Source organism: Microbacterium sp. 22242, assembly GCF_052045495.1.
Lineage (GTDB): Bacteria > Actinomycetota > Actinomycetes > Actinomycetales > Microbacteriaceae > Microbacterium.
This window is the reverse complement of sequence record NZ_JBQEOZ010000015.1, coordinates 1-57671: the sequence shown is the minus strand read 5'-3', so window position 1 is coordinate 57671 and position 57671 is coordinate 1. Positions and strand designations below refer to the sequence as shown.

Annotated in this window: 45 protein-coding genes (1 of these 45 running past the window's edge); 21 read left to right on the top strand and 24 right to left on the bottom strand. The window is 71.1% G+C overall.

Annotation, left to right across the window (positions count from 1 at the left end):
* Positions 1–639, bottom strand: partial view of a prephenate dehydratase gene (pheA, locus tag ACTJJZ_RS14845; protein WP_440721963.1) — the 5' portion only. Its footprint begins 315 nt before the window's first position; 639 of the gene's 954 nt are visible here — the first part of the coding sequence; it begins with the start codon at positions 637–639; its stop codon lies beyond the left edge, outside the window.
* Positions 640–1004: 365 nt separating this feature from the next.
* Between pheA and pgm the strand changes: the two genes are divergently transcribed.
* The gene (gene pgm, locus ACTJJZ_RS14840) at positions 1005–2648 is read left to right on the top strand and encodes a phosphoglucomutase (alpha-D-glucose-1,6-bisphosphate-dependent) (protein WP_440721962.1); all 1644 of its coding nucleotides are present in this window, start codon (positions 1005–1007) and stop codon (positions 2646–2648) included.
* A 33-nt stretch (positions 2649–2681) separates the two neighbouring features.
* Here pgm and manD read toward each other — a convergent pair whose 3' ends face one another.
* Both manD and ACTJJZ_RS14830 read right to left on the bottom strand, forming a co-directional pair.
* Positions 2682–3920, bottom strand: coding sequence for a D-mannonate dehydratase ManD (gene manD, locus ACTJJZ_RS14835; RefSeq protein WP_440721961.1), 1239 nt, complete (start codon positions 3918–3920; stop codon positions 2682–2684).
* 190 nt (positions 3921–4110) lie between these two features.
* On the bottom strand, positions 4111–5157 hold the full coding sequence (locus tag ACTJJZ_RS14830) for a LacI family DNA-binding transcriptional regulator (protein ID WP_440721960.1): 1047 nt from the start codon (positions 5155–5157) through the stop codon (positions 4111–4113).
* A gap of 300 nt (positions 5158–5457) precedes the next feature.
* On the opposite strand from ACTJJZ_RS14830, the gene uxaC reads away from it, so the two are divergent.
* Both uxaC and ACTJJZ_RS14820 read left to right on the top strand, forming a co-directional pair.
* Positions 5458–6870, top strand: a complete 1413-nt coding sequence (uxaC, locus tag ACTJJZ_RS14825) for a glucuronate isomerase (protein ID WP_440721959.1) — start codon at positions 5458–5460, stop codon at positions 6868–6870.
* A complete protein-coding gene (locus ACTJJZ_RS14820; protein WP_440721958.1) occupies positions 6867–8234 on the top strand; it encodes a mannitol dehydrogenase family protein in 1368 nt (455 codons plus the stop codon). Before uxaC ends, ACTJJZ_RS14820 begins: the two co-directional genes overlap by 4 nt.
* Positions 8235–8249: 15 nt before the next feature.
* Here the strand turns inward: ACTJJZ_RS14820 and ACTJJZ_RS14815 are convergent, their stop codons facing one another.
* Positions 8250–9350 carry a LacI family DNA-binding transcriptional regulator gene (locus tag ACTJJZ_RS14815; protein ID WP_440721957.1) on the bottom strand — a complete coding sequence of 367 codons (1101 nt, stop codon included), beginning with the start codon at positions 9348–9350 and terminating at the stop codon, positions 8250–8252.
* Positions 9351–9454: 104 nt separating this feature from the next.
* Entirely contained in the window at positions 9455–10444 is a 990-nt protein-coding gene (locus ACTJJZ_RS14810) for a hydroxyacid dehydrogenase (protein WP_440721956.1), read from the bottom strand.
* Between the two features lie 147 nt (positions 10445–10591).
* Between ACTJJZ_RS14810 and ACTJJZ_RS14805 the strand changes: the two genes are divergently transcribed.
* The 6 genes from ACTJJZ_RS14805 to ACTJJZ_RS14780 all read left to right on the top strand — a co-directional run bounded on the left by ACTJJZ_RS14805 (position 10592) and on the right by ACTJJZ_RS14780 (position 17397).
* Positions 10592–11932: an ABC transporter substrate-binding protein gene (locus ACTJJZ_RS14805; RefSeq protein ID WP_440721955.1), complete on the top strand. Its 1341-nt coding sequence runs from the start codon at positions 10592–10594 to the stop codon at positions 11930–11932.
* A complete protein-coding gene (locus ACTJJZ_RS14800) occupies positions 11929–12897 on the top strand; it encodes a carbohydrate ABC transporter permease (RefSeq protein WP_440721954.1) in 969 nt (322 codons plus the stop codon). The genes ACTJJZ_RS14805 and ACTJJZ_RS14800 overlap by 4 nt, the downstream gene beginning before the upstream one ends.
* Complete coding sequence (locus ACTJJZ_RS14795) at positions 12894–13760, top strand: carbohydrate ABC transporter permease (protein WP_440721953.1); 867 nt, start codon at positions 12894–12896, stop codon at positions 13758–13760. Before ACTJJZ_RS14800 ends, ACTJJZ_RS14795 begins: the two co-directional genes overlap by 4 nt.
* Before the next feature lie 2 nt (positions 13761–13762).
* Positions 13763–14527 carry a tyrosine-protein phosphatase gene (locus ACTJJZ_RS14790; RefSeq protein WP_440721952.1) on the top strand — a complete coding sequence of 255 codons (765 nt, stop codon included), beginning with the start codon at positions 13763–13765 and terminating at the stop codon, positions 14525–14527.
* A complete protein-coding gene (locus ACTJJZ_RS14785) occupies positions 14524–15813 on the top strand; it encodes an alpha-L-fucosidase (protein ID WP_440721951.1) in 1290 nt (429 codons plus the stop codon). The genes ACTJJZ_RS14790 and ACTJJZ_RS14785 overlap by 4 nt, the downstream gene beginning before the upstream one ends.
* 117 nt (positions 15814–15930) lie before the next feature.
* Positions 15931–17397, top strand: coding sequence for a polysaccharide lyase 6 family protein (locus ACTJJZ_RS14780; RefSeq protein WP_440721950.1), 1467 nt, complete (start codon positions 15931–15933; stop codon positions 17395–17397).
* A 153-nt stretch (positions 17398–17550) separates the two neighbouring features.
* Here ACTJJZ_RS14780 and ACTJJZ_RS14775 read toward each other — a convergent pair whose 3' ends face one another.
* From ACTJJZ_RS14775 to ACTJJZ_RS14730, 10 genes are all read right to left on the bottom strand, one after another.
* Positions 17551–18306 carry a sugar phosphate isomerase/epimerase family protein gene (locus ACTJJZ_RS14775; protein ID WP_440721949.1) on the bottom strand — a complete coding sequence of 252 codons (756 nt, stop codon included), beginning with the start codon at positions 18304–18306 and terminating at the stop codon, positions 17551–17553.
* 204 nt (positions 18307–18510) lie between these two features.
* Positions 18511–19392, bottom strand: a complete 882-nt coding sequence (locus ACTJJZ_RS14770; RefSeq protein ID WP_440721948.1) for a sugar phosphate isomerase/epimerase family protein — start codon at positions 19390–19392, stop codon at positions 18511–18513.
* On the bottom strand, positions 19389–20573 hold the full coding sequence (locus tag ACTJJZ_RS14765) for a dihydrodipicolinate synthase family protein (protein WP_440721947.1): 1185 nt from the start codon (positions 20571–20573) through the stop codon (positions 19389–19391). Before ACTJJZ_RS14765 ends, ACTJJZ_RS14770 begins: the two co-directional genes overlap by 4 nt.
* Positions 20574–20581: 8 nt before the next feature.
* Positions 20582–21724, bottom strand: coding sequence for a Gfo/Idh/MocA family protein (locus tag ACTJJZ_RS14760; protein WP_440721992.1), 1143 nt, complete (start codon positions 21722–21724; stop codon positions 20582–20584).
* A gap of 171 nt (positions 21725–21895) precedes the next feature.
* Positions 21896–25900, bottom strand: coding sequence for a carboxypeptidase regulatory-like domain-containing protein (locus ACTJJZ_RS14755; protein WP_440721946.1), 4005 nt, complete (start codon positions 25898–25900; stop codon positions 21896–21898).
* 58 nt (positions 25901–25958) lie between these two features.
* On the bottom strand, positions 25959–26885 hold the full coding sequence (locus ACTJJZ_RS14750; RefSeq protein ID WP_440721945.1) for a PmoA family protein: 927 nt from the start codon (positions 26883–26885) through the stop codon (positions 25959–25961).
* The gene (locus ACTJJZ_RS14745; protein ID WP_440721944.1) at positions 26882–27997 is read right to left on the bottom strand and encodes a Gfo/Idh/MocA family protein; all 1116 of its coding nucleotides are present in this window, start codon (positions 27995–27997) and stop codon (positions 26882–26884) included. The genes ACTJJZ_RS14750 and ACTJJZ_RS14745 overlap by 4 nt, the downstream gene beginning before the upstream one ends.
* A 170-nt stretch (positions 27998–28167) precedes the next feature.
* Complete coding sequence (locus ACTJJZ_RS14740) at positions 28168–29487, bottom strand: ABC transporter substrate-binding protein (RefSeq protein ID WP_440721943.1); 1320 nt, start codon at positions 29485–29487, stop codon at positions 28168–28170.
* Positions 29488–29542: 55 nt separating this feature from the next.
* On the bottom strand, positions 29543–30445 hold the full coding sequence (locus ACTJJZ_RS14735) for a carbohydrate ABC transporter permease (RefSeq protein ID WP_440721942.1): 903 nt from the start codon (positions 30443–30445) through the stop codon (positions 29543–29545).
* A complete protein-coding gene (locus ACTJJZ_RS14730; protein ID WP_440721941.1) occupies positions 30438–31355 on the bottom strand; it encodes a carbohydrate ABC transporter permease in 918 nt (305 codons plus the stop codon). Before ACTJJZ_RS14730 ends, ACTJJZ_RS14735 begins: the two co-directional genes overlap by 8 nt.
* 155 nt (positions 31356–31510) lie before the next feature.
* Here ACTJJZ_RS14730 and ACTJJZ_RS14725 point away from each other — a divergent pair, with 155 nt between their 5' ends.
* Both ACTJJZ_RS14725 and ACTJJZ_RS14720 read left to right on the top strand, forming a co-directional pair.
* Complete coding sequence (locus tag ACTJJZ_RS14725; RefSeq protein ID WP_440721940.1) at positions 31511–32497, top strand: LacI family DNA-binding transcriptional regulator; 987 nt, start codon at positions 31511–31513, stop codon at positions 32495–32497.
* 173 nt (positions 32498–32670) lie between these two features.
* Positions 32671–33345 (top strand): rhamnogalacturonan acetylesterase, encoded by a 675-nt coding sequence (locus tag ACTJJZ_RS14720; RefSeq protein WP_440721939.1) that lies wholly within the window; start codon positions 32671–32673, stop codon positions 33343–33345.
* 23 nt (positions 33346–33368) lie between these two features.
* Here ACTJJZ_RS14720 and ACTJJZ_RS14715 read toward each other — a convergent pair whose 3' ends face one another.
* Positions 33369–34412, bottom strand: a complete 1044-nt coding sequence (locus ACTJJZ_RS14715; protein ID WP_440721938.1) for a M24 family metallopeptidase — start codon at positions 34410–34412, stop codon at positions 33369–33371.
* Positions 34413–34574: 162 nt separating this feature from the next.
* On the opposite strand from ACTJJZ_RS14715, the gene ACTJJZ_RS14710 reads away from it, so the two are divergent.
* From ACTJJZ_RS14710 to ACTJJZ_RS14685, 6 genes are all read left to right on the top strand, one after another.
* On the top strand, positions 34575–35594 hold the full coding sequence (locus ACTJJZ_RS14710; protein ID WP_440721937.1) for a LacI family DNA-binding transcriptional regulator: 1020 nt from the start codon (positions 34575–34577) through the stop codon (positions 35592–35594).
* An 88-nt stretch (positions 35595–35682) separates the two neighbouring features.
* Positions 35683–37014, top strand: coding sequence for a Gfo/Idh/MocA family protein (locus tag ACTJJZ_RS14705; RefSeq protein ID WP_440721936.1), 1332 nt, complete (start codon positions 35683–35685; stop codon positions 37012–37014).
* Complete coding sequence (locus ACTJJZ_RS14700; protein ID WP_440721935.1) at positions 37011–37991, top strand: NAD-dependent epimerase/dehydratase family protein; 981 nt, start codon at positions 37011–37013, stop codon at positions 37989–37991. Before ACTJJZ_RS14705 ends, ACTJJZ_RS14700 begins: the two co-directional genes overlap by 4 nt.
* Positions 37988–38887 (top strand): 5-dehydro-4-deoxyglucarate dehydratase, encoded by a 900-nt coding sequence (locus tag ACTJJZ_RS14695; protein WP_440721934.1) that lies wholly within the window; start codon positions 37988–37990, stop codon positions 38885–38887. Before ACTJJZ_RS14700 ends, ACTJJZ_RS14695 begins: the two co-directional genes overlap by 4 nt.
* Entirely contained in the window at positions 38884–39981 is a 1098-nt protein-coding gene (locus tag ACTJJZ_RS14690) for a mandelate racemase/muconate lactonizing enzyme family protein (protein WP_440721933.1), read from the top strand. Before ACTJJZ_RS14695 ends, ACTJJZ_RS14690 begins: the two co-directional genes overlap by 4 nt.
* Before the next feature lie 36 nt (positions 39982–40017).
* Positions 40018–41460 carry an aldehyde dehydrogenase (NADP(+)) gene (locus ACTJJZ_RS14685; RefSeq protein WP_440721932.1) on the top strand — a complete coding sequence of 481 codons (1443 nt, stop codon included), beginning with the start codon at positions 40018–40020 and terminating at the stop codon, positions 41458–41460.
* A gap of 77 nt (positions 41461–41537) precedes the next feature.
* Here the strand turns inward: ACTJJZ_RS14685 and ACTJJZ_RS14680 are convergent, their stop codons facing one another.
* From ACTJJZ_RS14680 to ACTJJZ_RS14650, 7 genes are all read right to left on the bottom strand, one after another.
* On the bottom strand, positions 41538–43115 hold the full coding sequence (locus tag ACTJJZ_RS14680; RefSeq protein WP_440721931.1) for a right-handed parallel beta-helix repeat-containing protein: 1578 nt from the start codon (positions 43113–43115) through the stop codon (positions 41538–41540).
* A gap of 84 nt (positions 43116–43199) precedes the next feature.
* Positions 43200–45896 (bottom strand): exo-rhamnogalacturonan lyase family protein, encoded by a 2697-nt coding sequence (locus ACTJJZ_RS14675; RefSeq protein WP_440721930.1) that lies wholly within the window; start codon positions 45894–45896, stop codon positions 43200–43202.
* Positions 45893–46546: a DUF1961 family protein gene (locus ACTJJZ_RS14670; RefSeq protein ID WP_440721929.1), complete on the bottom strand. Its 654-nt coding sequence runs from the start codon at positions 46544–46546 to the stop codon at positions 45893–45895. The genes ACTJJZ_RS14675 and ACTJJZ_RS14670 overlap by 4 nt, the downstream gene beginning before the upstream one ends.
* A complete protein-coding gene (locus ACTJJZ_RS14665; RefSeq protein ID WP_440721928.1) occupies positions 46543–47424 on the bottom strand; it encodes a carbohydrate ABC transporter permease in 882 nt (293 codons plus the stop codon). The genes ACTJJZ_RS14670 and ACTJJZ_RS14665 overlap by 4 nt, the downstream gene beginning before the upstream one ends.
* Positions 47424–48395, bottom strand: a complete 972-nt coding sequence (locus tag ACTJJZ_RS14660; RefSeq protein WP_440721927.1) for an ABC transporter permease — start codon at positions 48393–48395, stop codon at positions 47424–47426. Before ACTJJZ_RS14660 ends, ACTJJZ_RS14665 begins: the two co-directional genes overlap by 1 nt.
* 60 nt (positions 48396–48455) lie before the next feature.
* Complete coding sequence (locus tag ACTJJZ_RS14655; RefSeq protein WP_440721926.1) at positions 48456–50012, bottom strand: extracellular solute-binding protein; 1557 nt, start codon at positions 50010–50012, stop codon at positions 48456–48458.
* Positions 50013–50058: 46 nt separating this feature from the next.
* Positions 50059–50721, bottom strand: a complete 663-nt coding sequence (locus ACTJJZ_RS14650; protein ID WP_440721925.1) for a DUF624 domain-containing protein — start codon at positions 50719–50721, stop codon at positions 50059–50061.
* Between the two features lie 212 nt (positions 50722–50933).
* On the opposite strand from ACTJJZ_RS14650, the gene ACTJJZ_RS14645 reads away from it, so the two are divergent.
* Positions 50934–52703 carry a glycoside hydrolase family 35 protein gene (locus ACTJJZ_RS14645; RefSeq protein WP_440721924.1) on the top strand — a complete coding sequence of 590 codons (1770 nt, stop codon included), beginning with the start codon at positions 50934–50936 and terminating at the stop codon, positions 52701–52703.
* Positions 52704–52767: 64 nt separating this feature from the next.
* Here ACTJJZ_RS14645 and ACTJJZ_RS14640 read toward each other — a convergent pair whose 3' ends face one another.
* Positions 52768–53799 carry a LacI family DNA-binding transcriptional regulator gene (locus ACTJJZ_RS14640; protein WP_440721923.1) on the bottom strand — a complete coding sequence of 344 codons (1032 nt, stop codon included), beginning with the start codon at positions 53797–53799 and terminating at the stop codon, positions 52768–52770.
* A gap of 147 nt (positions 53800–53946) precedes the next feature.
* Between ACTJJZ_RS14640 and ACTJJZ_RS14635 the strand changes: the two genes are divergently transcribed.
* The 3 genes from ACTJJZ_RS14635 to ACTJJZ_RS14625 all read left to right on the top strand — a co-directional run.
* Positions 53947–54399: an L-rhamnose mutarotase gene (locus ACTJJZ_RS14635; RefSeq protein WP_440721922.1), complete on the top strand. Its 453-nt coding sequence runs from the start codon at positions 53947–53949 to the stop codon at positions 54397–54399.
* Entirely contained in the window at positions 54396–55562 is a 1167-nt protein-coding gene (gene rhaI / locus ACTJJZ_RS14630; RefSeq protein ID WP_440721921.1) for an L-rhamnose isomerase, read from the top strand. Before ACTJJZ_RS14635 ends, rhaI begins: the two co-directional genes overlap by 4 nt.
* A gap of 58 nt (positions 55563–55620) precedes the next feature.
* A partial coding sequence (locus ACTJJZ_RS14625; RefSeq protein WP_440721920.1) for a bifunctional aldolase/short-chain dehydrogenase occupies positions 55621–57671 on the top strand: 2051 nt, incomplete at its 3' end.

The following is a 57671-nucleotide window of genomic DNA, read 5'->3' as shown; positions in this document are numbered from 1 at the left end:
GTGGTCCTCCGGCAGCTCCACGATCAGCGACGTCTTGTCGGCCCCGGTGGGCGGGGCCGGCGCGACCGTGCGCGCCACGAGCACGAACCGGGTGACGGCGTTCTCGTTGTCGCCGATGCCGTCGGCGAGCAGTTCCAGCTCGTGGTGCTGCACGATGCCGGGGGCGGCGATCGCGGCGTCGGCGTGCAGGGATCCGTCCAGGATCCCCAGCGCCGAGGCGACGTTGCTCGCCGCCGGGACGTGCTGGTGGCGCGGGATCCGCTCCCCCAGCCAGCCGTAGCACTGCGCGTAGGCGACCGGGTGCGCAGCGATGACCGTGACGTCCTCGATCCGGGTGCCGGGGGCCGCGACCAGGACGAAGTCGACCTTGACCAGGTATTCGCCGACGATGCGGAGACCGGGCAGGGTGGCGAGGGCGTCGAGAGTGGTGGTGACGCCGCCCTCGACCGAGTTCTCGATCGCGATCATGGCGGCGTCGCTGCGCCCCTCGAGCACGTCGGCGAGCGCCTCGCCCACATTGTGGACCGGGCGCCAGTCGTGGCCGCGTGCCTCCGGGACCTGCTCCAGCGCCGCCTCCGTGAAGGTCCCCGCGGGGCCGAGATAGCTGTAGGTGCGGCGGACGGCGGCGGGATCGGTCACGGCGATCAGCCTAGTCCGCGGGGCGGGCCGGCTCCCCGGATGTGACCGTCCGCGCCGTCCCGCCCTGCCGCGGCCCCGCCCTGCCGCGGTCCCCCCCTGCCGCGGTCCCCCCTGCCGCAGTCCCCCCCTGCCGCAGTCCCCCCGGTGTTGCACTGGATGGTTGTTCCGGGCAGTGCTGCCGCCACAGAGATGGTTGTTCCGGGCGTGCTGCCGCCACAGAATTCGACCCGCGCCACAGTGATCGATGGCGCACACGTCAAAAAATGTGGCGGGCAGCGGTGCGGCGACGAGCGGGAGCGCCGTGGACGGGCTCCTCACGCCGAAATCATGATGCGAATGTCGACGCGACGGGGCAGACTGTCGGCATGACGAGCCGTGCCGGCCTCCCTGCGGAGGAAAGCGACCTGATCGACGTCGACGAGCTGATCGCCGCCTACTACGACCGGACCCCGGATCCGAAGATCGCCACTCAACGCGTGGCGTTCGGCACCAGCGGGCATCGCGGATCCTCGCTGAGCAGCAGCTTCAACGAGCAGCACATCCTCGCCACGACCCAGGCGATCGTGGACTACCGCGCCGCGCAGGGCATCACCGGGCCGCTGTTCCTCGGCCGCGACACGCACGCGCTCTCCCGCCCCGCGGAGCGCAGCGCGATCGAGGTGCTGGTCGCGAACGGCGTCGACGTGCGCGTGGACTCGCGCGACGCCTGGGTGCCGACGCCGGCGCTCAGCCACGCGATCCTCACCTACAACCGCGACCGCGCCGCCGACGACCCCGGTCGCGCCGACGGCATCGTGGTGACCCCGAGCCACAACCCGCCGCGCGACGGCGGCTTCAAGTACAACCCCCCGCACGGCGGCCCGGCCGACACCGACGCGACCGGCTGGATCGCGAACCGCGCGAACGAGCTGATCGAGGCCGGCCTCGAGGGCGTGCAGCGCACCCGCTTCGCCGACATCGACGCCGACGCGCTCGGCAGCTACGACTTCCGCGACGGGTATGTGCGGGATCTGCCGAGCATCATCGACCTCGACGCGATCAAGAGGGCGGGCGTGCGGATCGGCGCGGACCCGCTCGGCGGCGCCTCGGTGGAGTACTGGGCGCTGATCGGCGAGATGCACGGTCTCGACCTCACGGTCGTGAACCCGGAGGTCGACCCGACCTGGCGCTTCATGACGCTGGACTGGGACGAGAAAATCCGGATGGATCCGTCCTCCCCCTCGGCGATGGCGTCGCTGGTCGCGAAGAAGGGCGACTACGACGTGCTCACCGGCAACGACGCCGACGCCGACCGGCACGGCATCGTCACGCCTGACGCAGGGCTGATGAACCCGAACCACTACCTCGCGGTCGCGATCGACTACCTGTTCTCGCACCGCGAGGGCTGGGCGCGCGACGCCGCGATCGGCAAGACCCTGGTGTCGTCGATGATCATCGACCGGGTCGCCGAGTCGCTCGGCCGGCGCCTGCTCGAGGTCCCGGTCGGGTTCAAGTGGTTCGTGCCGGGCCTGCTCGACGGCTCGGTCGCGTTCGGCGGCGAGGAGTCCGCCGGCGCCTCCTTCCTGCGCAAGGACGGATCCGTCTGGTCCACCGACAAGGACGGGATCCTGCTCTGCCTGCTCGCCGCGGAGATCATCGCGGTCACCGGCAAGACCCCGTCCGAGCGGTACCGCGAGCTGGAGGAGGCGTTCGGCGCCTCCGCCTACCAGCGCGTGGACGCCCCGGCGACGCCCGAGCAGAAGGCCACGCTCGGCAGGCTGTCTCCGGAGTCCGTCTCGGCGACCGAGCTGGCCGGCGAGCCGATCACGGCGAAGCTCTCGCACGCGCCGGGCAACGGCGCCGCGATCGGCGGCCTGAAGGTGCAGACCGAGCACGCCTGGTTCGCGGCCCGCCCCTCCGGCACCGAGGACGTCTACAAGCTCTACGCCGAGTCGCTGCGCGGCCCCGAGCACCTCGCCCAGGTGCAGGAGGAGGCCCGCGCGGTCGTCAGCCAGGCCCTCGGCGGCTGACCGCCCGCGGCACACGCTCGCGGGCGCCCAGCGTCACCAGTCGTGGACGGTGCCGTCCGCGAGGCGGTTGTAGGGCAGGTAGGCCTGCTCGTACGGATAGCGGCCCGACTCGTCCACGTCGAGCTCGACGCCGAGACCTGGCGCCTCACCGGGGTGCAGCAGGCCGTCGCGCCAGGTGAAGGACTGCCGGAACACGCTGTCGGTCTTCGCACCGTGACGCATGTACTCCTGAATGCCGAAGTTGTGGATCGCGAGGCCCAGGTGCATCTGCGCGGCCATGCCGACGGGCGAGATGTCGGTCGGGCCGTGGAACCCGGAGCGGATCTGATACAACGCGGCGTAGTCCATCGTCTTCTTCAGCGGGCTGATCCCGCCCATGTGGGTGACGGCGCCGCGGACGTAGTCGATGAGCTGCTCCCGGATCAGGTCCTTGAAGTCCCACACGGTGTTGAAGACCTCGCCGATCGCCAGGGGCGTCGTGGTGTGCTGCCTGACCAGCCGCAGCGCCTCCTGGTTCTCAGCGGGCGTGCAGTCCTCAAGCCAGAACAGGTCGTACGGCTCGAGCGACTTGCCGAGCTGCGCGGCCTGGATCGGCGTCATCCGATGGTGCCCGTCGTGCAGCAGCGGGATCTCCGGGCCGAACTCGTTGCGCACGGACTCGAAGACGCCGGGCAGATGGCGGAGGTAGGCGCGGGTGTCCCAGTCCTCCTGCACCGGCTTCGCGCCCCGTCTGGCCGGCTCGTGGTCGTAGCGCGCCTCGCCGCCGCCCGTGTCCGCGGCCTGTGACGCGATCCCGTAGATCGCCTTCAGCCCGGGAACGCCGGTCTGGATCCGGATCGCGCGGTATCCCTGCTCGAGGTGCGCGCGGACCGAGTCGAACAGCTCCGGGAGCTCCTTGCCCGAGGCGTGTCCGTAGGCCAGGAGCCCCTCCCTGCTCGCCCCGCCGAGCAGCTGGTAGAGGGGCATCCCTGCGGCCCTGGCCTTGATGTCCCAGAGCGCCATGTCCACGGCCGCGATCGCGGCCATCGTGACCGGACCGCGCCGCCAGTACGCCGACCGGTACAGGAACTGCCAGGTGTCCTCGATGCGGGACGCGTCCGCCCCGATCAGCAGCGGCACGACGTGCTCGCGCAGATACGCCACCACGGCCAGCTCGCGCCCGTTGAGGGTCGCATCGCCCAGGCCGGTCAGCCCCTCGGCGGTGGTGATCTTCAGGGTGACGAAGTTGCGGTCGGGGCTGGTGACGATCACCTCGGCCATGTCGATTCGCATGAGGATGTCCTTTCGCACTGCGGTGTCCGTGCCGGGGCGTCTCGGGAGGATGCGGGCTCATTGAATCACGACGCGCCCCGCTTAGGCAACCGCTTGCCATACCGTGCATCGAAGAAGGGCGGAACACCGGACAGTCGGAGAACCAGCCCGGGGAGGGCGGACCTCGAGCGGCCCCGCGGCAGGGCGCGGATCAGGCCGAGCGGACCGGACCCGTCGAGCCCCGGATCACGAGCTCGGTCTCCAGCGACGCCGCCTCGATCGCCGCGGCGTCGTCGGGCTCGACGGCGCCCGCGAGCTCGAGCGCTCGGCGAACCGCGAATCCCCCGGCCGCCGCCAGCGGCGAGCGCACGGTCGTCAGCGCCGGCGAGGTGAAATCGGATCCGAAGATGTCGTCGAACCCGAGGATGCTGAAGGTGCCGGGCACGGCGACGCCGTGCTCCGCCGCCGCCCGGAGCAGCCCGATCGCCATGATGTCGTTGTAGGCGATCACCGCGGTCGCCCGCGAGGCGATGACCCGCGGCAGGGCTCCGCGTCCGCCGTCGATCGTCGGATCGATCGGCCCGATCGAGGCGATCGTCATTCCACGGCTCTCCGCGCCGGCCCTCAGCGCCTCCCCGCGGCGGCGGCTCATCCACGAGTCGGCGGGCCCCGAGAGGAACACGAGCGCCGCGTGGCCCAGCAGCTCGAGGTGCGCGAGCGCCTGATCGATCCCCGGCTCGAGGTCGGGGGTGACGGTCGACACGCCCGAGATCTCCCGGTTGAGCACGACCAGGGGCTTCGCCTCGGCGAGCTCGCGGATCTGGTCGTCCGCCAGGCGCGTCGTGCCGAGCACGAGGGCGTCGACGGCCGGCAGGATCCGCTCGGCCGACCGCGCCTCTCGCTCCCCCGACTCCTGCGACTCCGCGATCACGAGCGTGTAGCCGAACTCGCCGGCCGCGTGCTCCGCACCGCGCACGATGCCGAAGATCACCGGGTTCGTGATGTCGGCGATGAGCAGGCCGAGGGTCTTGGTACGCCCGGTCGGCAGCGCTCGCGCCATGGGATTGGTGCGGTATTTGAGCTGCGCGGCGGCCTCGCGGATCCTCGCCTCGGTCTGCGCGTTGACACGCCCGGGCTGAGTGAGCGCCCGCGAAACCGTCGACGGGTTCACGCCGGCGAGCTTCGCCACGTCGTAGATCGTGGCCGCCGTGCGGGCTCGGGATCGCGCCGGCCGGGGATCCGCTGCGTCAGCTGCCACGAGCACACTCCTTCAGGACTCGCACTCCACCGTATCGCGCAACCGCTCCTCTGACGCTCGCGATGACGCGGCGGTGCCCAACCGCTTGTCGAGCAGGCCGCGCGACCCTTCCGCCCATCGGATGACCGCGCACCCGCGGAACGGACCGCCGATGGCAACCGGTTGACATCGTGCGGAGCCGCCGGACAGAATACCGAGGGGCCGCACCGTCTCCGGAAACCGCGGGGAGGCGGGGCGCCCATGATCCGGCATGCGCACCGGCCGCACGTCCACGACCGTCCCGCCATCCAGGAAGCACCCATGCATCTCGAATCCGACCCGGACCGTCTGTTCCCCGTCGACCAGCGCACCCGCGACATCGCCCGCGAGCTCTACCGGCGGACGGCCGACCTGCCGATCCTCTCTCCGCACGGCCATGTGGACCCGGCGCTCCTGCTCCACGATCAGCGCTTCTCCGATCCCACCGACCTGCTGCTGCGCCACGACCACTACGTCACCCGGCTGCTGCACGCCTCCGGCCTCCCCCTCAACGAGCTCGCGGTGCCGGATCGCACCGGTGCGGCTCCGACCGCCGACCCGCGCACGGCCTGGCGGCGCTTCTGCGCGAACTGGCATCTGTTCGCCGGGACGGCCTCGGGGTACTGGCTGCGCCACCAGTTCTCCGCGCTGTTCGGGCTCACCGAGCAGCCCGACGCCGACAATGCCGACGCGCTGTACGACCGCATCTCCGCGGTGCTCGCCGAGCCCTCGTTCCGCCCCCGCGCCCTCTTCGACGCGTTCGGCATCGAGTTCCTGGCGACCACGGACGACCCGCTCGACGACCTCGCCGCGCACCGCGCGCTGGCGGCGGACCCCGGGTTCTCCGGACGGGTCGCGCCGACGTTCCGCCCGGACGCCTATCTGAACCCGGCCCATCCCGACTTCGCCGCGAACATCGAGCGACTGGCCGCATGGAGCGGTTCCCCCGTCGACGACTACGCGGGCTACCTCGCCGCGCTCGAGGAGCGCCGGGCGCACTTCGTCGCGCACGGCGCGGTCTCGGCCGACCACGGCGTGCTGCAGCCGCTCGCCGTCGACCTCACGCCGGAAGAGGCATCCGCCCTGTTCTCGCGCGCCGTGAGCGGGCGACTCGATGACCGGGAGGCTGCCGCGTTCCAGGGCCACATGCTGCTGGAGTCGGCCCGGATGTCGGTCGACGACGGCCTGGTCATGACCGTGCACCCGGGAGTGCTGCGCAATCACAGCACCGCGACGTTCGAGGCCTTCGGGCCCGACACGGGACACGACATCCCGGTGCGCACCGGGTTCGCCGAGGCGCTGCGCCCACTGCTGCAGCGCTATGGCAACATCGCCGACTTCCACCTCGTGCTGTTCACGGTCGACGAGACGTCGTTCTCGCGCGAGATCGCGCCGCTGGCGGGCTTCTACCGGAGCCTCTACATCGGCGCGCCGTGGTGGTTCCTCGACGCCCCGGATGCGATCCTGCGCTTCCGCGCCGCAGTGACCGAGACCGCGGGCTTCTATCGCGGATCGGGCTTCGTGGACGACACCCGCGCGTTCCTGTCCATCCCCGCGCGGCACGACATGGCCCGCCGCCTGGATGCGTCGTTCCTCGCCCGGCTCGTCGCCGAGGGCCGGCTGGACGAGCCGATGGCAGGCCGGATCGCGCAGGATCTCGTCGACGCCCTGCCCCGGAAGGTCTTCAAGCTGTGACCGGCGCGTCCCTGCGCCGCAGCCCCGGGTGGCGTGCGGCGGCTCCGCCGCCCCGCATCGTGCACCTCGGACTCGGCGCCTTCCACCGTGCGCATCAGGCGTGGTACACGGCTCACGCCGCGGATGCCGCGGACTGGACGATCGCCGCCTTCACGGGCCGGAGTCCCAGAGCGGCCGACGAGCTCGCGGGACAGGGCGGGCTGTACACGCTCATCGAGCGCGGGCCGGAGACCGATCGTGCCGAGATCGTGCCGACGATCGTCGAGGCGTATCCCGCGGGCGACGTCGCCCGGCTCGAGCGGCTCCTCGCCGCGCCCGCGACCGCGCTCGTGACGCTCACGATCACCGAGCCCGCGTACCGGCTGCGCCCCGACGGCACGCCCGACACCGCTCATCCCGCGGTCGCCGCCGACCTCGCCGCACTGCGAGCCGGCTCAGCACCCGGGACAGCGCTGGGACGCCTGCTGTCCGGGCTGCGCGCACGGAGGTCGGCGGACGCGGGACCGATCGCGATCGTCCCGTGCGACAACCTCCCCGACAACGGCGTCAGGGTGCGCACAGCGCTGGCGGCTCTCGCGGGCGCCGTGGATCCGGCTCTCGCGGAGTGGATCGCGGACGAGGTCTCGGTCGTGTCGACGTCCGTCGACCGCATCACGCCGCGCACCACGGATGCCGACCGCACGGCCGCGGCCGTGCTCACCGGGTTCCGCGACGTCACCCCTGTGGTCGCAGAGCCCTTCTCCGACTGGGTGCTGTGCGGACGGTTCCCGAACGGACGCCCGCAGTGGGAGACGGCCGGCGCGCGCTTCGTGGACGACATCGGCCCCTGGGAGCGCCGCAAGCTGCTGCTGCTCAACGGCGCGCACAGCCTGCTCGCGGGCATCGGCCTGCTGCGCGGTCATACCACCGTCGCCGAGGCGATGGCCGATCCCGGCATCAGGGCCCGCGTCGACGCCTATTGGGACGAAGCCGTGCGGCACCTGCCCGGCGGGCTCGACCTCGACGCCTACCGCGGCGCCCTGGCCGACCGCTTCGACAACGCCCGGATCGCGCACCGGCTGGCGCAGATCGCCGAGGACGGCGCGACCAAGCTCGCCCTGCGCATCGTGCCGATCCTGCGCGCGGAGCGGGCAGCGGGGCGTGAGGGCGACGCCGCACTCGCAGCCCTCGCCGCCTGGATCGGTCTCGTCCGTGCGGGGGCGGGCGCGCCCGACGCGAAGCAGGCCGCGATCGATGACGCGAGGCGGTCGGCGGATCCGGTGCGCGCGCTGCTCGCAGTGCTCGATCCCGGCATCGCCACGGACGACATCGTGGCGGCCGTGACCGCCGCCGACCCGGATCGGGAATCGGTGGGCGCCGGATAGCGCGCCGGCGTCGCCTCAGCGAGCGCGGACGACACCCGGGGTGCTCGCGCGCACGACCACCTCGATGGGAAGCGCCGCCTGGACCCAGTCGTCGTCGACGATCGCCCGGAACGCCTGGTATCCGGCGTCGTTGAGAGGCAGGCGCACCGTGGTCAGCGCCGGGGTCACGTCGCCGCTCGCCGGCACGTCGTCGAAGCCGCACACGGCGATGTCCGCGCCGACCTCGCGTCCGGCCTCGCGGATCGCCGAGATCGCGCCCAGGGCGACCACGTCGCTCATCGCGAACACGAGCGTGCCCGGTTCGACGCCCGCCGTGAGCGCCTCAGCCATCGCCGCGGCGCCCGACTCGCGCCGGAAGTCGCCGCGCAGGATCCGATCCAGCCTGCCGCCGCCGCCTTCGAAACCGCGCGTGAAGCCGCCGAGGCGGTCATCGGAGGTGCGCACGCCCGCGGCCGCGCCGATCCCGATCGCCGTGCGGTAGCCGAGCGCGGCCATCCGGCGGCCGAGCTCCTCGGCCCCGCCCGCGTTGTCCAGCACGACCGAGCGCGCGGTCCGGCCGTCGCCGAGCTCCTGCCCCTCGCCGAACGCGACGACTCTGCCGCCGTAGCGCTCGAAGGCCTCCAGTTCGACAGGCGAGGTGGCGGAGCGCGAGGCCAGGTCGGCACGGGAGGCGGCGAGGATGAGTCCCTGGGGTCGCTGCCCGCGCAGCGCGCGCAGGATCCGCCGCTCGCGGTCCGGATCGCGCTCGGTGATCGAGATCGTGACGACGAGACCGCGCTCGTCGGCGCCGCGGGCGACGCCGGCCGCGATCTGACCGAAGTACGGGTCGGCGATGTCGGCCACGAGCAGCGCGATCACGGGCGAGCGCCCGCGCGCCGTCGCCTGGGCCGACATGTTCGGGGTGTAGCCGAGGGCCTCGGCCGCGCGCTCGACGCGCTCCCGGAATCCCTCGGCGACCTTGCGCTCGGATCCGTTGAGCACGCGCGATGCGGTCGCCAGCGAGACGCCGGCCTGGGTGGCGACGTCGTGCAGCGTCGCCGCGCGCAGGCCGGCGTGCCCGGAGCCGCCCGGGTCGGCACCGGGCTCGACGGCCGAGGAACGGCGTTCCGGATTCATGCGGTGAGCCTAGCGCGAACGGACCGGGATGCACCTGCGTCGAGACGAGGTCTGCTCGGCCCGACAGCAATCAGCAATCGATTGCCGTCGGGAGCTCGATCCGCTCAGGCGATGCGGTCGAGCGACGCGGGATCCACGCGATGCAGGAGCGGCCGGCCGGCGGCGTAGCGGGCCAGCTCCTCGGCGACGAGCCTGCCCATCGCCGCCCTGTCCTCCCCCATCGAGCCCGCGACGTGCGGCGTCAGCTCGACGTTCTCGAGCTCCCACAACGGCGAGTCCCGCTGCGGCGGCTCGTCGACCGTGACATCGAGCAGCGCGGTGAGGTCCGGCCGCTCCCGCCACACCGCGATCAGGTCGTCCTCGCGGATCAGGCCGCCACGCGCTGTGTTGATGAGCGTCGCGCCCGCCGGCAGCAGGCGCAGCAGGCGGGCGTCGATCATCCCCGTCGTCGCGTCCAGCAGCGGCGCATGCAGACTGACCACATCCGAGGTCGCGAACAGCTCGTCCAGCTCCACGAGCTCGACGCCGAGCTCGGCGGCGTCAGCAGCCCCGGCGAACGGGTCGGCCGCCACGAGCCGGAACCCGGATCCGCGCAGCCGTTCGGCCACGCGCCGCCCGATCTCGCCGAGCGCGACGAGACCCACGGTGCGCCCGCGCGCGCCGGAGGCCACGTCCGCCGCGGCCCGTCTCCGTTCGGCCGCATAGCGCCGGCGCGCCGCGGGCACGCCTCGCACCGCCAGCACGATCTGGGCGGCGGCGATCTCCGCGACCGGGTCGGCGTTGGCGGCCGCCGCAGAGACCACGGTGATCCCGCGCTTCCAGGCCTCGGGCGTCAGCAGGTGCTTGACCGATCCTGCCCCGTGCAGCACCGCCCGCAGGCGCGGCGCACGGTCGAGCAGTCCCTCGTCGACGACCGGCGCGCCCCAGCCGGTGAGCAGCACGTCGACGTCTGCGAGCGCGTCGGACTGCTCGGCCAGCTCCTCGGCCGTCAGGAACGGCCGCACCAGCGTCACCGCGGCGTCGATGCTGGTGAGCACCTCGTCCGGGTAGACGTCGCCGCGGCGACGCTCCTCCATGACCAGTCTTGCGCGCATCCGCCCGCCCATCCTGACTCCCTTCGATCCGCCCCCGACGGGCGAAACATCCGATGACTGATTGACAGCGTCTGCGCCCCTACATTAGATTCGCCATCGACGCCTTGCAAAGTGGCAAGCGTTTGCCATATACGACGGAGACCCATCATGCACAGCAGAATCCTGCGCACCGCCGCGTTGCTCGGCGTCGCCGCCCTCGCCCTCGCCGGCTGTTCGAGCAGCGGCTCGAGCGGCGGCAAGCCCGCCGTCGCCCAGAACGAGAAGGCCACCCTGGAGATCTGGATCCGCACCACTCCTGGCAGCCCGAGCGAAGCCGCGCAGCAGGCGATGGTCGCCGCCTTCGAGAAGAAGACCGGCTACAAGGCCGAGCTCACCGCGATCTTCGACGACTTCGAGACGAAGCTCGCACAGCGCGCCGGGCAGCGCAAGCTTCCCGACATCGTGATGAACGACATCAGCCAGCTCGGCACCATGCACACCCAGGGCATCGTGCGCGAAGTCAGCGCGACGGACGTGCCCAACGCGAAGGACCTCACCCCTCAGGCCGCCGCGGCCGGCAAGGCGACGGACGGAAAGACCTACGCCGTCCCCTACTCGGCGCAGGCCAACGCCCTGCTGATCCGCAGCGACTGGCTGAAGAAGCTGGGGCTGAAGGCCCCCACCACCTGGGACGAGATGCGCACGGTCGCGCAGGCTTTCACGACCGAGGATCCCGACGGCGACGGCCAGAACGACACATACGGTCTCGCGGTGCCCGGCTCGACCAAGCGCGGATACGCCTCCTGGTACTTCTCCAACTTCCTCTGGGCGGCGGGCGGCGACTTCATCAAGAAGTCCGGCGCCAAGTTCGTCCCCGCGATGAGCGACGACGCCTCGGTCAAGGCCATGGAGTGGTACCGCGGCCTGCAGTGCACCGACAAGGTCATGCAGCCCGGAGCGGTCAGCATGGACACCCCGCCGACGAACGAGGCCTTCGAAACCGGCGTCGCGGGCATGTATCTCACCGGCCCGTACATGATGCCGCGCTTCGACAAGTCGCTCGGCGCCGACAAGTACGAGGTCGTGCCGGCCCCGAAGGGTCCGAAGGACGCGACGGTGCTGGCCGAGGGCGGCGCGATCTACCTCATGGCCGGCTCCGAGAACGAGAAGGGCCAGAACGCGTTCGCCGACTGGTACATCAGCGCCGGCGCGCAGAAGGCCGGCATGGAGGGCCAGAACGGCACGTTCAGCGTCCAGCTCCCGGTGAACCAGAAGGTCAAGGTCTCCGACGTGCGCGACGACCAGCGCTGGGAGACCTTCGCGACCGCCTACCAGGACAACGGCCGCTACGCGCCGAACATCCCGAGCTGGACGCCGGTGCGCCAGATGACCGCCGACACCGTGAACGCGCTCCTGGCGGACTGCTCGCTCGATCTCAAGGACGAGCTGACCAAGCTCGACGGCAAGCTCACCAGTGAGCTGCTGACGCAGGGGATCCTCAAGAAGTGACCTACGACATCATGGACACCGCCCCGGCGGGAACCGTGCCGAGCACGGCGACGGAGGCCCTCGTGGTCCCGTCGCCGGCTCGGCGCCGCCGCGGAGGCATGCAGGGGCGATGGTGGATCCCGTGGGCGTTCCTGGCTCCCGCGCTGCTGCTGTTCCTCGTCTTCCGCTACATCCCGATGGTCCAGGCCGTCCAGATGTCCGTCGAGAACGTCCGCCCGTACCTCGGCAACGAGTTCGTCGGCACGGCCAACTACGAGACGATCCTCTCCTCCCCCGACTTCCGCAGCGCGGCGCTGAACACCCTGGTCCTCGCGCTCGGGCAGACCGCGGGCAGTCTCGGCGTCGGCTTCCTGCTCGCCCTGCTGCTGGAGGGGCAGACGCGCAAGCTCTCGTTCCTGCGCTCCGCCGCCTTCCTGCCCGTCGTGGTGCCGATGGCCGTGATCGCCGAGCTCTGGCGGATCATGTACTACCCGTCGCCCGACGGATTCCTCAACGCGATCCTCGGCGTCGTGGGCCTCGGCCCGAGCGAGTTCATCAACGCCCCCGGATCCGCGATGGGATCCATCATGCTCATGGGGATCTGGCGCGGCGCCCCCTACGACATGATGATCATCCTCGCCGGCCTCGCCGGCATCGACCGCGGCCTGTACGAGGCGGCGACGGTCGACGGGGCGAATCGCTGGCAGCGGATCCTGCACGTCACCCTGCCGGGTCTGCGCCCCGTGTTCACGATCCTCTTCATCCTCGCCGCCGTACGCGGTTTCCGCGTCTTCACCGAGGTGTTCCTGATGACCAACGGTGGACCGAACGGCGCGACCGAGGTGGTCATGACGCTGCTCTACAAGCTCGGCCTGGAGCAGGGCAAGCTCGGCGTCGGCTCGGCGGGTGCGGTGCTGCTGTTCCTCGCCACGCTCGTCCTGACCGTGTTCGTGCAGATCATCACCCGCAGGAGGAAGGACGCATGAGCGCCGGCACCGACACCGCCCTCGGCCTGACCGAGAGCCGCACCCCGCTCGCGATCGCCGTCAAGATCGTGCTCTACGTCATCGTCGCGGCGCTGTTCGCGGGCCCGCTGCTCGCGCTGCTCGTCGGCGCGTTCAGCCAGATCAGCGACCCGACCGAGCTGAGCATCATCCCGTCGAAGCCGACCCTGGAGAACTTCGGCATCGCCATCGACTACGGCGTGCTGAAGTACCTCGCCAACTCGTTCTTCGTGGTCGGCTTCGGCCTGCTGCTGCAGGTGGTCGTCTCGGTGCTGGCCGGCTACGCCCTCGCCCGCAAGCGCTTCCGCTTCTCCGCGCTCGTGATGGTGGCGATCCTCGCGACCATGATGCTGCCGGAGGAGATCCTCGCACTCCCCCTGTCGATCCTGCTCGCGGATCTGCCTCTCGTGCACATCAACCTCATGGGCACGCTCGCCGGCATGATCGTGCCGCTGGGCGCGTGGGCGTTCTCGATCCTCGTCATGACCGAGTTCATGAAGGACGTGCCGATCGAGCTCGAGGAGGCCGCCCGCATCGACGGCGCCGGCGAGTTCCGCGTGTTCGCGCAGATCATCCTGCCGCTCTGCAAGCCCGCCCTCGGCGTGGTCGGGGTGTTCGGCTTCACCATGATCTGGGACCAGTACCTGCTTCCCCTGCTCGTCTCGCAGAGCAACGCCACGTACACCCTGCCGCTCGCCTTGCGCACCCTGCGCATCGACCCCGCCGTCACACCGGGCGTGATCATGGCCGCGTCGCTTCTCGCGCTCGCGCCGTCGGTCATCGTGTTCCTCCTCTTCCAGCGCTCGTTCGCCCGCGGGCTCACCTCCGGCGCGCTCAAGGGCTGACCGTGATCGAGGTCGAAGGGGTGGTCGGATTGCGCGACGCGGGCGGGATGCCGGCGGAGTCCGGACGGATCAGGACCGGACGCCTGTTCCGGTCCGGGTCGCTCGCCGCCGTCGACGCCGAGGGCGCGGAGCGGATCCGCGCCCTCGTCCGGAGGATCGTCGACCTGCGCTCGGTCGAGGAGGTCGCCGCTGCCCCGACGCCGATCGACGGCGTGCGGATCATCTCGCTGCCGCTGTACCACGGCTCCCCCCGTTCGTTCTTCGAAGAGGGGTACGACCTCGTGGGGATCTACCGGCATCTCCTCGCCGAGTCGGCGCCCGAGCTCGTCGCGGCGGTGCGCGCGATCGCTGCCGGCGAGCCGACCCTCGTGCACTGCACGGCCGGCAAGGACCGCACAGGGCTCGTGATCGCGCTCGCCCTCTCCGCGGTCCGGGCCGACCGCGATGCCGTGGTCGCCGACTACGCCCTCACCGGCGCGCTGCTCCCGGAAGCCGAGCGCCACGCGACGAGCGAGCGGCTGCGGCGCACCTACCCTGACTCCCCGCACGCGGCCGTGCTCGCCACCGAATCGCCCGCGGAGGCCATGCGCGACGTGCTCGCCGAGCTCGACCGCGAGCACGGCTCCGTCCGCGCGTTCCTCGCCGCGCACGGCCTCGTCGATGACGAGCTCGCCGCGCTCGACGCGGCCCTGTGCGAACCGCACACCATCCACGGCCCGGACCGGCCCGGCGCCACCAGCACGACCGACATCGGAGTGATCGCATGACCGCCCCCGCCGACCTCGCCTGGTTCACCGACTCCCGCCTCGGCATGTTCGTGCACTGGGGGCTCTACTCGCTCGCCGCGCGGCACGAATGGGTGAAGAGCCGGGAGCGGATGAGCGATGCCGACTACGAGCCGTACCGCACCCGCTTCGACCCCGACCGCTTCGACCCGCGAGCCTGGGCGCGCACCGCGCGGGAGGCCGGGGCCGGCTACGTCGTGCTCACCGCGAAGCATCACGACGGCTTCTGCCTGTGGGACTCGGACCTCACCGACTACACGACGATGAGCACGCCGTTCGGCCGCGACGCCGTCGCCGAGTTCGTCGAGGCCTGCCGCGCGGTGGGGCTCCGTGTGGGCCTGTACTACTCCCTCATCGATTGGCACCACGCCTCCTTCCCCGTCGACGGCACCCACCCGCAGCGCGATGACGAGCACTTCAGAGCGGCGGCCGCCGGCCGCGACGTGCGCTACTACCAGCCCTATCTGCACGGGCAGGTGCGCGAGCTGCTCACCCGCTACGGCCGCATCGACTATCTGTTCTTCGATTTCTCCTACACGCGCCACCCCGACTACTGGGGCGGCAAGGGCGCCGAGGACTGGGACGCGGAGAACCTCCTCGCCCTGGTCCGCGAGCTGCAGCCGGGCATCATCGTGAACGACCGCCTGGGGATCCCCGGCGACATCGTGACCCCCGAGCAGTACCAGCCGCTGGAGCCGATGACCCGTGACGGCGAGCCGGTGCCGTGGGAGGCCTGCCAGACGCTCAACGGCAGCTGGGGCTACGACCGCGACAACCACGAGTTCAAGACGCCCGAGGCGCTCGTCCGGCTGCTCGTCGACGGCGTCTCGAAGAACGGCAACCTGCTGCTGAACATCGGACCCGACGGACGCGGCCGGCTCGGAGCGGACGCCGAGAGGATCTTCGGCGGGATCGGCGACTGGATGGCCGATCACGCGCGCGCGATCCGGGGAGCCGGTCCCGCGCCCTTCATGCCGCCGACCGATGTTCGCTACACGCTGCGCGACGACCGCCTGTACGCGCACCTGTTCGCCTGGCCGTTCCGGCACCTGCACCTGCCCGGTCTCGCCGGACGCGTGCGGTACGCGCAGCTGATGTCCGACGCCTCCGAGCTGGTGCCGCTGCATGTGGATCCGGATCGCGTCGCGCAGAACACCCTCATGGGCGGCCTTCCCGACGGCACGCTCACCCTGCAACTCCCGCTGCAGCGCCCCGACACGGCGGTGCCGGTCGTGGAGCTGTTCCTGACCGACGACGCGATCGCCTGAGGATCCGACCCCGCCGCGCCGCCGCACAGCCCACCCCACGGTCCCGGAGTCATCGACGGGACCGCCGTCGACCCTGCCCGAGATCCGGTGCAGGGCCATTTCTCAACGAGGAGGATCATGAAGAGACGCACATTCATCCTGTCCGCCGCCGGCGCCGCCCTGGCGCTGACGGCCGTCCCGGGCGCCGCGCAGGCCGTCGGGCCGCGTGCGGGCATCGTGCCCGCACTGACGGGCCGCGGCCCGTACACGTTCGTGTCGGATCTCGCCGCCCTGCAGTCGGCGATCGACACGGCCACCGAGGGCGCGACGATCGTGGTCGCGGACGGCGCCTATGCGGTGCCGGACGGATCTCCGATCCGTCTCGCGGGCGTGGGCGGCCGGTGGAACAAGCACCTCACGATCGCGGCCGAGAGCATCGGCGGGGTCACGTTCACGGGACAGCAGAGCTTCGTGTTCGACGGCGCCCACCACGTCACCATCAGCGGCTTCGTGTTCACCCAGTCCACGACGTTCGAGATCCCCGCGTCCTGCCAGGCCATCACGCTGAGCCGCAACGAGTTCGTGCTGGCCGACATCGAGGGCCTGCACAACGTGATGGTGCGCGCGGACGACACCGTGATCGAGTACAACCACTGGCACGGGAAGTCGACGCTGGGCATCTACCTCGGCATCGAGGGCGGCCAGCCGACCGACATGGCCCAGAACGTGCACATCCACCACAACTACTTCTCCGATCACACCTTCCCCGGTGACAACGGCGGCGAGCCGATCCGCCTCGGTGTGAGCCCGCGCGCGCTCAGCAGCGCGCACGCCGTCGTCGAGCACAACCTGTTCGAGCGGTGCAACGGCGACCCCGAGGCGATCTCGGTGAAATCGAGCGACAACACCGTGCGGTACAACACGATCCGGGACTCGTTCGGCGGGATCGTGCTGCGCCATGGCAACCGCACCCGGATCGAGTCGAACCACATCCTGAACGGCGCGAACGGCATCCGCATCTACGGCAACGATCACGTGATCGTCAACAACCTGATCACGGGGATCGCCGGCTCCGCCATCGTGATCGGCTGCGGCACGCTGCGCGACCACTACGAGGGAGAGCCGTCCAGCTCGCGCACGAAGAACGACGCACCAGACCGGGTGCGGATCGCGTTGAACTCGCTCATCGACGTGGGCGGCGGCATCATCGGCGAGACCGCGCGACCGATCGAACCGGACTCCTGCGTGATCGTGGACAACCTCGTCGTCTCCGACCGGGGCTCGCTCGCTCTCGTGCCGAAGTCGAAGGACTTCACCTGGGCGGGAAACATCCTGTGGGGCGCCGCGGCGGACGGCGACGCACCCCCGTCCGGCTGGACCCGGGTGGATCCGCTGCTCGTGACGGATGACGAGGGCCTGCCCCGGATCGGCGCGGGCAGCCCCGCGATCGATGCCGCGACGCAGGATCACACGGCGTGGGTCAGCGACGACATCCTGGGCCGGCATCGGACCGGCGCCGCGGACGTCGGGGCGCACGAGTTCTCCGCGGCTCACGCGCAGCGCACACCGCTGCACACCGGGGATGTGGGCCCGCAGAGCGCCTGAGCGTCCTGGCACGGCGAGGCGGCCGGATCGGGGCGATCCCCGATCCGGCCTCCGATCATGGCGTGACTCCGGTGAGGTGGCCAGCGACCGCCATGCAAGGGCACCGGCGCCGACCCTGCCCGTCGAGCGAACAGATGCTCGGGTCCTGTCCGCTCAGCCGGCGAGATAGCCCCGCAGCGCCGCGGCCTCACCGGCGAGCGCCTCGGGGGCGTCGCCGGGCACGAACTCGAGCAGTGCGTCCCGCGGGGGCGATGGTGCGGCGGCTGCGGCGGTGAAGAACGCCCGCCACAGCCCGTCGCGCGCGGTGAGCGTCAGCCGCTCCGCCGCGGGCCACCAGGAGAACACGTGCACCGCGGACACGCGGTCGGCGATCCGCTCGTACTCGGCGAGGGCGATCTCGTCGGGCGCGGAGACCGTCGGCTGCCAGTACGTCGACAGGTGCGTGCTGCCGACCTCGTCCAGCACGCTCAGGGTCTGCGCGGCATCGTCGGCGAGGGTGCCGCCGTGGAACTCCAGCGCGAGGGAGATGCCGCGCCGCCCGGCCTGCTCCGCCGCGCGGGCGAGGCCGTCGATGATCCCGGAGCGCTGCGCCCCCGTCGCCTCGGCGGATCCGATCCCGCCCGCCCACACCCGGATCCGGTCGGCGCCGAGCGCCTCGGCGGAGTCGAGGACCGGATCGATCTCCTCGCCGATGCCCGCCCGGAAGTACGAGCCGTACGAGCAGACCTCGAGTCCTGCGTCGGCGGTGATCCGGGCGACCTCGGCGGCCCGCGCGACGTCGCCCGGCGGGACATGCACGTCGCCGCCCCACTCGATGACGGCCAGCTGCGCCTCCGCCGCGAGCTCGACGATCGCGGCCGGGTCCAGCGGACGATAGGTCACGGAGCACAGCCCCGGTCGGATGCTCATGCGTTCAGCCTCTCATGTGGCGGATCCTGCCGTGCCGCCGGACGACGTCGCCCCGCGGCGCCGTCCTCACCAGAAGATGGAAAACGCCGCCCGCATGGCATCCGGAGCAGCGAAATCCATCCCTGGGCGAGCGCGGAACCGCCCGAGAGATGGAAAACGCCGCCCGCACGCCGCTGGGAGCGGCGTTTTCCATCCCCGGGACGGTCAGCGCAGGTGCGGGGAGACCGCGGATCCGAAGGTCTCGGCGGTGCGCCGCACGACCTCCGCCGGGTCCTGCGCCCAGATGTCGGCGTTGAAGATCTCCACCTCGATGTCGCGGTCGTAGCCGGTCGCCATGACCGCCTGGGTCAGGGACGCGAAGTCGATCACGCCATCGCCCGGATAGTGCCGGCCGAGCAGCACGTCGGCGGGCAGCGGCGTCTTCCAGTCGCACACCTGGTACGTCGCGATGCGTCCCTCGCGGCCGGCGCGGGCGATCTGATCGAGCACCTGCGGATCCCACCAGATGTGGAAGGTGTCGACCGCGGCTCCGACGACCTCGGGGGCGAAGTCCGCCGCGATGTCGAGCGCCTGGCCGAGCGTCGAGACGACGGCACGGTCGGAGGCGTACATCGGGTGCAGCGGTTCGATCGCGAGCGTCACGCCGGCGCCGCGCGCATCGTCAGCGAGCGCGCCGATCGCGTCGCGCACCCGCTCGCGGGCGCCGATCAGGTCGCGGGATCCGGCCGGCAGCCCGCCGGCGACCAGCACCAGCACCGCCGTGGAGCCGTCGGCGCCGGCCGCCGCCAGGGTCGCGGTCTCCTCGATCGCGCGCCGGTTGTCGTCCAGGGCCGCGAGTCGCTCCGGTCCGTCCGGCAGGGTGAAGAACCCGCCGCGGCAGTGCGTGGTGAAGCGCAGCCCGGAGTCGGCGAGCATCCGCGCGGCGACGTCGAGTCCGACCTCGTTCACCGGCTCCCGCCACAGGCCGATCGCCTGCACTCCGGCCTCGGCGGTCACCCGGAGGGCGGTGGCGAGATCGGCGTACTTGATCGTGGCCTGGTTGATGGACAGGCGCCGATCCGTCCCCTGAGCCTCTCGAAGGGTCATGCGTCCACTCCGTTCACGTTCAGCATCGCGTGCCAGCGCTCGCGGGCGAGCTCCGGATCCTCGAGCGCGAGCGAGGCGTTCGCGAGTTCGACGATGCGGCTGAGATGCGGCAGGCTGCGCGCGGAGTGCAGCCCGCCCACCATCTGGAACGCAGGCTGGTGCCCGTTCAGCCAGGCCAGGAACGCGACGCCGGTCTTGTAGTAGAACGTGGGCGCGGCGAAGACCTGGCGGCTGAGCTCCTCGGTCGGCCCGAGGATCTCGAGGTAGCGTGCGGGATCCCCCGCGTCGAGCGCCTGGATCGCCGCCGAGGCGACCGGGGTGATCGCGGCGAACGCGCCGAGCAGCGCATCCGAGTGCCCGGTAACCGGTCCCTGAGCCTGTCCCACGGTGTCGCCGCCGATGAGGCCGACGTAGTTGAAGTCGTCGCCGGTGAACATGCGCACGCCCTCGGGGAGCTGCTCGCGCACGGTGATCTCGGACTCGGCGTTCAGCAGGCTCATCTTGACGCCCGCGACCTTGCCCGGGTTCTCCTCGATGATCCGCAGCAGCGTGCCGGACGCCTCGCGCCAGTCGGCGGATCCGAAGTACCCCTCCAGCTGCGGGTCGAACGCGGTGCCGAGCCAGTGCAGCACGACCGGGCTCGTGGCCTGCTGCAGCACCGCCGCGTACACGCGCAGGTAGTCGGTGCGCGACTCGGCCACGCGGGCGAGATGGCGCGAAGCCATGAGCACGGGTCCCGCACCCTGCTCCTCGGTGAAGTGCAGCTGCTCGAGGTACGCGTCGATCACCTGCGCCAGCGAGATCTGCTCCTCGTCGACGTGGTCGGTGTTGACGCCGACGACGACGGATCCGCCCTCCTCGCGGGCGACCTGGGCGCTGCGGGCGATGAGCTCGCGGGTGGCCGCGGCGTCCAGGCCCATATTGCGCTGCGCGGTGTCCATGGCGTCGGCCACGCCGAGACCCCACGAGTAGACGTTGCGGCGGAACGCGAGCGTCGCGTCCCAGTCGATGTCGGCGGGCTGCCCCGGCGTGTTGTCGGCGTGCACCTTCGGCACCACGTGCGCGGCCGCGTAGGCGACGCGGCTCTGCAGCGGCGCTGCCGGACGCACGTAGGCGCCGGAGTCGTTGAGCTCGGCGTCGGAGGTCGTGCCGTCGGCGGCGAGGAGGCGGATCGTCGTCATCGTGCGCCTCAGCCCTCGTTCGGCGCGGCCAGGCTCAGCGCGGGCAGCGCGATCTTGCGGCCCTCGGCCGAGGACTGCAGCCCGGCCTCGGCGAGCTGCACGCCGCGAGCGCCGGCGAGCAGGTCGAACGTGTATTCCGTTCCGAGCACGTAGGACTCCAGGTACTCCTCCCACTGCTGCCGGAAGCCGTTGAGGAACACGTCGTTGGTCGGCACCTCGGCCCAGTCGGCGTCGTAGTCGTGTTCGTCGGCGAGGTCGGGGTTCCACACCGGCTTCGGGGTGGCGTTGCGGTGCTGGATCTTCGCGCCGAACAGGCCCACGACGGCGGATCCGTGCGTGCCGTCCACCTGGAACTCGACGAGCTCGTCGCGGTTCACGCGCACGGTCCAGCTGGAGTTGATCTCGGCGACGATGCCGCCGTCGAGCTCGAAGATGCCGTATGCCGCGTCCTCGGCGGTCGCGGTGTAGTGCTCGCCCTTCTCGTCCCAGCGGTCGGCGATGTGCACGGCCGCCTGGGCGTACACGCTCTTGACCTCGCCGAACAGGTTCTCCATGACGTAGTTCCAGTGCGGGAACATGTCGCTGATGATGCCGCCGCCGTCCTCGGTGCGGTAGTTCCAGCTGGGGCGCTGCGCGGGCTGCCAGTCGCCCTCGAACACCCAGTAGCCGAACTCGCCGCGCACCGACAGGATCCGCCCGAAGAACCCGGAGTCGATCAGGCGCTTGAGCTTCTGCAGGCCGGGCAGGTAGAGCTTGTCGTGCACGACGCCCGTCTTGACGCCCGCGGCCTGCGCCAGGCGGGCGAGCTCGAGGGCCTCCTCGACCGACTCGGCGGTGGGCTTCTCGGTGTAGATCGCCTTGCCCGCCGCGATGGCCTTGCGGATCGCGGTCGCGCGCGCCTTCGTCACGAGGAAGTCGGCGTAGATCTCCCACTGCGGATCAGCGAGCGCGGCGTCGAGGTCGGTGGTGTAGTCGGCGATGCCGTGCTTCGCCGCGAGCTCGGCGAGCTTCTGCTCGCTGCGGCCGACCAGGATCGGCTTCACGGTGACGCGCGTGCCGTCGGGCAGCTCGATGCCGCCCTGGTCGCGGATCGCGAGGATCGAGCGCACCAGGTGCTGCCGGTAGCCCATGCGTCCGGAGACGCCGTTCATGATGATGCCGATCTCGCGGGTGGTCGTCGTCTCTGACACGGTGGTTCCTTCTCTCGGTGCCTGCCCGCCGGTTCCGCCAGCCTGGGTAAGCGCTTTCCAATATCGATATTGAAGCACGGGTATGCGCGTTCCGCAAGAGCTGATCACCCCTCGGTGCGTCTCGCGCGCTCGTCAGGTCACGATGCGCGCGGTGCGGATCACGGTGTTGCCCTTCGTGTCCACGTACACCCGGTACGCGCCCACGGAGTACACGTCCGCCGCGTTGTTCGCGATGTCGAACGTCCCGCTGTGCTCCCGCGACGTCCCGTCGCTCATCGACTCCGTGATCACGACCGTGAGCGTGTTGCCGCTGCCACTGTTCTTCACGACCGACGCCGCCACGTCGACCGACACGGGCCGGGGCGCCGGCGTGCGCGTCACGACGACCACATAGGTGCTGACATCGCCCGCGTAGGAGTCGGCCGTGATCACGATCGCGTTGTCGCCGTCGACGAGATCCACCGTCGCCTGCGTCGCGCCCGCCGCGAGCGGCTGTCCGTTCACCTGCACGTCCTGCCCCTCCCAGCCCCGCTGCAGGGTCAGCGTGACCGAGGGGACATCGGAGGCGAGCGGATCCGTGACGACATAGGGATCGTCGGTGCCGCCGACGCCGGGACTGAAGGCCGGGGTGAGCGCGTACCCGTCCACCGACACGTCGCGCAGGACGCTCAGCTGCGACGGATTGGTCCGCGACAGGGACACCGTGTATGTCTTCTGCGAGCCGTCCTCGGCGGTGACGACCACCGGCACGTCGGTGACGAGGACGGCGGAGTCCGGGGTCCCGCCGGCCAGCGGAACGTTCACCGACCCTCCGGTGCCGACGTCCGTGCCGTTGATCGACACCGTGGAGAACCCGCTCGTTACGGACGCGGTCACCGTGGCCGCGTCGGCGAACGGATCGACGCCGCCCGACCAGGTCGTCCCGTCCGCGGACGGGGCGAGCGCGACATCCGCGCCCCCGCTCGACGCGCCGACCGCCGCGAGGGACGTGTCGGCGTGGCCGTACGGCGTTCCGGTGTTCACCCGGAAGTAGTCGACCAGCATGTCCCCGACGTTGGATCCGTTGATGAAGAACAGGAAGTCGTCGAGCGAGGGGACCTTCGTGCGCAGCGGCTGGTCCGCGAGGACCGGCACCGCCATGTCGTCGACGTAGAAGTCGAAGGTACCCGTGTCCAGGTCGACGACGTTGCGCACCGTGTACCACTGTCCGACCTTGTACGGGGCGACCACCTTGGTGGTGCTCGCACCGGTCACGTTGTGCGTGATGATGTTGCCGCCGGAGAGCGCGAAGGTCGCGGCCGGGTTGGTGGAACCGGCCGGGTTCGCCGGAAGCCAGCTGCTCGCGGCATAGGAGTACATCCCGAGCTGGTTCGGCACGCCGTTGGTGGTGGTGCGCTGGATCCGCGCCTCGATCGTCACGGTTCCGGTCAGGTTCTGCGGGTTCGCCGTGTAGACGCCGAGCGTGCCCGAGCTGGAGCTGGACTTGTCGATGCGCAGGTACTTGTTGCCGGGGACGGCGGGATCGTCGACGATCGCGACCGTGCCCGTCGGCGACAGGACCGACTTCAGCACCCCGTCACCCGACTGGGTGAACGCGCCGGTCGGCTCGCCGTCAAAGGTCTCGTCGATCGCGTAGTGGGTGGGCGCGGCCGTGTGCTGCAGCACCAGGGACACCGTGACCGTGCGGGCCGCGGCGACCGCGACGTCCGGCTGGGTCGCGGTCTGGAACCCGGTCTTGTCGGCGGAGACCGAATAGCCGGTGCCCATCGGGACGTCGGCGACGCGGAACACGCCGTCCGCGCCGGTCGTGCCCGTGGCGACGACGGCACCGTTGCGCGCGACCGTGATGGCGGCATCCGCCACGGCGACGCCCGCGGACGAGACGGTCCCCGCGATGGTGCCGGTCGTGGCCGTGGTCGCTCCCAGCCGGAGCGGCTGCCCGACGGTCTGTCCGTCCGCGAGACTCACGGTGACGGGAGTTCCGTCCGCGTACCCGGTGGCGGACGGGACGAGCGTCAGCGTCCCTGCCGGGGCGTCGACGACGTAGCGCCCGCCGGCATCCGCGACGGCGGTCCCCGCGCCGTAGGAGACGCTCGCTCCGCCGACGACGAGGCCGTCCGCGTCGGTCACGACGCCCGTGATCAGACCGTGGCCGGCGGCAGGAGAGTACGACGCCGGGCCCACGCTCGGCGGCGTCTGCACGCTGCGCCCGAAGAAGTCCACGGTCGCGGCCAGCCTGCTCTGCGACGAGTTCCCGCTCGAGTGGAAACCGGGCGCGATCGCGGACAGGTCGACGGCCGCGCCCGAGCCGATGAGGGGCGACAACGCGGAGGCCGGCACGGCGTTGCGGAGGTCGGCCGCCGGGTCGCCGCCGAGGAGCGGATCCGTGACGATCGCATGCACATCTGCCGTCGTCGGCGCGACCACCCCGGGGCCGAAGTACGCGTTGCTGTCGAACCGCACACCCGGGAAGCCCGTGCGGAACGCGGCGCCGCTCACGTCGGTGCGCGTGTTCACGAACACGTTGTCCAGCACATAGTGCGGGTTCTTCGCCACGAGGTAGGTGGACGCGCTGCCGGACGACTCGAAGAAGCCGACGGTGTTCGCGCTCACCGGCGCCACCGTGTTGTACATCAGGTTGTTGTAGATCACGTTGACGCCGCTGTCGCCGTGCGGGTTGACGTAGTTGCGGGCGACGTCCCGGATGATGTTGTACCGCACGACGGAGGTGCCGAACGAGAAGCCGCACAGCAGCACGCCCTCGCCGGACTCGTGGATGTCGTTGCCCTGGACCAGGATGTTCGACGTGCCGCGATCGGGGTCGATGCCGTTGGAGTCCGCAGCCCCGGTGCGTCCCGCGAGCTTCCCGACGTCGTTGTTCTGCACCACGACGTCGTCGGAGTAGTACATCTCGATGCCCGAGACGCCCGCCCCGTCGATGACGTTGCCCTCCACGGTGGCGCCCCGCACGCTGGTGAGATACATCGCGTCCCAGCCGTACTGGGTGCCCGCGTTCGTCAGGTAGTTGCCGGAGACCTCGACGTGCGTGTGCGGCCGCCAGTCCGGATCCTCCGTGATGGTGCCGTCGGCGGCCGCCTTCGCGGCGGCGCGATCGCCCCATCCCGGCGGCAGATCCTGATACCGGTTCGTACCCATCCCGGAGAACTGCTTGAACACGAGGTTCCCGAACGACGTGTTCGCGATGACGTTGTCGCGCACGGTGACGTCGTCGAACTGCGACACCGTGCGCCCGTCGCCCTTGAGCCCTTCGAACAGGATCCCGCCCGTCCGCTTCGACCGGTCCAGCCCCGCGCCGCTGACCGACCAGGTGACGCCGCTCACGTCGTGGACGTAGACCCCGTGGATGTCGAAGCCGCTCAGCGTTCCGGCGTTCTCCCCCTGGATGTGGATGCCGCGCAGGTCGCCCTGCGCGGGGTTCTCCTCGCCCGGCACCTGTCCGTTGTTCGCCGCGGGCGCGAAGTGCGTGGCGTCGAATCCGTCGGTCACGTTGCTGATCTCCAGCTGCGAGATGTCCCAGTGCTGCTGATCGGTCAGCTGGAGCGCATCGTTGACCACGCCCCGGGCGTCGAGCTCGGGGGCAGGGCCCGTTCCGAAACTGGAGAGCACGATCGGGTTCTCCGCGGTGCCGGACCCCTTCGGGGCGAGCAGGGCGGTCGGCGCGGGAGCCGTGACGTCCGTCGCCACGCCTCCGCTCCAGGTGGTGTAGTCGTACGCCTCGCGGGCGACGGCGGAGCCGGATGCCGTCCACACGCTCCCCGCCTTGAGGAGGATGCGGTCGCCCGGCTGGAAGGTGGTGGCGTTCACCTTCGCGAGGCTCTTCCACGCGCTCCCGGGCGCATCGCCGGCCGCCGCGTCGTCCCCCGCGACCGAGTCGACGTAGTAGGACTTTCCGGCGCCGGCGGGCGCCGTCCCGTCCGTCACCGCAAGCGTGCCGGACTGGACCACGGCCCGGCCGGCGTCGCGCAGCGCGGTCTTGTCGGTGTAGCCGGTGAAGGCCGACCCCTCGGCCGCCGCGGCGGGCGCTGCGGCGAGGGTGGGCAGCATCGCGCCGATGGTCGCGGCGAGTGTCAGCGTGACGACGGCGGCGCCGCGGGCGCCGAGCAGGGAAAGGGACATCGTTGTTCCTTCGTGTGTGAGGTGAGTCGAGGTCAGGAGCGGACGGGGGATGCGGCCATCATGCGTGCGCCTCCGCGAGCACTGCGCGCACGGCATCGGCGAGGGCAGGTGCTCCGCCGGCGTCCGCGTCCGCGATGCCCACGCCGTAGCGGAACACGGCGGTCTCGCCGGGCGCGATCGTCAGTTCCTCGCTGAAGAACGGCGCGGGGTTGAGCGCGGCGAACTCCTCGGAGCGCGCGAACCACTGCGGGGGATGGTGCGGATTCTCGGCGGCGTCGACCATGACGAGGAGGGAGACGGCGTCGATCACGTCGTGGCGCCCCGCGAACCCCATCCACTCGTGCCGCTGCCCGCGCACATCGGATCCGGATCCGGATCCCGTCGCGGTCACCAGCGTGCCGCCGGTGAACGACCGCGGGCCGCGCCAGAACAACCCGCCGTAGCCCGCGTTCTCCCGTCCCCGGGTGGTGGGTGATCCGATCGCGATCGGGGCGTCGGAGACGTTCGTCATCCCCGTCTCGAAGGTCAGCGCCCAGGAGCGCTCGTCCAGGATCCGCGCCGTGATCGTCCGGCTCTCGTCGAACAGGTGCGCACCCGACTCCGTCGTCCACCGCACGGCGTGCCCGATCTCCGCGACGCCGTCGCGCACGCTCGTCCGCACCCCGCCGACGACGGCCTGGGTGCCGTTGTTCGGCCGCTGCACGTATCCGTGTCCCGGCGCACCGTGCACGTAGGTGGGCCCGCCCCAGAAGTTCTCCTCCCCGACGACGGGCAGCGACCAGGCGATGCCCTTGTGCCAGACGTGATCCCACGGCCGGAACAGGCTCACCACGCGGCCCGCGCGGGTGCGCAGCGGATCCAGATACGGCTTCGGCGACTCGAGCTGCGGCGAGTCGGGCGCGTGCACGTAGCGCAGCAGCTCGACGTCGCCCTCGGCGACGACGACCGCCCTCCCGTCATCCCGGACGTCCAGCGCGCCGGTCATACCAGCGCCTCTTTCAGCGGCGCCCAGGGGACCATGCCACCGCTCATGGTCGCGGCGAACGGGTCGTCAGGGCCGATCTCGCCCGCCGCGATCGGACGCCCCCGGAACGCGGACGCGTACGTGGCCGCCGCGAACTCGAGGGTGCGGCGCGCCTGGGTCAGGGACGCCTCGGGCGGGGTGCCCGCGTCGAAGGCGTCGAGGATCGCGGCGAGCTGATCGCCGTGCCCGCTCGTGCCGCCGGTGGCGTCGGGCTGCCAGAGGGCGGCCAGCTCCTCGTGCCCCGGTGCCGGGGTGAAGGTCCAGTCCGCCGTGGTGTAGCCGTAGACGTGCTCCACCTCGACGGTCGCGAATTCGAAGTCGAACCGGAGCCGCGAGCTCTCCCGGGGCGAGACCACGGAGTTGACGACCGTCGCGAGAGCGCCGTTCTCGAACCGGGCCAGCGCGAGCGACACGTCCTCGGTGTCCGTCGGCCGCGACTGCCGCGCGGCGAACGCGGTCACCTCCGCCCACGGGCCGAGGATCGCCAGGAGCAGATCGAACTGGTGGATCCCGTGCCCCATCGTCGGTCCGCCGCCCTCGACGTCCCAGCGCCCTCGCCACGGCACTCCGAAGTAGGCGTCGTCGCGGTACCAGAGGGTCTCGCAGGTCGCGACCTGCGGCCGGCCGAGACCGCCCTCGGCGACGAGCCGCGCCAGGAGCCGCCCCGCGGCGCCGAACCGGTGCTGGAACACCGTCAGCACCGGGACGCCGGTCTCCTCCTCCACCGCGCGCAGTTCGTCCAGCTCGCGCAGGTTGAGCGTCGTGGGCTTCTCCACGAGCGGCACCACGCCGGCGCGCTGCGCCAGCGCCGCGAGCGGCGCGTGCGACTGCGGCGGCGTGCAGATGCTGACCAGATCCAGGCCGTGCCCGGCGAGCAGCGCGGCGGCATCGGTGTGCACCGACGGCACGGCGAACTCTGCCGCGAAGGCGCGTGCGCGGTCGGGATCGACGTCGGCGACGGCCACGAGCTCGATCCGCGGCGCGAGCGCCTTCAGCGCCTTGGCGTGGACGCGGGCGATGCCGCCGGTGCCGATGATGGCGGCGCGGTACGGCCGTGAGGTCGGGGGGTTCATGCGGGGTTCTCCTGGATGCGGGATCGACGGCGAGGGATCGCGAGGGGATCGAGGGTGCGGGATCGCGGGGGGATCGACGGTGAGCGATCGCGAGGGTGTCGAGGGTGCGGGATCGCGGGGGGATCGGGACGGGCGCGGGGGAGGGCGANACCCCTCCCCCGCGCCGTGCCTCACTGCGCGGAGTCGATCTCGCCCTGCAGCTCGGCGATGAACGCCTTCGCCGCGTCGAGCGGCTTCTGCTGACCCGCGAAGACCTGCTGCGTGTAGCGCTGCAGGATCGTCTCGATCGTGCTGGCGCCATTCGGGGTGACCAGGGGCGCCTTGCCGGGGGTCACGGACTCCTGATACGCGATGGCCGCCTGGTCGGTCGGCGCGAGCGCGTCCTTGATCAGGGCGCGCGTCTTGTCGTTCGCCGGCACGCCGCGCTCGGTGAGCAGGATCTTCGCCGCGTCCGCGTCGTTGAGGAGGTAGTCCACGAACGCGGCCGCCTCGGCCGGGTGCTTGGTCTTGGCCGACACCGACCAGTACATCGACGGCTTGTACGAGTTCGGGTGCACGCCCTTCGGCGCCGGCGGCTGCAGCAGCACCAGGTTCTGGCCGCTCGACTTCGCGAGGGCGGTCAGCTGCGTGTTGTAGGCCACGCCCATCGCGACCTTGTTGGTCGCCAGGGAGTTGCCCGAGATGCCCGCGCCGAAGCTCTCCGTGATCGCCGAGGACGACAGCATGCCGCCCGACTTCTGCAGGTCGAGCTCGAACTGCCACATCTTCGCAAGCGACTTCGGGTTCAGCGTGACCTTGTCGTCCTTGCCGAACAGCTCGCCGCCGTCCGACCGGGCCCAGTACTTGGCGCTGCCCGCGTCGAAGCCGCCGATCTGATCGGTGCCGTGGATCGCCCCGCCGCTCTTCTGGGTGAGCTCGTCGGCGACCTTCGCGTAGTCGTCCCACGTCCACGTCTTGTCGTCCGGCAGGGCGACGCCGTACTTGTCGAAGAGATCCTTGTTCGCGACGATCGCGTACACGGCCACGCCGATCGGATCCGCATACTGCGCGCCGTTCACCTTGCCGGTGTCCCGCGCGGAGGCCGCGACGTGGGTCATGTCGACGTTCAGCTTGTTCAGGTCGTAGAGCGCACCGCGGTTGCCGTAGGAGGCCAGATACAGCTCGTCCATCTGCACGACGTCCGGCATGTCGCCGCCGGCGGTGGCGGTCGCCAGCTGGTCCCAGTATCCGTTCCAGTCCGTGTACTGCGGCTTCACGGTGATGTTCGGGTACTTCTTCTCGAAGGCGGCGATCGCCTCCTGGGTCTTCTGCACGCGGGCGTCGCCGCCCCAGAAGGTGACGCTGATCGTGGTGGCCTTGCCCGACAGCGTGGGCTTGGCGGCGCCGGCGGCCGGGGTGCCGCCGCCGGAGCAGCCGGCGAGCGCGAGGGCGCCGGCCGCGGCGAGGGCGGCGACGATGCCGGCCCTGCGCAGGATCGTGGTCGAGGTCATGACTCTCCTTGATTGTCTCGGTGGTGAAGGGTGGGTTCGGGTGTGGGAGGTGAGGTCACTTGCCGCCGGTCGTGGCGATCCCGCGAAGCAGGAAGCGCTGACCGAACAGGAAGACCAGGAAGACCGGGAGCAGCGAGACCACGCTCATCGCGAAGACCGCGCCCCAGTCGGTCGAGCCCTGCGCGTCCACGAACGAGCGCAGCGCGAGGGAGGACGTGTACTTCGCCGGATCCGTGAGGTAGATCAGCTGCGAGAAGAAGTCGTTCCAGGTCCAGATGAAGGTGAAGATCGTCGTCGTGCCGAGCGCGGGGACCATGAGCGGCAGGATGATCTGCAGGAAGATCCGGGGGTGCCCCGCGCCGTCGATGCGCGCCGCCTCGTCGAGCTCGCGCGGGATGCCGCGCATGAACTGCACCATGAGGAAGACGAAGAACGCGTCGGTGGCGAGCAGCTTCGGGACGATCAGCGGCCAGAACGTGTTCACCCAGCCGATCTGGGAGAACATGATGTACTGCGGCACGATGATCACGTGGATCGGCACCATGATCGTGACGAGCATGATGCCGAACCACCAGCGCTTGCCGCGGAAGTTCAGCCGCGCGAACGCGTAAGCGGCGAGCGAGCAGGCCACGAGGTTGCCGAGGATGGCGCCGAGCACCACGAGCATCGAGTTGATCAGGTAGTGCCCGTAGGGCTCGGTCAGGGCGTTCCAGCCGTTGACGTAGTTCTTGATCTCGAACGTCTTCAGGACGAGGGTCGGGTCGCCGAAGATGCCGTCGGCCGGCCGGAGCGAGCTGACCACCATCCACAGCACGGGGTAGAGCATGATCAGCGCGCCGAGGATCAGCACGACGTGCTTGATGAGGGCCCTGACCGGCTGCAGTGCGCGACGGCGGCTGGCGGGGTTGCGCGTCACCTGATCGGGACGCACGGACAGGAGCGTGGATGTCTCAGTCATCGTAGAAGACCCAGTACTTGGAGGCCCAGAAGTTCAGGGCGGTGAAGGCGCCGATGATCAGCACGAGCAGCCACGCCAGCGCCGAGGCGTAGCCCATGTCGAAGGCGCGGAACCCGCGCTGGTAGAGGTAGAGCGAGAACAGCAGCGTCGAATCCGCGGGCCCGCCGCTGCCGCCGGAGACGACGAACGCCTGCGTGAACGACTGGAACGAATGGATGAGCTGCAGCACCAGGTTGAAGAAGATGATCGGGCTGAGCATCGGCAGCGTGATGCTGAAGAACTGCCGCCCGCGGCTCGCACCGTCCACGCTCGCGGCCTCGTAGAGCGACACCGGGATCTGCCGGAGCCCCGCGAGGAAGATCACCATCGGCGCTCCGAACGTCCACACGTTCAGCAGGATCAGTGTCCAGATCGCGGTGTCCGGTGACGAGATCCAGCCCTGCCCCTGGACGCCGAACAGCGCCAGGAACTTGTTGAACAGGCCGTCCACGCCGAACACCGTGCGCCACAGCACGGCGATCGCGACGCTGCCGCCGATGAGCGAGGGCAGGTAGTACACCGAGCGGTAGAACGACAGCCCGCGCACGCCGCGGTCTAGCAGCACGGCCAGGCCCAGCGCGAGCGCCAGCTGCAGCGGAACCGAGACCAGCACGTAGGTGAACGTGACGCCCAGGGAATGCAGCAGGCGCGCATCGCTGAACATCCGCACGAAGTTCTGGAACCCGACGAAGCTCGGCGGCTGCAGCAGGTTGTACTTGGTGAACGACAGGCCGAGCGACGCGAGCATGGGACCCGCGGTGACGGCGAAGAGGCCGAGGAACCACGGAAGCAGGAACCAGAACGCCGCCTTGCCGTCGCCCTTGGTCGTCGTCGTGGTCTTGAGCTGCCGGAGCTCGCCCAGGGCGCTCATCGCGGACCTCCGTCCGGGACGCTGTGTACAGGATGCACCGATCCTCCTTCGGATCTGGAAAGTGAACGATCACTTTCTGTGTGGGTACGACAATAGTGAACGATCACTTTGTGTGTCAAGATGGTTCGGGAACGAGCTATCCGAGACGAGGCGGCATGACCATCGACAGCACACCGGACCGGCGCGCGACGATCATGGAGGTCGCCCGTCTCGCCGGCGTCTCCCACCAGACCGTGTCGCGGTACTTCCGGGACAACGGCACGCTCAAGGAGTCCACGCGCCTGCGCGTCGACGCGGCCGTGCGCGAGCTCGACTACCGGCCGAACCTCGTCGCCCGCTCGATGCGCACCCGTCGCACCGGGCGCCTCGCCGTGGTCGTGCCGACCCTCGCATTCAACCCTGCCCGCATGCTCGCCGGCGCGAGCGCCACCGCGCACGCCGCCGCATACGGGGTCGATGTGCTCGCGATCGAGGGCGGCAGGCAGGCCCGCACGCAGCGCGTGCTCGAACTGGCCGGCTCCGGGCAGGTGGACGGCATCGTGTCGTTCGCCCCGCTGGAGCCCGGGATCGACACGGCGACCATGGGCCTGACCGTCCTGGTCGCGGCAGAGTTCGACGACGAGATGCGCGGAATCGGGGAGCTCGCCGACGCGGCGCCCGTGATGGCCTTCCTGTCGCGGCTCACCGAGCTCGGGCACAGCCGTTTCCTGCACGTGAGCGGCGATCTGCAGTTCGCGTCGGCCCGGGCCCGCCGCGATGCCTTCCTGGCGGGGGCGGAACGCCTCGGGGTCGCTGAGGCGCGCGTGTTCGACGGGGACTGGACCGCCGAGAGCGGCGTCGCCGCGGTGCGCGCGCTGCACGAGAACGACCGGCCCACGGCGGTGATCGCGAGCAACGACCTCGTCGCCGCGCACCGCGGGTGGGCCGTCCCCCGCGACCTCAGCGTGACCGGGTGGGACCGGCAGCCCATCGGGCAGTTCCTGGTGCCATCGCTGACCACGGTCGACGTCGACCTGGAAGGCCTCGGCGCGACCGCGATGGGACGACTGATCGCCGCGCTGCGGAAGGAGGCTGCTCCGGCCGCCTCGCGGACCCTGCAGACGGTCGTGTGGGGCGAATCCATCGGCCCCGCGCCGGCATGAGCCCCCGCCGACCGCGTGCGGCGCCGCCTGGCCCCTCGCGTCCGCGCGGGTGCCGGCTCTGAGAGTCCGGCCACTCTCAGAAAACGCTTTCTCGACCATGGCCCCATAGTAGCGAATCCGTGCACCGGCGCGGACAACAGATCTCGGATCGCGCATCCGAGGAAGGAGCGGACATGACCTACCACCTCGCGGGAGACTCGACGGTGGCCCCGATGAAGCCGGCGGAGGCGCCGATGGCCGGCTGGGGCGAGGCGCTCGCGGCGTTCGTGGACGCCCCGGTGCGCAACCTCGCCTTCGGCGGAGCGACGACCGAGTCCTTCCTCGCCACCGGACGCTGGGCCGAGTTGACGGCCGAGGTGCGCCCCGCGGACACGGTGCTGATCCAGTTCGGGCACAACGACCAGAAGCAGCCGGAGCTGCTCGCCGCCCGCGGCGGATACGCGGATCGCCTGCGCAGGTTCGTCGCCGAGACCCGCGAACGCGGCGCGACGGCCGTGCTGTGCACGTCGTGCGAGCGGCGCTGGTTCGACGGCGACCGGGTGACTCCGACCCACGGGGACTATCCGAATGCCGTGCGCGACCTGGCGCACGAGCTCGACGCGGCGCTGATCGACCTCACCGTGTTCACGACCTGGCTGTACGAGGACCTCGGCCCGGAGGGATCCGCCGGGCTGCTGTCGCACTACGCGCCGGGCGAGACGGCGGCCTGGCCGGACGGGCTCGTCGACGACACCCATTTCCGGATCGACGGCGCCCGCCGCATCGCGGCCTTCGTGGCCCGGTCGCTGCGCGCGCTCGAGCGCCGGGACGGCGACCGGCCCGCGAAGGGCTCGACGCTGGTGAGCTGAGTGAGCTGAGGCGCGGGCGCCGCTCAGCGGAACGGCATCACCGCCGGCCGCATCCGCCCGTCGACGTGCACTGTCGGCCAGCGCGGGTCGACCGTGAGCACCTCGATTCCGCCGCTCGTCGCGAGCACGGTGTCCTCCGCTTTCACACCGGGTGCGGTCGGATTCCAGGCGAACGCATGGTTCTCCTGCACGACGTCGGTGGTCGCGGCGGTCGCCCGCGGATCCCGGCCCGCGTAGCCGGTGGGGCCGCCCTGATGGTGCCGCTGCCATTCACGCGGGCCGAACCCGGCGGCGGCGTAGGCGGCCGCGCCGACCGCGAAGATCTCGTCCAGTCGCATCCCGGGGCGCGTCGCATCCAGATACGCGGCCTCGACCGCGAGGATCCGCTCGTCGTCCGGGTGAGGCTCGCCGACCCAGCGGGTCGCATTGGCGATGAGGCCGTGCCGGCGCCCTCCGACCACGAGCATGGCGCGGCGTCCGAGCGGCGAGGCCGTCGGCAGGGGGTGCCGGTGCGGCACCCGCCACTCCCCCGCCACGAGGAGCACGATCGGGTCGATCCCGCGCGCGATCAGCCCGGCCGCGAGCGCGGCGGCGACCTCCCGTTCGCTCATCGACGCCGACGCGGCCGCCGCCACGTCGGTCAGCACGCGCGCGGATTCTCGGCACAGGGCGCGGTAGCGGTCCGTCTCGTCCGGGGTCAACGCGGCGCGGAGCGCCCTCAGATCGGCGGCGAGCGCGCTCTCGGCCACCGCGTACCCTTCCGCGAGCGCCGCCTGGGCCGGCGCCAGGTCCCAGGGCACCCGCACGACGTAGGCGCGATCCTGGGGCAGGAGCTCTTCGGCGATCAGCCGCTCGGCCTCGTTGGTCGCGACCAGGATCCGATCCTCCTCAGGCGACACCCGCACCGCGGCGACCGGCGGCCCGGCGAGCGACACATGCGTGCGCACGCCGTCGAGGTACCACGAGACGGCCTCGTGCGAGGACAGCACCAGGCTCATGGCGCCGGTGCGAGCCAGCAACGCACGCAGGCGGCGCTTCTTCTCGGCGCGGGAGTGGGATGAGGGCATCGGGCACACTTCTACTGAGACAGAGAAAAGGTTTTCTTGATGCTAGCGCGCCACGACGCGAATACGGAGCCACGCCCTGGTTCCGGGGCCCGCGCGCCGCGTCAGGCCGGCGATCGCTGACCATAATGGGACGAGGGCGCCGTCGGCGCCGAGGGGAGAGCCGTGAGAGCACCGGGCCCGAAACGCGCCACGATCACGCAGGTCGCCGCGCACGCGGGAGTGTCGCTGTCGACCGTCTCCCGCGCCATGAACGGCAACCCCACCGTGGATCCCGAGCTCGTCGAGCGGGTGAAGGCCGCCGCCGCGGAGCTGGGATATTCGGCCAGCCCGCTTGCACGCAGTCTCGTGCTCGGACGCACGCAGACGATCTCCGTGGTGATCCCGGATCTCGCCAACCCCGTGTTCCAGGCGATCCTGCGCGGGCTCAGCCACGCGGCCGCCGAGGACGGCTACCACGTGCTGATCGCCGATTCCGCCGAGCAGGTGCACGAGGAGACGGTGCTCGCCGCGACCACGCGGCGCCGTGCGGACGGCGTCATCCTCTGCGCGCCGCGCATGCCGGCGGACGAGCTCGCCGCGCTGCTGCCCTCGCTCGCCCCCGCCGTGGTGGTGAACCGGCCGCCGCAGCAGCACGCGCCGACGATCGCCGCCGACTACGGCGCCGCCACCACGGCGCTCGTGGAGCACCTGCACGACCTCGGACACCGCCGGATCCTGTTCCTCTCGGGCGCACCGGGCAGTGCGTCCGGATCCGCCCGGAGCGCCGCCCTCGCCGAGGCCTGCGAGCGCCACCCCGGCCTGGAGATCGCCGAGCGGGCCGCCAGCGTGGACTTCGACAGCGGGGCGGCCTCCGCCGACGCGGTCCTGGCCTCGGGTGCGACCGCGGTGCTGGCGTTCAACGACCTGGTCGCGATGGGACTGCTCTCCGCCCTCGGCACGCGGGGAGTGCGCGTGCCCGAGGACATCTCGGTCGCCGGCTTCGACGACATCCCGTTCGCCGCGTTCACCTCGCCTCCGCTGACGACCGCCGCCGTGCCCGCCACAGAACTGGGCAGGCTCGCGTGGGCGGCCATGGGCGCTCTGCTGCGCGGCGACGAGCCGCCTCCGCCGGTCGCGCTCACCCCGCGGCTCGTCGTCCGGGCGAGCACCGGCCCGGCTCGCGCCACCTCCTCCCCCGGCTGACGCGCCGATCCGTCCGGCGGAGGCTGCGCGCGCGGCGCCGGTCGTGCTACCGTCTGAGAAAACGTTTCCTGAGAAGCCGAGGTCTGCCATGACGCGCACCCGTTACGCCCTCGCCGGCGCCGGCCACCGCTCGCACATGTACGTCGACGCGATCACCGGCGCGCACGCCGACCGCGCAGAGCTGATCGCCGTGTGCGAGCCGAATCCGGTGCGCGCCGACGCGGCCGTCGCGTTCGTCGCCGAGCGAGGGTTCGACGCACCGAGCGTGTGGACCCCCGATCGGCTCGAGGAGATGATCCGCGCCGAGCGCATCGACCGCCTGATCGTCACCGCACGCGACGATCTGCACGCCGAGCTCATCGTGCGGGCGCTCGACGCCGGAGCGGACGTCGTCGTGGAGAAGCCCCTCACGATCGACGCGGCGAGCGCCGCGCTCATCGAGAGGGCCGTGGAGCGCACCGGCCGGAGGGTCGTGCTGACCTTCAACTACCGCTACGCGCCGCGCAACAGCGCACTGCGCCAGGTCATCCGGGACGGCCGGATCGGGCAGGTCACGTCCGTCGACTTCTCCTGGATGCTCGACACCAAGCACGGCGCCGACTACTTCCGCCGCTGGCACCGCGAGAAGCAGAACTCCGGCGGCCTGCTCGTGCACAAGTCGAGCCATCACTTCGATCTGGTGAACTGGTGGATCGGGCAGAGCCCGAGGCGCGTGTTCGCGTCCGGCGGCCTGCGCTTCTACGGCGCGGAGAACGCCGCGGCGTGCGGCCTCGGGGCGCGTCCTGCACGCGGGACGCACGACGGCCCCCACGACCCGTTCGAACTGGACCTCCGCGACGATCCTCGCCTGGCCGCGCTCTACCTCGCGGCCGAGGGTCACGACGGCTATCTGCGCGATCGCGACGTGTTCGGCGAGGGCATCACGATCGAGGACAACCTCGCCCTCGTGGTGGACTACTCGGGCGGTGCCACGCTGTCGTACTCGCTCAACGCGCACTGCCCGTGGGAGGGCTATCGGGTCGCGGTGAACGGCACCGAGGGCCGTGCCGAGCTCGAGGTGATCGAGCGCGGCGCCGTGCTGGTCGACGAGGGCCTGCATCCGGTCCTCGATCCCAGCGCGACCGCGGCGGCGAGCAGCGGATCCCTGCGTCCGCAGGGCGAGCGCCTGCTCGTGCAGCGGCACTGGGAGGAGGCCGTCGAGGTCCCGATCGTGAGCGCCGCGGGCGGTCACGGCGGTGGCGACGCCCTGCTCCTGCGCGACGTGTTCGAGGGTCCCGGCGAAGATCCGCTCGCGCGCCCCGCGGACTGGACCGACGGCGTCCGCTCGATCGCCGTCGGGATCGCCGGCAACCGATCCCTGCAGACCGGCCTGCCCACGCGCGTCGACGAGCTCGGCGTGCCGCTGCTGGCACGGCCATGAGCCGCGTCGTCATCACGGGCGGATCCGGCCGGCTCGGCCGTTCGCTCGTCACCGGGCTCGCCGACGCCGGGCACGAGATCGTCTCGCTCGACCGCGCCGGAGCGCCGGAGCTCGACCGGGACGGCATCGCGCAGATCGGCGTCGATCTCTCCGATGCCGATGCCACGGTGCGCGCGCTGACCGACGCGCGCGCCGACGCCCTCATCCACCTCGCCGCGATCGCCGTGCCGTTCAGCGCCCCGGAGGACGTGATCATCCGCACCAACACCGGCATCGCCCAGTCCGTGCTCGGCGGTGCCGTCGCCGCGGGCATCGGCCGGATCGTCGCGGCGTCGAGCCCCACCGTGCTCGGCTACAGCGCACCCGGCTGGGTGCCCGAGCGGCTGCCGCTCGACGAGCGCACCCCGCCGCGCCCCGCCAACGCCTACGCGCTCTCCAAGCTGGTGATCGAGCAGACCCTCGCGATGCTGCGGCGGCAGACCGGCGACGCCGTGCGATACGCCGCGTTCCGCCCCTGCTACGTGATCGCCCCCGAGGAATGGGCGGGTGCGGTCACCCAGCAGGGCCACACCGTGCGACAGCGCCTCGACGACCCGGCGCTCTCCGCCCCCGCGGTCTTCAATTACGTCGACGCTCGCGATGTCGCGTCCTTCGCCGGCACCCTGCTCGCGGCGCTCCACGACATCCCCAACGGCGAGACGTTCTTCGTGGGGGCGGACGACGCCCTCGCCCGCGAGCCCCTCGCCGCGCTTCTGCCGCGGTTCTTCCCCGGCACCGAGGAGGTCGCGGCCGCGCTCACCGGCACCGCGCCGGCCTTCTCGACCGCCCACGCGAGGGCGCTGCTCGGCTGGCGTCCCGGGTTCGGCTGGCGCGACCAGCTGGCCGGCGACGCCGCCGCCTCTTCTTCCGCGGACAGCGCCGCCGCGCGCACCGCACCCGACGCCCTCCGATCCACCCGAAAGGAGCAGCCCGCATGAACTTCTCCGGGATCCTGTTCTTCCCCGTCACGCCCTTCGACGCCGCCGACCGCATCGACGAGGAGCTGCTCGCCGCGCACGTCTCAGCCGGTGTCGCGCACGGCGCGGGCGGCGTCTTCCCCGCCTGCGGCACGGGCGAGTTCCACGCGCTGAGCGCGAGCGAGGCCGCCACCGTGGTGCGCACGGCGGTCGCCGCCGTCGACGGGCGAGTGCCGGTGATCGCCGGCGCCGGCGGGCCGCTCGGGCACGCGATCGAGGTCGGCCGCGCCGCCGCCGAGGCCGGGGCCGACGCCCTGCTCGTGCTGCCGCCGTATCTGGTCGGAGCCGCGCAGGCGGGGCTCATCTCCTATGTGCAGCGGATCGCCGAGGCGAGCGGACTGCCGGTCATCGTCTACCACCGGGCGAACGCGCAGTTCACGCCCGAGTCGATGCGGATCCTGGCGCGGGATCCCCGCGTGATCGGGTTCAAGGACGGCGCCGGCGACATCGGCGTCGCGCAGTCGATCGTGCGGGCCGTGATCGAGGAGGGCCGGGACGACTTCGCGTTCTTCAACGGCCTGCTCACCGCCGAGCTCACGCAGGGCGCCTACCGCGGTATCGGGATCCCGCTGTACTCCTCGGCCGCGTTCGCGATGGCCCCCGAGATCGCCACCGCCTCCTACCGCGCCTACGCCGACGGCGACGAGACGCGCCGCCTCGCACTGCTGGACGGCTTCTACCGCCCCCTCGTGGCGCTCCGCGACGAGACCCCCGGTTTCGGCGTCGCGCTGATCAAGGCGGGGCTGCGCCTCGGCGGCCTTCCCGTCGGCGGCGTCCGCGCACCCCTCGTCGACCCGACGCCGGAGCAGGAGCAGCGGCTCGCCGGGATCCTCGCGGCAGGACGAGCGCTGCTGTGACCGGATCCGCGGCCCCCACGATCCGCGCGTTCGAGGCGCGCCTGATCCGCGTGCCGCTCACCCGTCCGTGGGCGGCGGACGTGACCAGCGTCGGCGTGATCGCGACGCACCTCGTGCGCAGCGACGGCGCCGAGGGCTGGGGCTTCTCCTGGACGCCGCAGATCGGCGCCGAGGCCGTGCTCGCGCTGCTGCAGCACGACCTGACACCGGCCTCGCTCGGGCGCTCGGCGGAGCCCGGCGTCGCGTGGCAGGGCCTGTGGGAGCACCTGCACGAGGCGGGCGGCGGCGGGCTCACCACGATCGCCCTCGCCGGACTCGATCTCGCGGTGTGGGACGCGGCCGCCCGCGCCGCGGACCTGCCGGTGTCCGGGCTGATCGGGCGCACCCGCGACGCCGCCCGGGTGTACGGCAGCGGGGTGAACCTGCACTATCCGATCGACGACCTCGTCGCGCAGGTGCGGCGCTGGGTGGCCGCGGGCTTCGACGCGGTGAAGGTCAAGGTCGGCCGGCCCGACATCGCCGAGGACCTCGAGCGGCTCCAGGCCGTGCGCACCGAGCTGGGGCCCGACCGGGCGCTCATGATCGACGCGAACCAGCGCTGGGGGCTGGACCGCGCGACCGCGGCGCTCGAGCAGCTCGCGGCGGTGGAGCCGGCGTGGATCGAGGAGCCGCTGCGCGCCGACGACCTGGCCGGGCACGCCGAGCTCGCGCGCCGCCTGGGCGGATCGAGCCGGATCCCGATCGCGGTCGGCGAGAACCTGCACACCCGGCACCGCTTCGCCGAGTATCTGCATGCCGGCGCCGCGCAGATCGTGCAGCCGAACATCGTGCGTGTCGGCGGCATCACTCCGTTCCACGGCATCGCCGACCTGGCCGTCGATCACGGCGCGGCCCTGCACCCGCACCTGCTGCCGGAGCTGTCCGGACAGCTCGCGCTCACCCTTCCCGCCTCATTGCCGGATCCCTGGGTCGAGGACGTCGAGGACGCCGGCTTCGGCGCACTCGGCGCGCTGCGGGATCCCTCCCCCGTCCTGATCCGCCACGCCCTGCTCACCGAGACCGATCACGCCGGGCTCGGCCTGCGCTTCCGCTGAGCCGGAGCGCCGCCCCTCCCTCGAAAGGACTCCGCCATGACCACGACCGCCGCAGAGCTCGACCGCTTCGCCGCCGCGGCCTCCGCCGCCGCCCCGATCTGGCGTGCCTCGGCCGCCCCGGAGCGCGCCGGCTGGCTGCGCGCCCTCGCGGACGCGCTCGACGCCGCCGCGGACGAGCTCGTGCCGATCGCCGACCGCGAGACGCGACTCGGCGCCCCGCGGCTGCACGGCGAGGTCGCCCGCACGACCGGGCAGCTGCGGCTGTTCGCCACCGTCGTCGAGGAGGGCTCGTTCCACGAGCTGATCGTCGACGACGCCGACCCGCAGGCGTCCCCGCCGCGGCCCGAACTGCGCCGGATGCTGGTCGGCGTGGGTCCGGTGGCCGTGTTCGCGGCGTCGAACTTCCCGTTCGCGTTCTCCGTGTGCGGCGGCGACACCGCGTCCGCCCTCGCGGCGGGCAACCCGGTGATCGTGAAGGCGCACTCCGGGCATCCCGAGCTGTCCCGGCGCACCGCGGAGATCGCCGTCGCCGCACTGGCCGCGGCCGGAGCGCCGGCCGGATCCTTCGCGCTCGTCGAGGGACGCGAGGCCGGCAACGCACTGGTGCAGCACGCGGCGATCCGCGCGGCGGGGTTCACCGGATCCGTCGCCGGCGGCCGAGCCCTGTTCGACCTCGCGTCCGGACGGCCGGATCCGATCCCCTTCTACGGCGAACTCGGCAGCGTCAACCCCGTCGTGCTCACGCCCGCCGCCGTCGCCGCGCGCGGCGCGGAGCTCGCCCGCGGGCTGGTCGGCTCGTTCACGCTCGGCGCCGGCCAGTTCTGCACCAAGCCCGGCGTCGTCTTCGTGCCCGAGGGATCCGGGTTCGAGGACGAGGTCGCCGCCGTCGTCGGCGCCGCGCACGGCGGCCCGCTGCTCACCGACCGCATCACCGGCGCCTTCCCGTCCGGGATCGCGCAGCTCGAGGCCGATCCCGCCACGGCCGTGCTCGGCTTCGGCGCGGAGACGACCGACGGCGCACGGCCCGTCGTGCTGACGACCGACGCGGAGGCCGTGACCGCGCGCCCCGATGCGCTGCTCGCGGAGGTGTTCGGACCGGTGACGCTCCTGGTCCGCTATGCCGGCGAGGCCGCGCTGCACGCGGCCCTGCGCGTCGTGCCGGGATCCCTCACCGCCACGCTGCACGCCGAGCAGGACGACGACGTCGCCGAGACCCTGGAGCTGCTGCAGGAGCGCGCGGGGCGCGTGCTGTTCGCGGGGTGGCCGACCGGCGTCGCGGTCACCTGGTCGCAGCAGCACGGCGGCCCGTGGCCGGCGACGACCTCGCTGCACACGTCCGTCGGCGCCACTGCGATCCGCCGCTTCCTGCGCCCCGTCGCGTTCCAGGACGCGCCGTCGCGGCTGCTGCCCGAGGTGCTGCGCGACGAGGCACTGACCCTGCTGCCGCACCGCCGCAACGGCGTGCTCGTGCTGCCCTGAGCCGCCTGCGCTGCGGCGGCCTGCGACCGAGAATCGGNCCGATTCGCGCGTCCGGTGCGGCGACCGGAGGCTACGGGCTACGCGGTGAGCGCGTTCATCACCAGGGTCAGGGTGACCGCCGCGTAGTCGCTCACGTGCTTGCCGGATTGCGCCGCGAGCTCGTCGGCGAAGGCGCCGAGCTGATGCGCCTGCAGCTTCGCGACGAGGCTGTCGGCGATGTCCTGCTCGTCGATGTCCCCGGACTGCGCGTAGGCGCCGACGAGCTTCTGCAGCGTGGCGGTCACGTCGCCCTTGTCGGCGAGATAGCCGAGTCCCGCCTGCTGCGCCGCGGAACCGTCGACGGGCTTCAGGAAGTCCACGTCGGGAAGGCTGCCGTCGCTCTTGCGCGGCGCGGTGAGCTGCTGCATGTCGGTGCTCTCGAAGTCGGAGGCGGCCAGGGCGAGGCCGCCGTTCAGCGTCCACGAGTTGTTCGTCTCGTTCGCCGCCGGAGTGTCGTCGTTCGCCGTCAACGTGCCGGCGAACGCGAGGTTGTCGTGCAGCACCTCGCGATACCCCGCGATGTTGTCCGGGCTCGTCGGGCTCACCCGCTCGAGCATGTTGAAGGCGGCGCCGTAGCCGGCCTGATAGCCGGTGTTGCCGATCCAGTACGCCGACTGCCCGGGCTGGTGATTCGCGTAGAAGTCGTTCGCGCCGTTGTCGGCCGCGAGGGAGTCGACGACGGTGTGCAGCGGGAGCGGATCCGGCAATCCGCTCGTCTTGTATGCGAACCCGCCCACCTTGAAACCGTTCTGGTCGCCGATGCCGTCCTGGTTGCCGTGCTGGTGGAAGGACCAGTCGTCGATGTAGGCCACGCGACCGCCCGAGTTGATGCTGTCGTAGCCGTCGTCGCTGTTGTGCCACGAGCGGTCGCCGATGAACCACACGTTCTTGGCGTGCGCGCCGAACCCGTCGGTGTTGCCGGCCGCGGTCGCGGTGGGGCCGATGTTGTCGTGCGAGTCGCTGTTCAGCACGACGCCGGTGCCGTCGATCGTGAAGTAGAAGCCGTTCGCCTCGTTGCCGTAGGCGGCCATGTCCACGAAGTTGGCCCCGCCCGCGATCCGGAACGCCTCGGATTGCTTCTGCGCCCCGACCTTCACGCCGGTCACGTCGAATCCGACGAAGTTGACGTCGGTCACGTTCGTCTGGATGTAGAACGCGGCCACGCGCTGATCGGTCGGCACACCGCTGAAGTCGAACACCGGCCGCGGGTCGCCCGGGTACGCGCGGTAGGTGATCCCGCTCTTGGAGATGGGGATCACGTAGTGGTAGACGTTCTCGAACGGATTGTCGGTCTCGGGAACGGTGAAGCTGTCGTAGCGGCCCCCGCGGATGTACACCACGTCTCCCGCGGATGCCGCGGCCTGCGCGCGCAGCAGGGTCTTGAACGGCGCGTCCTTCGTCCCGGGGCCGGCGTCGTCGCCGCTCGGTGAGATGAAGTACGTGTGCGATCCCGCCGGGGTCGTGTTCGTCAGCACGTTCAGGACCGAGAGCGCGGACTCCTGCGGGAGGCCGGCCGGATCCGCCGCGCTCGGCGTCGCGGCATGCGCGGCGAGCGGTGCGAGCAGGAGTCCGGCGGTGCAGGCGCCGGCGACGGCGATGCGGGTGATGGTTCTCAAGATCACTTCTCCTTCGATGTGGTCGTGCGGATGGTGGTACGGGCGGTGGTCATACGTCGGCAGCCGGGGCGCCGCGGCGGGCGCTCACGCCGAGTCGCGGGCGCCGAGAGCGTCGCCGACGAGCGCCAGGTTCTGGATCGCGGCGAGACCGTACTGCGCGGCGTCGTTCGTGGAGACGCTCGGCGCCTCGTCGACGGCGTTGAGCACGTGCGGCGGCAGGATCCGCTCGAGCCGGAAGTCGCGACGGTGCACCAGCCACTCCCCGACGCCCTCGAACGCGGCCCAGGCGCGCTCGGCCTGGACCGCTGCCTCGGCCGGGTCGTCGGTGTGCGCGGCGAGGTACGCGGTCAGCCGGCTGTGCGCCTGCTCGAGGTGGATCCCGGTCAGGGGCGCGCCGACGGCCGCGGTCTGCTCCTCGGGCGTCGCGAGGTACAGCCGACAGTAGTCCAGCCACGCGTCGCGGAATCCGGGCACGTCGACGAGGGAGAGCAGCTCGCTGACGATCTCCACCAACCCGAACACGGCGCTCAGATGCGACACCGCCACCCGGTCGCGGCCGGTGTCGAACCGTCCCGCCTCCAGGTCGTAGAGCGCCTCGCCGGTGAGGAAGCCGTGCGGCAGCGCGCCGATGTCGGCCATGGTGCCCAGCAGCCGGTCGCGCGAGCGCTCGTTCCCGGTGCGCTCCCAGTCGGCGAGCCAGGTCGCGGCGAGCGCGCCCCAATCCGTCCCCAGTCCCACCGCGAGCGCGTGCGGGTCAGGCCGGTAGGTCGCCGCGTCCTCGCGCACCTTGCGGGTCGGATCCGTGTCGAGGAAGCGCCGGTCGCTGTCGCGCAGCTCGGTGAGCAGGTCGCCGACGCGCTCGTCCGCGGTCAGGTAGTGGTAGTAGCGGCGGTACGCGGGGCTCGAGATGCGCAGCTGCTTGGCGCTGCACCCCCAGTGCTGCACGTTGTGGCGGGATCCCAGCCCCGCCCACCGGCCGAGGTGATACACGTCGACCTCGCCGGTGTGCCGGGTCATCGCCTCGGCGAGGCGGAACACGTCCGCACGCCCGGTGCGCAGGTACGAGGTCCACAGCCACAGGTCGGGCGAGAGCTCGCTGTTGTCCCAGGCGTATCCGCCGACGTCGTAGCGCCACACGTGGCGATCGGCGTCGTACGAGTGCATGATGTCGCCGTGGTTCCAGAAGCCGTACCAGCGGCGCTGCTCGACCTGGCCGAGATAGAACGCCAGCAGGAAGTCGATGCTGTCCTCGATCTCGGCGCGCAACGGGGCGGAACGGTCGACCGGGGCCCAGTCGCCGAACACCCCTGCCGCATGCAGCTGCTCCGGCGTCGCCTGCAGCAGCGGCGGATCCTGCAGCACGGCGACCTCCTCGGCGACCCGCTCGACCGCGGGCGTCGCCGCGTACGCGAACAGCGTCAGCTCGTGCGTGCGGGCGATGCCGTGCGCGTCGCCGAAGCCGGGCTCGTAGTCCTCGTAGGTGATCTCCAGACCCTCGAGCTGAGTCGCGAAATCGTCCTGGCCGAGGCCGTCGTGGTAGAACCGCAGGTCCATCGGCGCGGCGTCCGGCGCGTGCAGCCAGGCCGTCACCCTCCCTTCGGACCCGGTCGCATCGCGCACGTCGAGACGGCCGGGGAACGACTGCCAGAACGCGCGCACGCCGATCCCGAGGCCTCCGGTCGCGCCGTCGGTGAGCGCGACGTAGCCGTCGCTGCGGGTGCCCGCACCCGCGTCGATCCAGGCGTGCCCGGCCTGCGTGCGCTTGCGCAGCGCGAAGCCGTCGGCGCTGAGCTGGCTGAGCGAGAAGTCCGCCCAGGCCGGGATGAGGGCGATGCGGCCCGACACCTTCGGATCCCACTCGTCGAGCGGCGGGAGGGATTCGCCGCGGATCTGCGCGGCGCGGATCTCCGCCCCGGGGTCGCGGCGCAGCCCCGTGATGCCGCGCACGGCCTCGGAGAACAGGCCGCCCTCGGCGCCGGCGATCCGCACGTGCCGGTCGTGCACGGCCGAGTGCAGCGGCACGGTCGCGGTGAGACCGAGCCCGGCGAGGAAGTCGGTCCGGGCGTCGCCGTCCCACACGAAGGAGTGCACGACGCGGATCTGCTCGGATCCGGCGACGAGGACGAAGCGCACCGCGAAGGGCAGCCATTCGCGTCCGGTCCCCTCCTCGCGGTGCCGGCCGGTGACCTTGACGACGGCGCGGACCGGGCCGGCCTGCTCTACCACGACGTCGTCGACGACCGAGGCGGCCGCCAACCGCGCGCCGCCGCCGAGCTCGTCGATGCTCTCCTGACGCAGGCTCACGAGCTGCACGTCGCGCGCGACGACCGCATCGCCGCGGCGGATCTCCCGCACCAGCGCCGCATCCCCCGGGGCGCCGAACGCCACGCGGAGCAGATCCGTCGCCAGCACGACCGCCTCGCCGGGCAGCACCCGCACGGGCGACGCGGGAGACGGATCCGGGGCTGCGCCGTCCGTGATCGCCAGGGCGAACTCCCCGGGCGCGCGCTGGGCGCCGATCGCCGCTCCGACCCACTTCAGCGACCCGTCGGGCCACGTCGCGAGCGGCCAGAACTGGGCGGGCTCGACATCGCCCTCGACCCGGCGGATCCGCAGGGCGGCGGTGTCCGTCACGGCGCCGCGCGGCAGCGGCATGCCCCACGTGGTGCCGCCGGGGAGCGCGGGCGGCGGCGCGTCGTCGAGCCAGCGCAGCGGCACGGCCGACCCGAATGCGGACGGGGCGGAGACGGCGGACAGGGAGACAGCGGACGACGCGGTCACAGCGAGAAGACCTCCAGATTGCGGTAGCGGGCGACGAGCGGGGACATCTGCCGGAAGCCGATCCGGCCGGCGCCGACGCGAGGGCCGGTGGTCTCGTCGTCGCGCCACGAGAACAGCGGCAGGCCGTCGATCGAGAAGCGCACCGCGGGTCCGTCCTTGACGAGCTCGATCCGGTAGAACGCGCCGCGCGCGTCGACCACCGGCGGCAGCGGATCCGCCCCCTGCGCGACGAGGTGGAACCCCGGAGACTTGCGCAGGTTGCAGGTGTGGAACGCGCGCTCGCCCTCCCACCGCCGGCGGAAGTACGACACGTGCAGGGTGCGGATGTCGCCCGAGTGGTACTGCGGGTAGGCGCCGTCGCGCGGGGCCAGGCCGGCGTCGAAGATCCCGCCGCCGGTCACCGCCGACGCGCCGAAGAACAGCATCGCGAGCCCGGGCTCGGCGACCGGCGAGAACTCCCAGCTCACCCGGATCCGGTCCCCGAACTCCTCGGGGCACCAGAACGTGAAGTGGTCGTCCTCCCCGCCCGCGGACGACAGCTGCACGGCGCCGTCGACGGTCTCGGCACGCACGGGCCCCTCGGCGATCCAGTCCGCGAGGTCCGCCGCGTCGGCGAGCGGATGGGCGTAGACGAGCGCGCCGGCGGTCATCCCTTGACCGACCCGATCAGCATCCCCTTCGCGAAGTGCTTCTGCAGGAACGGGTACACGAGCAGGATCGGCACGGTCGCGATGACGATGACGGCGAACTTGATGCCCTGCGCGGGCGGCAGCTCGTTCTGGTCGGCCTGCACCATCGACAGGTCGGTGGCGACGGTGACCTGGCGCAGGAACATCTGCAGCGTCCACATCGAGGAGTCGTTCAGGTACAGCAGCGGCGACATGAAGTCGTTCCAGATGCCGACCGCGTAGAACAGCGCGAACGTCGCAAGGATCGGCTTGGACAGCGGCAGGATGATCCGCCACAGCGTCTGGATCTCGTTGGCCCCGTCGATCTTCGCCGACTCCTCGAGCTCCGCCGGCAGCTGCTGGAAGAAGTTCCTGATGATGATCAGGCTGAACGGGTTGATCGCCGCCGGAAGGACCAGCGCCCAGTAGGTGTTCAGCAGGCCCAGGTCCTTCACGATCAGGAAGGTCGGGATCATGCCGCCGCTGAAGACGAGGGTGACCACGACCAGGCCCATCACGAGCTTGCCGCCCGGCAGGTTCGCCTTCGACAGCGGGTAGGCCATCATCGCGGTGAGCAGCAGCTGGATCACGGTGCCGACCAGCGTCACCAGGATCGTCGTGACGATCGCGCGCAGGAACGCCGGCGACGTGAGGATCCCCTCGTACGCCTTCAGGCTGAAGGTGTCCGGCCAGAGGAAGAACGACCGGGTGCTCAGCTCGGCCTCCGTGGCGAAGGATCCGGCCAGCACGTACAGGAACGGGATCAGCGCGACGACGCCGAGGGCGGTGAGCACCACGATGTTGACGACGTCGAACACCTTCCCCGCGCGGGTGTTGAAGCGGTAGCGTTCGCGAGCCATCAGAAGATCCCGTTCTGGGTGAAGCGCTTGGACAGCCAGTTCGCGCCGAAGATGAGCACCACGCCGACCACGGCCTTGAACAGGCCCACCGCGGTCGAGTAGCTGTACGAGCCCTGGGTGATGCCCATGAAGTACACGTAGGTGTCGAACACGTCGGCGACCTGGCGGTTCAGCGAGTTGGTCATGAGATAGATCTGCTCGAATCCGGTGTTCAGCACCTCGCCCATGCGCAGGATCAGCAGCACGATGATCGTGGGCCGGATCGAGGGCAGGGTGATGTGCCAGATCCGCTGGAAGCGGCCCGCGCCGTCGATGATGGCGGCCTCGTACTGCTCCATGTCCACCGTGGCGAGCGCGGCGAGGAAGATGATCGTCCCCCAGCCGGTGTTCTTCCAGATGTCCTGCAGCACGATCAGCGGACGGAACCACCCGGGATCCGTCAGGAAGTCGATGTGGGTGCCGAGCACCCCGTTGATGAGCTGGAAGAGCGGTCCGAGATCGAGCGCGAACAGCAGGTAGGTGAGCGACGCGACGACCGTCCAGCTCAGGAAGTGCGGGATGTAGATGAGGGTCTGCACGCTGCGCTTGAGCACGTTCACGCGCAGCTCGTTCAGCAGGAGTGCCGCGACGATCGTGAGCGGGAAGCAGATCAGCAGGCTGAGCGCCGCGAGGATCAGCGTGTTCGCGAGCAGCCGGCCGAAGTCGGGGCTGGCGAAGAAGTCGGTGAAGTTCTTGAGACCGACCCACTGGCTGTCCCCGATCCCGAGGATCGGGACGTAGTCCTGGAAGGCGATGATCGCGCCGTACATCGGGCCGTAGCGGAACAGCACGAAGTAGACGAGGCCGGGCAGCAGCAGCAGATACAGCCACTTGAACTGGGTGAAGTGCACGCGTACGCCCTTGCGGCGCTTGCGGCGCGGCACCGTCAGCACCTCGGTGGCGGCGAGGTGCGGCTCTGTGGTGATCGTCATGCGTTCCCCCTCTCCGGGGCGGTCACGGGGGCGGGACAGGTCCCGCCCCCGCACGGTGGACTACTTGTTGTTCGCCTTGTAGAGCTTGTTCAGCTCGCTGATCACGGCGTCGCCGCCGCTCGAGCGCCAGCGGGCGATCGCGTCCTTGAGGCCCTTCTCGTCGATCTGCCCCGCGAGGTACTGGATCCGCGCGTCGGCCATGATCGTGTCGAGCTGGGCTCCCTGCGCCGTGTAGGTCGCCGAGACGTAGGGGGCCGCCGGGTTGAACACCGCGCTCTTCAGGTCGGAGTCCTGGATCTTGATGCGCTTGTCGTACATCTGCTGCTCGTACTCCGAGGGCTGCTTGGGGAGCAGTCCCTGGAAGCCGTTCACGTTCGTTCCGAGTTGCGCGTAGCTGCCCACCGCGTCCTTGAGTTCCTGCGGCACGTTCGGCACGGCGGCCGCGAGCCCGTCGGACTCGGTGTACGTGACTCCCTCGATGCCGTTGTTCAGGAGCTTGCCGAGCGCGGGGGTGTTCATCTTGTCCAGCACGGCCAGCACGGAGCGCAGCTGCGCCTCGGTCTTCACCTGCGCCTTCGGGATCGCGAGGAAGCCGCTGTAGCCGGCGGTCGGCAGCGCGTACAGCTTGCCGGACGGCGATTCGAGGTTGCCGCCGATCTCCACGTAGTCCTGGAAGTGGGCCGGATCCTTCTGCTTCAGCAGGCCGATGAGCTGCGCGGCACGGGACTGCACATCGATGATGATGCCGCCCTTCCCGTTCAGGAACGGCTCGTTCCATTTCGCCGAGTCGAGGGTCGCGTAGTCGGGGTTGACGAGGCCGTCGGTGACGAGCTTCTTCTCGAACGCGACCGCCTTGAGCCACTCGGGCTGCATGAAACTCGGCTGCAGGCTGCCGTTGGAGGTCTTCTTCCAGGTGTTTCCGGCGCCGTACCAGGTCTCGATGGCGTCGTACGGGCTGTTGCTGCCGATGCCGCCGGGCCACTTCGGGATGATGATGCCGTAGGTGTCCTTGACGCCGTTGCCGTCCGGGTCGTCATTGGTGAACGCGTCGGCGACCTTGTAGAGGTCGTCGACGGTCTTCGGCACGGACAGGCCCAGCTTGGCGAGCCAGTCCTTGCGGATGATGACTCCCTCGCGCATCACGTCGCGGGCGCGGTAGATGCCGTACACCTTGCCGTTCACCGACGACGCCGCCTGCACGGCGGGGGCGTTCGTCTTCAGGTTCGGGTAGTCCTTGAGGTAGCTCGTGAGATCCCAGAACGCGCCGGCCTGGGCGTTCTTCACGAAGCCCGGGGTCTTGCCCTGGATGACCATGACCTGCGGGATGTCGGATCCGGCGAGCGTGATGTTGGTCTTGTCCTCGTACGAGGCGTTGGGCACCCAGTTGATCTTCAGCTGGACGCCGAGCGCCTTGTCGATGGCCTTGCCGATCGGATTGTCGGCGGCCGGCGCGTTCGTGCTGAGGAACGGCGCCATGATCGACAACGACGTCAGCTTCGCCGCCGTGGCGCTGGTCTGGCCGGAGCCGGAGCATCCAGCCAGGGCCACGGCGCCCGCGGCGGCGAGGGCGAGGCCGGTGAGGGCCCGCCGGGAGAAGGCGGCTCTGCGGGTGTTCATATCTGCTCCTTCGCGCAATATGTCTGGGTTAGGGGTAGGGGGAGGGTCAATGGGCGGCGGCGGTCGCGGCCTCCGCCGCGCGGCGCTCGTCGAGGCGGCGTTCGTTCAGGTGGAAGAAGCCGATGCACAGGGCGGTCGAGACCACGAGCCAGACCCCGACGGTGAAGAACGGCAGCAGCCCGGGCAGCAGGAACGTGGCGATGGCGACGACGGCGGCGGCCACGACCAGCAGCAGCGCGTGCACGAGATTGCCGAGCAGCCACCGGGACGCGGTCACCAGGTAGCGCCAGAGCGGCAGCTCGTAGTGCGCGTAGAGCGGCGCCAGCACACCGGACAGCAGGAAGGCGAAGCCGCCGCCGATCGCGCACACCACGGTGCCGAGGGATCCGGCCGCCCCCATCCGGGAGAACGCGGCGGTGCTCGCGGCGAGCAGCCCCGCCACGGCCATCGGCGGGCCGAGCACGAGGTTGCCGCGGACGAATTCGGCCGTCCAGACCGCGGGGAACTCCCGCCACACGTGCACGACGTCGCCGCGCAGGCGACGCCGGGTCACGGTGACCGCGGCGACGGTCGCGGGCGCCGCCCCGAGGACGACCAGGCCCGCGACCGTGAAGATCAGCCAGAACAGGTTGATGAGGGCGGTGAACAGCACCCAGTCGCAGAGCGACTGCGCGCGCAGTGCCCAGGAACCGCCCTCGGAATCACGCATCCTGGTCTCCATTGATCGTCGCGATGCTTCGCGCCAGTCCCGGGTCCGCTCGGGGAGCGATCCGGAATGCGCTTACCGCGACCATACCTCGTGGACTTGAAACGTGTCAAAGTAGATTTCCTGTGAGTTTCACCCGCGCGCCGCTGGTCGCCACTCGCCACGGGCGCGATTCCGGCGCGTATCCGGAAAACGCTTCCCATAAACTCGCCGTCATGACCTCCCGTTTTGTCGTCGGCGAGACCGACTTCCTCCTCGACGGCGCACCGCACCGCATCATCTCCGGCGCCATGCACTACCCGCGCGTGCATCCCGATCTCTGGCGCGACCGGATCCGCAAGGCGCGGCTGATGGGCCTGAACGCGATCGAGACGTATGTCGCGTGGGACGCGCACGAACCGGTCAAGGGCGCATGGCGTGCGGACGGCGACGTCGACCTCGGCCGATTCCTCGACATCGTCGCCGAGGAGGGCCTGCACGCCATCGTGCGACCGGGCCCGTACATCTGCGCCGAATGGCACAACGGCGGCCTGCCGACCTGGCTCACCGCCGACACGACGATGCGGCTGCGCAGCAGCGATCCGCGCTACCTGGCCGAGGCGACGGCGTACCTGGAGCGCGTGAACGCGATCGTCGCGCCGCGGCAGATCGACCGCGACGGCAGCGTGATCCTCGTGCAGATCGAGAACGAGTACGGCGCCTACGGATCCGACAAGGACTACCTGGCCGAGCTCATCCGGGTCACCCGCGCGGGCGGCATCACGGTGCCGCTCGTGCAGGTCGACCAGCCGATCGCGCACATGCTCGCGGGCGGGGCGCACGAGGGGCTGCACACGACCGGATCCTTCGGCGGCCGGGTCGCCGAGCGTCTCGCGACCCTGCGCGAGCATCAGCCGACGGGTCCGCTGATGTGCATGGAGTTCTGGTGCGGCTGGTTCGACCACTGGGGCGAGAAGCACCACACGACGCCGCCCGCGGACAGCGCGGCCGATCTCGACGAGCTGCTCGCGGCCGGCGCCTCCGTCAACATCTACATGGTGCACGGCGGCACGAACTTCGGCCTCACGAACGGCGCGAACCACTCCGGGCGGTATCTGCCGATGGTCACGAGCTACGACTACGACGCCCCGATCAGCGAGTCGGGCGAGCTCACCGAGAAGTTCCACGCCTTCCGCGAGGTGATCGCACGGCACGCACCCGTCCCCGACGAGCCGCTGCCGACACCCGCCGAGGCGCCGGCGTTCTCGGTGGCGCTCGAGGCGGTGACGGATCCGCTCCGGCTCGTCCTGCGCGATCGCGGATCCTTCGACGACCCGCCCTCCATGGACGAGCTCGGCCCGGACGTGTCGCTCGTCGAGTACACGACCTCGCTGACCGGATCCGGCGTGCTGGAGGCGGAGATCCGCGACCACGCGTGGGTCTGGCGGGACGGCCGCCCCGTCGGCCGGCTGCAGCGCTCGATCGGCGACGGCGCGCTCGCCCTGCCGGACGGCACGGAGCTGCGGCTGCTCGTCGAGGAGACCGGACGGGTGAACTACGACGAGCGGATCGGCGAGGCGAAGGGGATCATCGGCGTGCCGCTGCTCGACGGGGTGCCGGTCGCGGGGCCGTGGCGGGTGCGCACGGTGGACGTCGCCGCGCTCGGTGCTGCCGTGTCGGCGACCGCGCCGGACGCCGTCGCTGCGGACCCGACGGCGATCGTCCACGGGCGCGCGACCGGTCCCGTCGGGCTCCGTGGGTCGTTCCCCCTGGACGCGGCCGCGGATCTGTTCCTGGACACCCGCGGCTGGGGCAAGGGCTACGCCTGGGTCAACGGCTTCTTCCTCGGCCGGTACTGGCGGCGCGGCCCGCAGCGCACGCTGTACGTGCCGGGCCCGGTCACCCGCGCCGGTCGCAACGAGGTGGTGATCGTCGAGCTGGAGGACGTGACCGACGCGACCGCGCGCTTCCTCGCACGCCCGGACCTCGGCCACGAGGTGGAGTGAGGGATCCGTGCGCCGTCACTGCCCGGGCACGGGCGCAGCGCCGGAACACCTGACGGAACGCCGCTCAGTCCGCCGGGGATCCGATCGTGGACTCGCGCACGACGAGCTCCGGGTGGTAGCGGATGGTGCGCTCGCCCGCCGCGGCGCCCTCGCCGGCGAGCAGCAGCTCCACCGCGGTGCTGCCCAGCGCGCGGGCGGGCTGGCGGATCGAGCTCAGCGGCACCACGGTCGAGGCGGCGAAGTCGATGTCGTCGTAGCCGATCAGCGCCACGTCGTCCGGCACCCGCACGCCGCTGCCGGCCAGCGCGAGCGCCTGCAGCACGCCCACCGCGAGCAGGTCGTTCACGGCGAAGACGGCATCGGGCCGGACCGCCGCCGCGCAGATGCGCTCCCCGGCGTCCCGTCCCGCGAGCACGGTCAGCGCGTCCGCCTCGATGACCTCGAGGCTGGCGTCCGGATGCTCGGCGACCGCGCGGCGGGCCCCGTCGATGCGGTCCGCGACCTGAGGGATGGAGGGCGGCCCCGCGACGACGGCGATCCGGCGGCGCCCGAGGGCGAGCAGATGCGCGACCGCGAGGTAGCCGCCCTCGACGTCGTCCACCGACACCGAGCGGAACGCCTCGCCCGGCATCTCGCGGTCGACAAGGATGACCGGGATCCCGGACCGGTCGAGCCGGCGCAGCGCGGTGACATCCGCGGCGACGGGCGTGATGAGCACGCCCAGCACGCGCTGCTCCCGGAACAGGTCGAGGTACGCCGTCTCGCGGCGCGGATCCTGGTCCGCCCCGCCGAGCAGGACGACCAGGCCCTCTTCGGCGGCGCGCTCTTCGGCGCCGCGCGCGACCTCGGCGAAGAACGGGTTGCCGACGTCGAGCACGACCAGGCCGATGCTGCGGCTGCGACCGGCACGCAGCTGCCGCGCCGCATCGTTGCGCACGAATCCGAGCTCCTCGATGACCTGCTGCACGCGCTCGACCGTGGCCGCGGAGACCTTGTCCGGGTGGTTGAGGACGTTCGACACGGTGCCGACCGAGACGCCGGCTGCGACGGCCACATCCTTCACGCTGACCACGATGCTCCCTCTGGATCGATTCATCTGGACCCTATCGGGTCGCCGCCGGATCCCGTCCGGGACACGACCCGAGTGCGCGCCGGCACGATCGTCGCTTGCACAGGCGAATCAGATTCGCTATCGTTTGAAACGATTCATTAACTCTTGATCCAGATCCGCCGAGGGAATCCGATGACGAACCCGCCTCCACGCACAGAGCGTCGCTGCATCGAGCTGCGGATCCGGCCCGAGCTCGTCGACGAGTACATCGCCCGCCACACGCCGGTGCGGCCCGAGATGCTCGCCGAGATCGCCGCCAGCGGACGTCGCAACTATTCGCTCTTCCTGGCCGGCGGCGGACGTCTGATCGGCTATTACGAGTGCGACGACGACGCAGCCGCGCAGGCCTATCTCGCGGCCTCGCCGATCGCCGCGCGCTGGGAGGCCGAGATGGCGCCGTACTTCCTCGGCCTCGACGGGCGGCCCGACCAGGCCGCGACACCGCTGACCGAGATCTTCCACCTGGCCGATCAGCTGGCCGCAGCGGCATCCGCGACCGGCAGCGGATCCGATGCGGATCCGCCCGCGACGTCCGCCTCCTCCTCCCCCACGTCCGCCACCGACGACGAAGGCAGCCGCTCATGACCACGTTCTCCCCCACCACTGCCGATGCGCTGGCGCAGCAGGCGATCGAGCTGCCCAGCTGGGCGTTCGGCAACTCGGGAACCCGCTTCCGGGTGTTCCCCACGCCCGGCACCGCGCGCGATCCGTTCGAGAAGATCGCGGACGCCGCCCAGGTGCACCGGCACACCGGTCTCGCGCCGACGGTCGCGCTGCACATCCCGTGGGACCTGGTCGACGACTTCGGGGCCCTCCGCCGGCACGCCGAGGAGAACGGCGTCGCGCTCGGCACGATCAACTCGAACACGTTCCAGGACGAGGACTACAAGTTCGGCGCGCTCACGCACGAGGACGACCGCATCCGGCAGAAGGCCATCGACCACCACTTCGCCTGCATCGACGTCATGCACGCGACCGGATCCCGGGATCTGAAGATCTGGCTCGCGGAGGGATCCAACTACCCGGGTCAGAACGACATGCGGGCGCGGCAGGACCGCCTGCACGACTCGCTGCAGCAGATCTACGCGCGCCTCGGCGACGAGCAGCGGCTCGTGCTGGAGTACAAGTTCTTCGAGCCCGCGTTCTACCACACCGACGTCCCGGACTGGGGGACCTCGTACGTGCAGGTGGCCGCGCTCGGCGAGAAGGCGATGGTGTGCCTGGACACCGGCCACCACGCCCCCGGCACGAACATCGAGTTCATCGTGATGCAGCTGCTGCGCCTGGGCAGGCTCGGCTCGTTCGACTTCAACTCGCGCTTCTACGCCGACGACGACCTGATCGTGGGCGCTGCCGACCCGTTCCAGCTGTTCCGCATCATCGTCGAAGTGATCCGCGGCGGCGGGCTGAACAACCCGGACGTGGCGTTCATGCTCGACCAGTGCCACAACATCGAGGCCAAGATCCCCGGGCAGATCCGCTCGGTGCTGAACGTGCAGGAGATGACCGCGCGCGCCCTGCTGCTCGACCGCGAAGCTCTGGCCGCCGCGCAGACCGCGAACGACGTGCTCACCGCGAACGCCGTCTTCATGGACGCCTTCTCCACCGACGTGCGCCCGGCGCTGGCCGCCTGGCGCGAGGAGCGCGGCCTGCCCGCCGACCCGATGGCCGCCTACGCCGCCTCCGGCTACCAGGAGCGGATCGAGGCAGAGCGCCTCGGCGGCACGCAGGCCGGCTGGGGCGCCTGAGCGCCTCCCCTCCGCAGACTCCCACCCCTCGCCCGCTCACCGCATCCAAGGAACCGACATGACCACCCCCACCGCCGCCGCCCTCATCGCGCGGAGCAACCGTCTGGGCGCCGACCCGAAGAACACGAACTACGCGGGCGGGAACACCTCCGCGAAGGGGGTGGAGAGGGATCCCGTGACCGGTGAGCCCGTGGAGTTGTTGTGGGTGAAGGGTTCCGGGGGTGATCTGGGGACGCTGACGGAGCAGGGTTTGGCGGTGTTGCGGCTGGACCGGCTGCGGGCCCTCGTCGACGTCTACCCGGGGGTGGAGCGTGAGGACGAGATGGTCGCCGCGTTCGATTACTGCCTGCATGGCAAGGGGGGTGCGGCACCGTCGATCGACACGGCTATGCACGGGCTCGTGGATGCCGCGCACGTCGACCACCTGCATCCGGACAGTGGGATCGCGATCGCGACCGCTGCGGACGGGGAGGCGCTGACGGCGCGGATCTTCGGGGGGCGGGTGGCGTGGGTGCCGTGGCGGCGTCCGGGGTTCCAGCTGGGTCTGGACATCGCGGCGATCAAGGCGGCGAGCCCGGACGCGGTCGGGTGCATCCTGGGCGGGCACGGGATCACCGCCTGGGGGGACACGTCGGAGGAGGCGGAGGCGCACTCCCGGTGGATCATCGAGACCGCGGCGGCGTTTATCGCCGAGCACGGGAAGGCTCAGCCGTTCGGCGGGGCCCGGGCTGGGTTCGAAGCGCTGCCTGACGGCGAGCGGCGGGCCCGGGCGGCGGCGTTGGCGCCCACCATCCGGGGCCTCGCGTCGACCGATCACCCCATGGTGGGGCATTACACGGACACGGACGTGGTGCTGGGCTTCCTGGCGTCGGAGAACGCCCCCCGCCTGGCCGGGCTGGGCACGAGCTGCCCGGATCATTTCCTGCGCACCAAGGTGAAGCCGCTGATCCTGGACCTGCCCGCGACGGCCACGGTGGAGGAGCAGATCGCGCGCCTCACCGAGCTGCACCAGGAGTACCGGACCGAGTACCAGGCGTACTACGACGCGCACGCCGTCCCTTCGACAGGCTCAGGGACCGGGAGCCCGGCGATCCGCGGCGCGGACCCCCTCATCGTCCTCATCCCCGGCGTCGGCATGTTCTCCTACGGTGCCAACAAGCAGACCGCCCGCGTCGCGGGCGAGTTCTACGTCAACGCGATCAACGTCATGGCCGGCGCGGAAGCCCTCTCCACCTACACCCCCATCTCGGACGCGGAGAAGTTCCGCATCGAGTACTGGGCGCTCGAGGAAGCGAAACTGCAGCGCATGCCGAAACCGCGCTCCCACCAGGGGCGGATCGCGTTCGTCACCGGCGCCGCGAGTGGCATCGGCAAAGCCATCGCCACCCGCCTCGCCCGAGAAGGCGCCTGCGTGATCATCGCCGACCTCGACCTCACCAAAGCCCAAGCCGCCGCCGCCGAGCTCGGGGGCACGGATGTCGCGATCGGGGTCGCCGCGAACGTCGCCGACGCCGACGCCGTCCAGGCCGCGCTCGATGAAGCCGTGCTCGCGTTCGGCGGAGTCGACCTGATCGTCAACAACGCCGGCCTGTCCCTGTCCAAACCCCTCCTCGAAACCACCGAGAAGGACTGGGACCTGCAGCACGACGTGATGGCGAAAGGATCCTTCCTCGTCTCCCAGACCGCAGCGCGGATCCTCATCGAGCAGAAACTCGGCGGCGACATCATCTACATCTCCTCCAAGAACAGCGTCTTCGCCGGACCCAACAACATCGCCTACTCCGCCACCAAAGCCGACCAAGCCCACCAAGTCCGCCTCCTCGCCGTCGAACTCGGCGAACACGGCATCCGCGTCAACGGCATCAACCCCGACGGCGTCGTCCGCGGCTCCGGGATCTTCGCCTCCGGCTGGGGCGCCAACCGCGCCGCGACCTACGGCGTCAAAGAAGAAGACCTCGGCCAGTACTACGCCAACCGCACCATCCTGAAACGCGAAGTCATCCCCGAAAACGTCGCCGACGCCGTCTACGTCCTCACCGGCCCCGACCTCACCCGCACCACCGGACTCCACATCCCCGTCGACTCCGGCGTCGCCGCCGCCTTCCTGCG

Bases quoted from the DNA above. Each gene is read 5' to 3' on its own strand.
- pgm (WP_440721962.1), top strand. From the start codon at position 1,005: ATGACGAGCCGTGCCGGCCTCCCTGCGGAGGAAAGCGACCTGATCGAC.
- manD (WP_440721961.1), bottom strand. From the start codon at position 3,920: ATGCGAATCGACATGGCCGAGGTGATCGTCACCAGCCCCGACCGCAAC.
- uxaC (WP_440721959.1), top strand. From the start codon at position 5,458: ATGCATCTCGAATCCGACCCGGACCGTCTGTTCCCCGTCGACCAGCGC.
- ACTJJZ_RS14815 (WP_440721957.1), bottom strand. From the start codon at position 9,350: ATGAATCCGGAACGCCGTTCCTCGGCCGTCGAGCCCGGTGCCGACCCG.
- ACTJJZ_RS14810 (WP_440721956.1), bottom strand. From the start codon at position 10,444: ATGCGCGCAAGACTGGTCATGGAGGAGCGTCGCCGCGGCGACGTCTAC.
- ACTJJZ_RS14805 (WP_440721955.1), top strand. From the start codon at position 10,592: ATGCACAGCAGAATCCTGCGCACCGCCGCGTTGCTCGGCGTCGCCGCC.
- ACTJJZ_RS14795 (WP_440721953.1), top strand. From the start codon at position 12,894: ATGAGCGCCGGCACCGACACCGCCCTCGGCCTGACCGAGAGCCGCACC.
- ACTJJZ_RS14785 (WP_440721951.1), top strand. From the start codon at position 14,524: ATGACCGCCCCCGCCGACCTCGCCTGGTTCACCGACTCCCGCCTCGGC.
- ACTJJZ_RS14780 (WP_440721950.1), top strand. From the start codon at position 15,931: ATGAAGAGACGCACATTCATCCTGTCCGCCGCCGGCGCCGCCCTGGCG.
- ACTJJZ_RS14775 (WP_440721949.1), bottom strand. From the start codon at position 18,306: ATGAGCATCCGACCGGGGCTGTGCTCCGTGACCTATCGTCCGCTGGAC.
- ACTJJZ_RS14770 (WP_440721948.1), bottom strand. From the start codon at position 19,392: ATGACCCTTCGAGAGGCTCAGGGGACGGATCGGCGCCTGTCCATCAAC.
- ACTJJZ_RS14765 (WP_440721947.1), bottom strand. From the start codon at position 20,573: ATGACGACGATCCGCCTCCTCGCCGCCGACGGCACGACCTCCGACGCC.
- ACTJJZ_RS14760 (WP_440721992.1), bottom strand. From the start codon at position 21,724: ATGAACGGCGTCTCCGGACGCATGGGCTACCGGCAGCACCTGGTGCGC.
- ACTJJZ_RS14755 (WP_440721946.1), bottom strand. From the start codon at position 25,900: ATGTCCCTTTCCCTGCTCGGCGCCCGCGGCGCCGCCGTCGTCACGCTG.
- ACTJJZ_RS14750 (WP_440721945.1), bottom strand. From the start codon at position 26,885: ATGACCGGCGCGCTGGACGTCCGGGATGACGGGAGGGCGGTCGTCGTC.
- ACTJJZ_RS14745 (WP_440721944.1), bottom strand. From the start codon at position 27,997: ATGAACCCCCCGACCTCACGGCCGTACCGCGCCGCCATCATCGGCACC.
- ACTJJZ_RS14740 (WP_440721943.1), bottom strand. From the start codon at position 29,487: ATGACCTCGACCACGATCCTGCGCAGGGCCGGCATCGTCGCCGCCCTC.
- ACTJJZ_RS14735 (WP_440721942.1), bottom strand. From the start codon at position 30,445: ATGACTGAGACATCCACGCTCCTGTCCGTGCGTCCCGATCAGGTGACG.
- ACTJJZ_RS14730 (WP_440721941.1), bottom strand. From the start codon at position 31,355: ATGAGCGCCCTGGGCGAGCTCCGGCAGCTCAAGACCACGACGACGACC.
- ACTJJZ_RS14725 (WP_440721940.1), top strand. From the start codon at position 31,511: ATGACCATCGACAGCACACCGGACCGGCGCGCGACGATCATGGAGGTC.
- ACTJJZ_RS14720 (WP_440721939.1), top strand. From the start codon at position 32,671: ATGACCTACCACCTCGCGGGAGACTCGACGGTGGCCCCGATGAAGCCG.
- ACTJJZ_RS14715 (WP_440721938.1), bottom strand. From the start codon at position 34,412: ATGCCCTCATCCCACTCCCGCGCCGAGAAGAAGCGCCGCCTGCGTGCG.
- ACTJJZ_RS14705 (WP_440721936.1), top strand. From the start codon at position 35,683: ATGACGCGCACCCGTTACGCCCTCGCCGGCGCCGGCCACCGCTCGCAC.
- ACTJJZ_RS14700 (WP_440721935.1), top strand. From the start codon at position 37,011: ATGAGCCGCGTCGTCATCACGGGCGGATCCGGCCGGCTCGGCCGTTCG.
- ACTJJZ_RS14695 (WP_440721934.1), top strand. From the start codon at position 37,988: ATGAACTTCTCCGGGATCCTGTTCTTCCCCGTCACGCCCTTCGACGCC.
- ACTJJZ_RS14685 (WP_440721932.1), top strand. From the start codon at position 40,018: ATGACCACGACCGCCGCAGAGCTCGACCGCTTCGCCGCCGCGGCCTCC.
- ACTJJZ_RS14670 (WP_440721929.1), bottom strand. From the start codon at position 46,546: ATGACCGCCGGCGCGCTCGTCTACGCCCATCCGCTCGCCGACGCGGCG.
- ACTJJZ_RS14665 (WP_440721928.1), bottom strand. From the start codon at position 47,424: ATGGCTCGCGAACGCTACCGCTTCAACACCCGCGCGGGGAAGGTGTTC.
- ACTJJZ_RS14660 (WP_440721927.1), bottom strand. From the start codon at position 48,395: ATGACGATCACCACAGAGCCGCACCTCGCCGCCACCGAGGTGCTGACG.
- ACTJJZ_RS14655 (WP_440721926.1), bottom strand. From the start codon at position 50,012: ATGAACACCCGCAGAGCCGCCTTCTCCCGGCGGGCCCTCACCGGCCTC.
- ACTJJZ_RS14650 (WP_440721925.1), bottom strand. From the start codon at position 50,721: ATGCGTGATTCCGAGGGCGGTTCCTGGGCACTGCGCGCGCAGTCGCTC.
- ACTJJZ_RS14645 (WP_440721924.1), top strand. From the start codon at position 50,934: ATGACCTCCCGTTTTGTCGTCGGCGAGACCGACTTCCTCCTCGACGGC.
- ACTJJZ_RS14640 (WP_440721923.1), bottom strand. From the start codon at position 53,799: ATGAATCGATCCAGAGGGAGCATCGTGGTCAGCGTGAAGGATGTGGCC.
- ACTJJZ_RS14635 (WP_440721922.1), top strand. From the start codon at position 53,947: ATGACGAACCCGCCTCCACGCACAGAGCGTCGCTGCATCGAGCTGCGG.
- rhaI (WP_440721921.1), top strand. From the start codon at position 54,396: ATGACCACGTTCTCCCCCACCACTGCCGATGCGCTGGCGCAGCAGGCG.